Annotated in this window: 59 protein-coding genes and 1 pseudogene (2 of these 60 running past the window's edge); 53 read left to right on the forward strand and 7 right to left on the reverse strand. The window is 60.6% G+C overall.

Features of this window, described 5'->3' with window-relative positions:
* The 32 genes from creC to dsbD form a co-directional block, all read left to right on the forward strand.
* A protein-coding gene (gene creC, locus ACQ4W4_RS19040; protein WP_436543302.1) for a two-component system sensor histidine kinase CreC crosses the window boundary here: on the forward strand, positions 1–113 show its final stretch. The gene continues 1,309 nt to the left of window position 1, outside the view; 113 of the gene's 1,422 nt are visible here — the last part of the coding sequence; its start codon lies beyond the left edge, outside the window; it ends in the stop codon at positions 111–113.
* A 97-nt stretch (positions 114–210) separates the two neighbouring features.
* Positions 211–1,596 carry a cell envelope integrity protein CreD gene (creD, locus tag ACQ4W4_RS19045; protein WP_436543303.1) on the forward strand — a complete coding sequence of 462 codons (1,386 nt, stop codon included), beginning with the start codon at positions 211–213 and terminating at the stop codon, positions 1,594–1,596.
* A gap of 219 nt (positions 1,597–1,815) precedes the next feature.
* The gene (locus ACQ4W4_RS19050) at positions 1,816–2,028 is read left to right on the forward strand and encodes a hypothetical protein (RefSeq protein ID WP_436497771.1); all 213 of its coding nucleotides are present in this window, start codon (positions 1,816–1,818) and stop codon (positions 2,026–2,028) included.
* Positions 2,029–2,374: 346 nt separating this feature from the next.
* Positions 2,375–3,031, forward strand: a complete 657-nt coding sequence (gene rplC, locus ACQ4W4_RS19055) for a 50S ribosomal protein L3 (RefSeq protein ID WP_010394393.1) — start codon at positions 2,375–2,377, stop codon at positions 3,029–3,031.
* A gap of 3 nt (positions 3,032–3,034) precedes the next feature.
* Positions 3,035–3,655 (forward strand): 50S ribosomal protein L4, encoded by a 621-nt coding sequence (gene rplD / locus ACQ4W4_RS19060; protein WP_034753197.1) that lies wholly within the window; start codon positions 3,035–3,037, stop codon positions 3,653–3,655.
* Positions 3,652–3,969, forward strand: coding sequence for a 50S ribosomal protein L23 (rplW, locus tag ACQ4W4_RS19065; RefSeq protein ID WP_010394398.1), 318 nt, complete (start codon positions 3,652–3,654; stop codon positions 3,967–3,969). Before rplD ends, rplW begins: the two co-directional genes overlap by 4 nt.
* Positions 3,969–4,796 (forward strand): 50S ribosomal protein L2, encoded by an 828-nt coding sequence (gene rplB / locus ACQ4W4_RS19070; RefSeq protein ID WP_034753198.1) that lies wholly within the window; start codon positions 3,969–3,971, stop codon positions 4,794–4,796. The genes rplW and rplB overlap by 1 nt, the downstream gene beginning before the upstream one ends.
* Before the next feature lie 10 nt (positions 4,797–4,806).
* Positions 4,807–5,082: a 30S ribosomal protein S19 gene (gene rpsS / locus ACQ4W4_RS19075; protein ID WP_008444295.1), complete on the forward strand. Its 276-nt coding sequence runs from the start codon at positions 4,807–4,809 to the stop codon at positions 5,080–5,082.
* Entirely contained in the window at positions 5,079–5,411 is a 333-nt protein-coding gene (gene rplV / locus ACQ4W4_RS19080) for a 50S ribosomal protein L22 (protein ID WP_170840583.1), read from the forward strand. Before rpsS ends, rplV begins: the two co-directional genes overlap by 4 nt.
* A 9-nt stretch (positions 5,412–5,420) precedes the next feature.
* Positions 5,421–6,245, forward strand: a complete 825-nt coding sequence (rpsC, locus tag ACQ4W4_RS19085; protein WP_034753199.1) for a 30S ribosomal protein S3 — start codon at positions 5,421–5,423, stop codon at positions 6,243–6,245.
* Positions 6,246–6,247: 2 nt separating this feature from the next.
* Positions 6,248–6,667, forward strand: coding sequence for a 50S ribosomal protein L16 (gene rplP, locus ACQ4W4_RS19090; RefSeq protein WP_034753201.1), 420 nt, complete (start codon positions 6,248–6,250; stop codon positions 6,665–6,667).
* A 12-nt stretch (positions 6,668–6,679) separates the two neighbouring features.
* Positions 6,680–6,871 carry a 50S ribosomal protein L29 gene (rpmC, locus tag ACQ4W4_RS19095; RefSeq protein WP_010394412.1) on the forward strand — a complete coding sequence of 64 codons (192 nt, stop codon included), beginning with the start codon at positions 6,680–6,682 and terminating at the stop codon, positions 6,869–6,871.
* Complete coding sequence (gene rpsQ / locus ACQ4W4_RS19100) at positions 6,868–7,140, forward strand: 30S ribosomal protein S17 (RefSeq protein ID WP_010394415.1); 273 nt, start codon at positions 6,868–6,870, stop codon at positions 7,138–7,140. Before rpmC ends, rpsQ begins: the two co-directional genes overlap by 4 nt.
* A gap of 253 nt (positions 7,141–7,393) precedes the next feature.
* Complete coding sequence (rplN, locus tag ACQ4W4_RS19105; protein WP_008444317.1) at positions 7,394–7,762, forward strand: 50S ribosomal protein L14; 369 nt, start codon at positions 7,394–7,396, stop codon at positions 7,760–7,762.
* Positions 7,763–7,771: 9 nt separating this feature from the next.
* On the forward strand, positions 7,772–8,086 hold the full coding sequence (gene rplX / locus ACQ4W4_RS19110) for a 50S ribosomal protein L24 (RefSeq protein ID WP_034753204.1): 315 nt from the start codon (positions 7,772–7,774) through the stop codon (positions 8,084–8,086).
* Positions 8,087–8,092: 6 nt separating this feature from the next.
* Positions 8,093–8,632 (forward strand): 50S ribosomal protein L5, encoded by a 540-nt coding sequence (gene rplE / locus ACQ4W4_RS19115; protein WP_010394421.1) that lies wholly within the window; start codon positions 8,093–8,095, stop codon positions 8,630–8,632.
* Positions 8,633–8,634: 2 nt separating this feature from the next.
* On the forward strand, positions 8,635–8,940 hold the full coding sequence (gene rpsN, locus ACQ4W4_RS19120) for a 30S ribosomal protein S14 (RefSeq protein ID WP_010394423.1): 306 nt from the start codon (positions 8,635–8,637) through the stop codon (positions 8,938–8,940).
* Between the two features lie 14 nt (positions 8,941–8,954).
* On the forward strand, positions 8,955–9,350 hold the full coding sequence (gene rpsH / locus ACQ4W4_RS19125; RefSeq protein ID WP_034753208.1) for a 30S ribosomal protein S8: 396 nt from the start codon (positions 8,955–8,957) through the stop codon (positions 9,348–9,350).
* Between the two features lie 10 nt (positions 9,351–9,360).
* Complete coding sequence (rplF, locus tag ACQ4W4_RS19130) at positions 9,361–9,894, forward strand: 50S ribosomal protein L6 (RefSeq protein WP_034778281.1); 534 nt, start codon at positions 9,361–9,363, stop codon at positions 9,892–9,894.
* Positions 9,895–9,907: 13 nt separating this feature from the next.
* Positions 9,908–10,270: a 50S ribosomal protein L18 gene (gene rplR, locus ACQ4W4_RS19135; protein ID WP_010394431.1), complete on the forward strand. Its 363-nt coding sequence runs from the start codon at positions 9,908–9,910 to the stop codon at positions 10,268–10,270.
* 9 nt (positions 10,271–10,279) lie between these two features.
* Positions 10,280–10,798: a 30S ribosomal protein S5 gene (rpsE, locus tag ACQ4W4_RS19140; protein WP_010394433.1), complete on the forward strand. Its 519-nt coding sequence runs from the start codon at positions 10,280–10,282 to the stop codon at positions 10,796–10,798.
* 10 nt (positions 10,799–10,808) lie between these two features.
* Positions 10,809–10,988 carry a 50S ribosomal protein L30 gene (gene rpmD, locus ACQ4W4_RS19145; RefSeq protein ID WP_010394435.1) on the forward strand — a complete coding sequence of 60 codons (180 nt, stop codon included), beginning with the start codon at positions 10,809–10,811 and terminating at the stop codon, positions 10,986–10,988.
* Between the two features lie 30 nt (positions 10,989–11,018).
* On the forward strand, positions 11,019–11,450 hold the full coding sequence (gene rplO / locus ACQ4W4_RS19150; RefSeq protein ID WP_034753211.1) for a 50S ribosomal protein L15: 432 nt from the start codon (positions 11,019–11,021) through the stop codon (positions 11,448–11,450).
* Between the two features lie 32 nt (positions 11,451–11,482).
* Positions 11,483–12,817 (forward strand): preprotein translocase subunit SecY, encoded by a 1,335-nt coding sequence (gene secY, locus ACQ4W4_RS19155; RefSeq protein ID WP_010394438.1) that lies wholly within the window; start codon positions 11,483–11,485, stop codon positions 12,815–12,817.
* An 18-nt stretch (positions 12,818–12,835) separates the two neighbouring features.
* The gene (infA, locus tag ACQ4W4_RS19160) at positions 12,836–13,054 is read left to right on the forward strand and encodes a translation initiation factor IF-1 (RefSeq protein WP_005663428.1); all 219 of its coding nucleotides are present in this window, start codon (positions 12,836–12,838) and stop codon (positions 13,052–13,054) included.
* Positions 13,055–13,096: 42 nt separating this feature from the next.
* The gene (gene rpmJ / locus ACQ4W4_RS19165; protein WP_010394471.1) at positions 13,097–13,210 is read left to right on the forward strand and encodes a 50S ribosomal protein L36; all 114 of its coding nucleotides are present in this window, start codon (positions 13,097–13,099) and stop codon (positions 13,208–13,210) included.
* 14 nt (positions 13,211–13,224) lie between these two features.
* On the forward strand, positions 13,225–13,590 hold the full coding sequence (gene rpsM, locus ACQ4W4_RS19170; RefSeq protein ID WP_046681666.1) for a 30S ribosomal protein S13: 366 nt from the start codon (positions 13,225–13,227) through the stop codon (positions 13,588–13,590).
* A gap of 17 nt (positions 13,591–13,607) precedes the next feature.
* Positions 13,608–14,012, forward strand: a complete 405-nt coding sequence (gene rpsK, locus ACQ4W4_RS19175) for a 30S ribosomal protein S11 (protein ID WP_010394475.1) — start codon at positions 13,608–13,610, stop codon at positions 14,010–14,012.
* Positions 14,013–14,270: 258 nt separating this feature from the next.
* A complete protein-coding gene (gene rpsD, locus ACQ4W4_RS19180; protein ID WP_071325659.1) occupies positions 14,271–14,894 on the forward strand; it encodes a 30S ribosomal protein S4 in 624 nt (207 codons plus the stop codon).
* A 111-nt stretch (positions 14,895–15,005) separates the two neighbouring features.
* Positions 15,006–15,983 (forward strand): DNA-directed RNA polymerase subunit alpha, encoded by a 978-nt coding sequence (locus ACQ4W4_RS19185; protein ID WP_008444343.1) that lies wholly within the window; start codon positions 15,006–15,008, stop codon positions 15,981–15,983.
* Between the two features lie 133 nt (positions 15,984–16,116).
* Positions 16,117–16,509, forward strand: a complete 393-nt coding sequence (gene rplQ, locus ACQ4W4_RS19190; protein ID WP_034753219.1) for a 50S ribosomal protein L17 — start codon at positions 16,117–16,119, stop codon at positions 16,507–16,509.
* Positions 16,510–16,667: 158 nt separating this feature from the next.
* Positions 16,668–18,617 (forward strand): protein-disulfide reductase DsbD, encoded by a 1,950-nt coding sequence (gene dsbD, locus ACQ4W4_RS19195; protein WP_436543304.1) that lies wholly within the window; start codon positions 16,668–16,670, stop codon positions 18,615–18,617.
* Between the two features lie 102 nt (positions 18,618–18,719).
* Here dsbD and ACQ4W4_RS19200 read toward each other — a convergent pair whose 3' ends face one another.
* Positions 18,720–19,253: a Spy/CpxP family protein refolding chaperone gene (locus ACQ4W4_RS19200; protein WP_436543305.1), complete on the reverse strand. Its 534-nt coding sequence runs from the start codon at positions 19,251–19,253 to the stop codon at positions 18,720–18,722.
* Positions 19,254–19,440: 187 nt separating this feature from the next.
* Between ACQ4W4_RS19200 and ACQ4W4_RS19205 the strand changes: the two genes are divergently transcribed.
* The 5 genes from ACQ4W4_RS19205 to ACQ4W4_RS19225 all read left to right on the forward strand — a co-directional run bounded on the left by ACQ4W4_RS19205 (position 19,441) and on the right by ACQ4W4_RS19225 (position 27,058).
* On the forward strand, positions 19,441–20,169 hold the full coding sequence (locus ACQ4W4_RS19205) for a response regulator (RefSeq protein WP_034753223.1): 729 nt from the start codon (positions 19,441–19,443) through the stop codon (positions 20,167–20,169).
* Positions 20,166–21,524 carry an ATP-binding protein gene (locus ACQ4W4_RS19210; RefSeq protein WP_436543306.1) on the forward strand — a complete coding sequence of 453 codons (1,359 nt, stop codon included), beginning with the start codon at positions 20,166–20,168 and terminating at the stop codon, positions 21,522–21,524. Before ACQ4W4_RS19205 ends, ACQ4W4_RS19210 begins: the two co-directional genes overlap by 4 nt.
* A gap of 87 nt (positions 21,525–21,611) precedes the next feature.
* Positions 21,612–22,784: an efflux RND transporter periplasmic adaptor subunit gene (locus ACQ4W4_RS19215; RefSeq protein ID WP_436543307.1), complete on the forward strand. Its 1,173-nt coding sequence runs from the start codon at positions 21,612–21,614 to the stop codon at positions 22,782–22,784.
* Complete coding sequence (locus tag ACQ4W4_RS19220; RefSeq protein ID WP_436543308.1) at positions 22,781–25,891, forward strand: efflux RND transporter permease subunit; 3,111 nt, start codon at positions 22,781–22,783, stop codon at positions 25,889–25,891. Before ACQ4W4_RS19215 ends, ACQ4W4_RS19220 begins: the two co-directional genes overlap by 4 nt.
* Before the next feature lie 258 nt (positions 25,892–26,149).
* Positions 26,150–27,058, forward strand: a complete 909-nt coding sequence (locus tag ACQ4W4_RS19225; protein WP_436543309.1) for a hypothetical protein — start codon at positions 26,150–26,152, stop codon at positions 27,056–27,058.
* 79 nt (positions 27,059–27,137) lie between these two features.
* Here the strand turns inward: ACQ4W4_RS19225 and yihA are convergent, their stop codons facing one another.
* A complete protein-coding gene (yihA, locus tag ACQ4W4_RS19230; protein ID WP_436543310.1) occupies positions 27,138–27,875 on the reverse strand; it encodes a ribosome biogenesis GTP-binding protein YihA/YsxC in 738 nt (245 codons plus the stop codon).
* Positions 27,876–28,061: 186 nt separating this feature from the next.
* On the opposite strand from yihA, the gene ACQ4W4_RS19235 reads away from it, so the two are divergent.
* From ACQ4W4_RS19235 to msrQ, 5 genes are all read left to right on the forward strand, one after another.
* A complete protein-coding gene (locus ACQ4W4_RS19235) occupies positions 28,062–28,733 on the forward strand; it encodes a c-type cytochrome (RefSeq protein WP_436543311.1) in 672 nt (223 codons plus the stop codon).
* Positions 28,734–28,917: 184 nt separating this feature from the next.
* On the forward strand, positions 28,918–31,014 hold the full coding sequence (locus ACQ4W4_RS19240; RefSeq protein ID WP_436543312.1) for a cytochrome c biogenesis protein ResB: 2,097 nt from the start codon (positions 28,918–28,920) through the stop codon (positions 31,012–31,014).
* Positions 31,015–31,078: 64 nt separating this feature from the next.
* Complete coding sequence (gene ccsB / locus ACQ4W4_RS19245; protein ID WP_436543446.1) at positions 31,079–32,230, forward strand: c-type cytochrome biogenesis protein CcsB; 1,152 nt, start codon at positions 31,079–31,081, stop codon at positions 32,228–32,230.
* A gap of 191 nt (positions 32,231–32,421) precedes the next feature.
* On the forward strand, positions 32,422–33,399 hold the full coding sequence (gene msrP / locus ACQ4W4_RS19250) for a protein-methionine-sulfoxide reductase catalytic subunit MsrP (protein ID WP_436543313.1): 978 nt from the start codon (positions 32,422–32,424) through the stop codon (positions 33,397–33,399).
* Between the two features lie 9 nt (positions 33,400–33,408).
* Positions 33,409–34,062, forward strand: coding sequence for a protein-methionine-sulfoxide reductase heme-binding subunit MsrQ (gene msrQ, locus ACQ4W4_RS19255; protein WP_436543314.1), 654 nt, complete (start codon positions 33,409–33,411; stop codon positions 34,060–34,062).
* On the opposite strand, the gene lptM is transcribed toward msrQ, so the two are convergent.
* Positions 34,059–34,241, reverse strand: a complete 183-nt coding sequence (gene lptM, locus ACQ4W4_RS19260) for an LPS translocon maturation chaperone LptM (RefSeq protein WP_070221692.1) — start codon at positions 34,239–34,241, stop codon at positions 34,059–34,061. The two genes, msrQ and lptM, sit on opposite strands and share 4 nt — an antisense overlap.
* A gap of 40 nt (positions 34,242–34,281) precedes the next feature.
* On the opposite strand from lptM, the gene cyaY reads away from it, so the two are divergent.
* On the forward strand, positions 34,282–34,611 hold the full coding sequence (cyaY, locus tag ACQ4W4_RS19265) for an iron donor protein CyaY (protein ID WP_099401300.1): 330 nt from the start codon (positions 34,282–34,284) through the stop codon (positions 34,609–34,611).
* A 175-nt stretch (positions 34,612–34,786) separates the two neighbouring features.
* Here the strand turns inward: cyaY and ACQ4W4_RS19270 are convergent, their stop codons facing one another.
* Positions 34,787–37,132 (reverse strand): penicillin-binding protein 1A, encoded by a 2,346-nt coding sequence (locus ACQ4W4_RS19270; RefSeq protein ID WP_436543315.1) that lies wholly within the window; start codon positions 37,130–37,132, stop codon positions 34,787–34,789.
* 300 nt (positions 37,133–37,432) lie between these two features.
* Here ACQ4W4_RS19270 and pilM point away from each other — a divergent pair, with 300 nt between their 5' ends.
* From pilM to ACQ4W4_RS19320, 10 genes and pseudogenes are all read left to right on the forward strand, one after another.
* Entirely contained in the window at positions 37,433–38,065 is a 633-nt protein-coding gene (gene pilM, locus ACQ4W4_RS19275) for a pilus assembly protein PilM (RefSeq protein ID WP_436543316.1), read from the forward strand.
* Positions 38,066–38,130: 65 nt separating this feature from the next.
* Complete coding sequence (locus tag ACQ4W4_RS19280) at positions 38,131–38,610, forward strand: PilN domain-containing protein (RefSeq protein WP_436543317.1); 480 nt, start codon at positions 38,131–38,133, stop codon at positions 38,608–38,610.
* A gap of 15 nt (positions 38,611–38,625) precedes the next feature.
* On the forward strand, positions 38,626–39,645 hold the full coding sequence (locus ACQ4W4_RS19285; RefSeq protein ID WP_436543318.1) for a pilus assembly protein PilP: 1,020 nt from the start codon (positions 38,626–38,628) through the stop codon (positions 39,643–39,645).
* Positions 39,646–39,737: 92 nt separating this feature from the next.
* Positions 39,738–41,063, forward strand: a pseudogene (locus ACQ4W4_RS19290) (type IV pilus secretin PilQ); the annotation flags it as partial.
* Between the two features lie 112 nt (positions 41,064–41,175).
* Positions 41,176–43,362 carry an Ig-like domain-containing protein gene (locus ACQ4W4_RS19295; protein ID WP_436543319.1) on the forward strand — a complete coding sequence of 729 codons (2,187 nt, stop codon included), beginning with the start codon at positions 41,176–41,178 and terminating at the stop codon, positions 43,360–43,362.
* Between the two features lie 99 nt (positions 43,363–43,461).
* Positions 43,462–45,081, forward strand: a complete 1,620-nt coding sequence (gene aroKB / locus ACQ4W4_RS19300) for a bifunctional shikimate kinase/3-dehydroquinate synthase AroKB (RefSeq protein ID WP_436543447.1) — start codon at positions 43,462–43,464, stop codon at positions 45,079–45,081.
* 1 nt (position 45,082) lies between these two features.
* The gene (locus ACQ4W4_RS19305; RefSeq protein ID WP_436543320.1) at positions 45,083–46,219 is read left to right on the forward strand and encodes a deoxyguanosinetriphosphate triphosphohydrolase; all 1,137 of its coding nucleotides are present in this window, start codon (positions 45,083–45,085) and stop codon (positions 46,217–46,219) included.
* Positions 46,220–46,597: 378 nt separating this feature from the next.
* On the forward strand, positions 46,598–47,308 hold the full coding sequence (gene dsrO / locus ACQ4W4_RS19310; RefSeq protein ID WP_436543321.1) for a sulfate reduction electron transfer complex DsrMKJOP subunit DsrO: 711 nt from the start codon (positions 46,598–46,600) through the stop codon (positions 47,306–47,308).
* 3 nt (positions 47,309–47,311) lie between these two features.
* On the forward strand, positions 47,312–48,424 hold the full coding sequence (gene nrfD / locus ACQ4W4_RS19315) for an NrfD/PsrC family molybdoenzyme membrane anchor subunit (protein WP_436543322.1): 1,113 nt from the start codon (positions 47,312–47,314) through the stop codon (positions 48,422–48,424).
* Positions 48,425–48,434: 10 nt separating this feature from the next.
* The gene (locus ACQ4W4_RS19320; RefSeq protein ID WP_436543323.1) at positions 48,435–51,644 is read left to right on the forward strand and encodes a molybdopterin dinucleotide binding domain-containing protein; all 3,210 of its coding nucleotides are present in this window, start codon (positions 48,435–48,437) and stop codon (positions 51,642–51,644) included.
* Here the strand turns inward: ACQ4W4_RS19320 and ACQ4W4_RS19325 are convergent.
* The 3 genes in view from ACQ4W4_RS19325 to mutY are tightly spaced (each overlapping or abutting the next) and all read right to left on the reverse strand, a layout consistent with a single transcriptional unit that may run on beyond the window.
* Complete coding sequence (locus tag ACQ4W4_RS19325; protein ID WP_436543324.1) at positions 51,641–52,264, reverse strand: response regulator transcription factor; 624 nt, start codon at positions 52,262–52,264, stop codon at positions 51,641–51,643. The genes ACQ4W4_RS19320 and ACQ4W4_RS19325 overlap by 4 nt on opposite strands.
* Positions 52,261–54,066 carry a sensor histidine kinase gene (locus ACQ4W4_RS19330; protein ID WP_436543325.1) on the reverse strand — a complete coding sequence of 602 codons (1,806 nt, stop codon included), beginning with the start codon at positions 54,064–54,066 and terminating at the stop codon, positions 52,261–52,263. The genes ACQ4W4_RS19325 and ACQ4W4_RS19330 overlap by 4 nt, the downstream gene beginning before the upstream one ends.
* On the reverse strand, positions 54,066–54,783 hold the 3' portion of the coding sequence (mutY, locus tag ACQ4W4_RS19335; protein WP_436543326.1) for an A/G-specific adenine glycosylase. 458 nt of this gene lie beyond the right edge of the window; only the last 718 of its 1,176 coding nucleotides appear in the window; its start codon lies beyond the right edge, outside the window — the gene reads right to left on this strand; the stop codon is at positions 54,066–54,068. The genes ACQ4W4_RS19330 and mutY overlap by 1 nt, the downstream gene beginning before the upstream one ends.

Below are 54,783 nucleotides of genomic sequence, written 5' to 3' on the forward strand. Positions count from 1 at the left end.
GCCTGGGCCTGCCCTTTGTGCGCGAGGTCGCTTCCCTGCATGGCGGCACGGTCGAGGTGCTCAATCTTGCGGACGGTGGCGCCTGCGCGCGCCTGTGCCTGCCGCTGGCTTAGTACACTCTTAGCGCACTTTATTTGCCGGCTTCACACAGACTGCATCGTCAGCGCATACAGCTTTTTTACACTGGCACCCTTACTTCAAGGATGCGCCATGCAAAAAACTCTATTCGTCAAAGCGTTGATCGTGTTCGGCCTGATGCTGGTGATCGGCCTGCCTTTGCTGATGATTCAGGAAACGATCAAGGAGCGGATGGAATTCCGCCAGGAAGCCGTCAACAGCATTGCCGCCGATTCGGTGCGCGAACAAACCATCATCGGCCCCATCCTGGTGATTCCCTACACGGAGCAGTACGAAGAGCGCGTGGAGGTGGCCAAGGGCGATGACAAGGAAGCGAAATCGGCGGTGCGCACGGAGTTGTTGCGCCGCACGGTGCAGCGCCGTCTGCTTGTCTACCCGAACAATTTACTGCTCAACGGTCACATCGAGACTGACCGCCGTTACCGCGGCATCCACCAGGTGCTCGTGTACAGCGGCCAGCACGCGTTCAAGGGCGACTTCACGGTACCGGCCGGCAGCCAGCTGCCGCGCAAGTCGCCGGACTCGCGCGTGACCCTGGGTGCGCCGTTCGTGGCCCTGTCCATCGAGGACGTGCGCGGTATCCGTAATATTCCGAAAATCGACTGGGGCGGCCAGAAGATCGAGTTCGAGCAGGGCACCGACCTGTTTGCCTTCCGCAGCGGCCTGCATGCGCCGCTGGGCGCCATGCCTCTGGCGGCGCCGCAGCAGGTGCGCTTCAGCTTTGACCTGGGCCTCGACGGCATCGAACGCCAGCACTTCGTGCCGGTGGCGAAAAACAGTCAGATCAGCATCAAGTCGAACTGGCCCCATCCGCAGTTTGGCGGGCGCTTCCTGCCGTCGCCGAAATTCCGGCAAATCAACGCCGATGGCTTTCAGGTCGAGTGGAGCATCTCCTCGCTGGCCACCAATGCGCAAACGCAGCTGAGCACGATCGAGGGCGAGTTCAAGGTGCCCGACAGCGCGCCGCTGGGCCAGATCGACCGCTTCAGCGTGGGCTTCATCGAGCCGGTGAACGTGTATTCGCAATCGGACCGGGCCACCAAATATGGCTTGCTGTTCGTGGCGCTGACCTTTGCCGCCTTCTTCATCTTTGAAATCCTGAAAAGCCTGCCGATCCACCCGGTGCAGTATCTGCTGGTGGGCCTGTCGCTGGCGATCTTCTTCCTGCTGCTGGTGGGCCTGGCAGAACACATCGCCTTCCTGGCCGCCTATCTGATCGCCAGCGCCGCCTGTATCGTGCTGACCAGCTTTTATCTGGTGCACGTGCTGCACAACGCCTGGCGCGGCATCGGCTTCGGTGTGGGGCTGACCTTGCTGTATGGCGCCCTGTTTGGCTTGCTGAGCTCGGAAAACAATGCGCTGGTGATGGGCAGCATCCTGCTGTTTGCCGTGCTGGCCGCCATCATGGTGGCGACGCGCAAGGTGGACTGGTATCAGATTGGCAAAGGCACCCAATAAACTGGCGTGATCGCGTGGCGCATGAAAAACATTGCTGATTTGGTAAATAATTGGTTTTAAGTTGGTATTGTTTACGGTACTCTTTGGTATTGATTGCCGAGAAGCACGAAACTACGTGCGGCGGCGCAGCGGCGTAGTAGGGCGGTGGCAGGCAGGATGGTTTGCCGCCGCTTGGCAAGACCTTCCATCCCCACTGATAAAAAACCTGGAGACAGCACCATGATCAAGAAACTGGCTTTTTTCCTCTTCGCCTGCAGCCTGAGCGGCAGTTATGCCTATGCCACGAGTGCTGAATTGCAGCAATGCTATTACGGTTGCTGGCAAAAGGTTGCCAGCTGCACCGGTGGCGGCGGCCTGGGCGGAAGCAGCCCGATCTGCCAGATGATTCTCGATACCTGCACCGCCAGCTGCGATCGCACGTACGGCGGCTAAGGCGGCAAGTCCGTCAGTGCCCGTCCGGCGTACCGGCGCGGCGCTGTTTGGCGGCCGGAAGCATGCGGCGCGAGCAGGGCGGAAAGCCCTTCTCGCGCCGTTTTTCCTCATGGCGTCGTCCCGCATGGGTGGCCCTCCCGCATTGCTTTCCCTCTCGATTTCCCGGCCCTGACAACTCCCGCAGGGGCGTCGCGCAACACTTTGACATACCTCGTGTTAACTTGTTGCGTCAAGGGTTTTTGTGCTATATACTAGCCGGCTTCGGTATGGATTCGTCTTTTTTGAGTCCTACGTTACTTTGTAGTTAAACAAGCCCCGCCCAATCGCAGGTGGGAATGGAGAAAAAATGAGCCTAGGCCTTCTCGGTCGCAAGGTTGGTATGATGCGCATTTTCACGGATGAAGGGGATTCGATTCCTGTCACCGTGTTGGACGTATCGAACAACCGTGTTGCGCAAATCAAAACCCCTGAAACAGATGGCTACTCCGCTGTTCAGGTCGCATTCGGTCAACGTCGCGCTTCCCGCGTGACCAAAGCTGTTGCTGGTCATCACGCTAAAGCTGGCGTTGAAGCCGGTACTCTGTTGAAAGAGTTCCGTGTCGATGCTGCTAAAGCCGCTGAACTGAAAGCTGGCGATGTTGTCGCCGCTTCCCTGTTCGAAGTCGGTCAAAAGATCGACGTGCAAGGCGTTACCATCGGTAAAGGCTATGCAGGCGTTATCAAACGTTACCACTTCGCTTCTGGCCGTGCAACGCACGGTAACTCGCGTTCGCACAACGTTCCAGGTTCCATCGGTATGGCACAAGATCCAGGTCGCGTTTTCCCTGGTAAGCGCATGACCGGTCATCTGGGTGACGTTAACCGTACGATCCAGAACCTCGTGATCGCCCGTATCGATGCCGACCGTCAGCTGCTGCTGGTCAAAGGCGCGATTCCAGGTGCGAAAAATGGCCAGGTAGTTGTCTCGCCAGCCATCAAAACCAAAGCCAAGAAGGGAGCTTAAACGATGGAACTCAAGCTTCTGAATGCGCAAGGTCAAGCCGCCTCGAACGTTGCTGCAGCCGATACGATTTTCGGCCGTGACTACAATGAAGCGCTGATCCACCAAGTCGTCATCGCGTATCAAGCGAATGCACGTAGTGGTAACCGCAAGCAAAAAGACCGTGAAGAAGTTCACCACACGACGAAAAAGCCATGGCGCCAAAAAGGTACCGGCCGCGCTCGTGCTGGTATGTCGTCGTCGCCACTGTGGCGCGGCGGTGGTCGGATTTTCCCGAACTCGCCTGACGAAAACTTCACCCACAAAGTGAACAAAAAGATGTATCGCGCAGGTATCTGCTCGATCCTGTCGCAGCTGGCTCGCGAAGAGCGCCTGATCGTCATCGACGATCTGACGATCGACGCGCCAAAAACCAAGCTGCTGTCGCAAAAATTGAACGGCCTGGGCTTTGATTCGGTTCTGATCATCACCGACGTTCTGAACGAAAACCTGGAACTGGCATCGCGCAACCTGCCTAACGTACTCGTCGTTGAGCCACGTCACGCAGACCCGATGTCCCTGGTGTTCTACAAGAAGATCCTGGTCACCAAAGCTGCATTGGCCAAGATTGAGGAGATGCTGGCATGAGCGCGATTTTGAAACATAGCGAAGAACGCTTGATGAAGGTGCTGTTGGCGCCCGTGATTTCCGAAAAGGCCACCATGGTCGCGGAAAAGAACGAGCAAATTGTATTCCGCGTACTGCCGGATGCAACCAAGCCTGAAATCAAGGCAGCGGTCGAACTGCTGTTCAAGGTTGAAGTTCTGTCCGTGCAAACTGCAAACCGCGAAGGTAAGCAAAAGCGCACCGGCAAGTTCAACGGTCGTCGTAACCATACCAAGCGTGCTTTCGTGTGCCTGAAGCCTGGCCAGGAAATCAACTTCTCCGAGGAGGCTGCATAATGGCACTCGTTAAGATGAAACCAACCTCGCCAGGCCGTCGCGGCATGGTAAAGGTGGTGAATGCCGACCTGTACAAAGGTCGTCCGTTCGCTGCCCTGGTTGAAAAGAAATCCAAGACCGCTGGTCGTAACAACAACGGTCACATCACCACCCGTCATATCGGTGGTGGTCATAAGCAACACTACCGCTTGATCGACTTCAAGCGCACCAAAGATGGTATTCCAGCGAAAGTGGAACGTATCGAATACGATCCAAACCGCACCGCGAATATCGCTCTGTTGTGCTACGCCGACGGCGAACGTCACTACATCATCGCAACCAAAGGCATGGCCGTTGGCGACAGCGTGATGAACGGTTCGGAAGCACCGATCAAATCGGGTAACTGCTTGCCAATCCGTAACATCCCGGTCGGTACCGTGATGCATTGCGTCGAAATGCTGCCAGGTAAAGGTGCCCAAATGGCACGTACCGCTGGCGCTGGCGTTGTGCTGATGGCACGTGAAGGTACCTACGCTCAAGTGCGTCTGCGCTCGGGTGAAGTACGTCGCGTGCATATCGAGTGCCGTGCAACGGTTGGTGAAGTCGGCAATGCCGAGCATAGCCTGCGTAAAATCGGTAAAGCTGGTGCGATGCGCTGGCGCGGTGTTCGTCCTACCGTTCGCGGTGTGGTCATGAACCCGGTCGATCACCCGCACGGTGGTGGTGAAGGTAAAACAGCAGCTGGTCGTCATCCAGTTTCGCCATGGGGCCAACAGACCAAGGGTAAGAAGACACGCAGCAACAAGCGTACTACTTCCATGATCGTCTCGCGCCGCGGCAAGAAATAAGGGGTAGCACATGACACGTTCATTGAAAAAAGGGCCGTTCTGTGACGCCCACCTGGTGAAAAAAGTTGAAGCCGCGCAAGCAGCCAAAGACAAAAAGCCAATCAAAACCTGGTCGCGTCGTTCGACAATCATGCCTGACTTCATCGGCCTGACGATCGCGGTTCATAACGGCAAGCTGCACGTGCCGGTTTATGTTTCCGAAAACATGGTTGGTCACAAGCTCGGCGAATTCGCACTGACCCGTACGTTCAAGGGCCATGCAGCTGACAAAAAGGCTAAGAAATAATGGAAACTAAAGCTATCCTCAAAGGTGTGCGCCTGTCGGACCAAAAGGGCCGCCTGGTTGCTGACCTGATCCGTGGCAAGAAAGTTGACGCTGCACTCAACATCTTGCAATTCAGCCCGAAAAAAGGTGCTGCGATCATCAAACGCGTTCTGGAATCCGCTATTGCGAATGCCGAGCACAATGATGGCGCGGACATCGACGAATTGTTCGTGAAAACGATCTACGTCGAAAAGGGCCCGGTCCTGAAGCGCTTCACCGCGCGTGCAAAAGGCCGTGGCGACCGTATTTCGAAACAATCCTGTCACGTTTACGTGACTGTCGGTAACTAAGGAGCCACGATGGGTCAGAAAATTCATCCAACCGGTTTCCGTCTGGCGGTCACCCGTAACTGGGCTTCGCGCTGGTATGCAGGCAACGGTAATTTCGCTGCCATGCTGAACGAAGACTTGAAAGCACGTGCTTACCTGAAAAAGAAACTGAAGAACGCTTCCGTTGGCCGCATCGTTATCGAGCGCCCAGCCAAGAACGCGCGCTTCACGATCTACAGCTCGCGTCCAGGCGTGGTCATTGGTAAAAAAGGCGAAGACATCGAAGTACTGAAGTCCGCGCTGACCAAGATCATGGGCGTACCTGTGCACGTGAACATCGAAGAAATTCGCAAGCCAGAAATCGACTCGCAACTGATCGCCGATTCGATCGCTCAGCAGCTGGAAAAACGGATCATGTTCCGCCGCGCCATGAAGCGTGCAATGCAAAATGCAATGCGCCTGGGTGCTCTCGGTATCAAGATCATGTCGTCCGGCCGTCTGAACGGTATCGAAATCGCGCGTAAAGAGTGGTACCGCGAAGGCCGCGTGCCTCTGCATACCCTGCGCGCCGATATCGACTACGGTACCAGCGAAGCGTCGACCACCTACGGCATCATCGGTGTCAAGGTGTGGGTATACAAAGGTGACCGCGCGCCTAACGGCGATGCACCAGTCATCGATACCCCAGCTGACGAGAAGAAAAGCCGCGGCCCACGCCGTGACGATGGCAAGCCAGCTGGCCGTCCACGTCCAGCCGGTGCCGGTGCGAAACCATCCACAGCACCAGGTGCACGTGTGCGTACCGCCGCTAAACCGGCCGCCGCAGCAGCACCAGCTGAGAAAGCAGGAGAATAATCATGCTGCAACCAGCACGCAGAAAGTATCGTAAAGAGCAGAAAGGCCGTAATACCGGTATTTCGCACAGCCGCGGCACCGCCGTGTCGTTTGGCGAATTCGGTCTGAAGGCAGTTGCGCGCGGTCGTATCACTGCGCGTCAAATTGAAGCGGCGCGTCGTGCAATGACGCGTCACATCAAGCGCGGTGGCCGTATCTGGATCCGTATTTTCCCGGACAAACCGATTTCGAACAAACCGGCTGAAGTCCGTATGGGTAACGGTAAAGGTAATCCTGAGTACTACGTCGCTGAAATTCAGCCAGGCAAAGTACTGTACGAAATGGATGGCGTTGATGAAGCGCTGGCACGGGAAGCATTCCGTCTTGCCGCCGCTAAACTGCCACTGGCGACGACGTTTGTCATCCGCCAAGTCGGCCAATAATTGGAGTTGTATATGAAAGCATCTGAACTCCGCGGCAAGGACCAGCCAGCTCTGCAAAAAGAGCTGAATGACCTGTTGAAGGCACAGTTCGGCCTGCGTATGCAAATCGCTACGCAGCAGCTGAGCAACACTTCGCAGCTCAAGAAGGTACGCCGCGATATCGCGCGTGTGAAGACGGTAATGAATCTGAAGGAAGCCAAATGAACGAACCAGTGAAACAGTCGCTCAAGCGCACGCTGATCGGTAAAGTGGTTTCGGACAAGATGGACAAGACCGTTACCGTTCTGATCGAGCGCCACGTAAAACATCCTTTGTATGGCAAGATCATCATGCGCTCGAACAAGTATCACGCGCATGACGAGACCAACCAAGTCAAGGCCGGTGACACGGTCGAGATCCAGGAAGGTCGCCCGATCTCCAAAACGAAGGCATGGACGGTGACACGTGTGGTTCAAGCCGCACCAACCGTTTAAATAAAAACCACCGTTTCGGCGGTGGCTTTTAATTAGTACTTGCAGGCCCGCAAATTGTATGTAATACTTGCGGGCTTCGTTCATGTAACGCCGCAAAGTGTCTGGCCACAGACAGTAGCATTCGCGGTCAGTTGATGTATGAAGGTCATGCACCCAAACAGTGAAGCCCAGCAGGGCGGCTCTGGCGGGACCAAGACTGACCGTGGGTCTACATTGTGTGGATTCTTCGGCTTAAGTTGGGAAAGAGAATACTATGATTCAAACTGAAAGCCGGCTCGAAGTGGCTGACAATACCGGTGCCAAAGAAGTAATGTGCATCAAGGTATTGGGCGGCTCCAAGCGCCGTTATGCTGGCATTGGCGATGTGATCAAGGTAACCGTTAAGGTTGCTGCGCCACGTGGCCGTGTCAAAAAAGGTGAAATTTATAACGCCGTGGTTGTGCGCACCGCTAAAGGTGTTCGCCGCCAAGACGGTTCCCTGGTGAAGTTCGACGGCAACGCCGCCGTTCTGTTGAACGCCAAGCTGGAACCGATCGGTACCCGTATTTTTGGACCTGTCACGCGCGAACTGCGCACTGAGAAGTTCATGAAAATCGTGTCCCTGGCACCGGAAGTCCTGTAAGGAGTCGTAATGGATAAGATTCGTAAAAACGACGAAGTCATCGTTCTGACCGGGAAAGACAAGGGCAAACGTGGTGTGGTACAGCAGCGTATCGATGCTGAACATATCGTGGTTGACGGCATTAACATCGCTAAAAAAGCGACTAAGCCAAACCCGATGACTGGCGTAACTGGTGGTATCGTCGATAAGACCATGCCAATTCACGTGTCCAACGTTGCATTGTTTAATGCAGCGACTGGCAAGGCAGATCGCGTGGGTTTCAAAGAAGTGGACGGCAAGAAAGTTCGCATCTTTAAATCCTCCGGCGAAGTAGTGAAGGCTTAAGAAATCATGGCACGTCTCCAAGAATTCTATAAAGAAAAAGTCGTTGCCGACCTGACCAGCAAGTTTGGTTACAAGTCGGTAATGGAAGTTCCACGCCTGACCAAGATCACCCTGAACATGGGTGTTGGTGAGGCTATCGCGGATAAAAAAGTTCTCGAGCACGCAGTTGCTGACTTGACCAAGATCGCCGGCCAGAAGCCAGTGACCACCAAGTCCCGCAAAGCGATCGCAGGCTTCAAAATCCGTGAAGGTTACCCGATCGGTACGATGGTCACCCTGCGCGGCGCTCGCATGTACGAGTTCCTGGATCGCTTCATTACCGTGGCTCTGCCGCGCGTACGCGATTTCCGTGGTGTGAACGGCCGTGCATTTGATGGTCGTGGCAACTACAACATCGGTGTCAAGGAACAGATCATTTTCCCTGAAATCGAATACGACAAGATTGACGCGTTGCGCGGTATGAATATCAGCATCACGACAACCGCTAAGACCGATGACGAAGCCAAAGCTTTGCTCGCCGCCTTTAAATTCCCTTTCAGGAACTGATCATGGCCAAACTGTCACTGATTAATCGTGAGATCAAGCGTGCTGACCTGGTGGCGAAATTCGCCCCTAAGCGCGAAGCTCTCAAGGCCATCGTCGATGACCAATCGAAATCGGAAGAAGAGCGCTACGAAGCTCGCCTGAAATTGCAGGCGCTGCCACGTAACTCGAACCCGACGCGTCAACGTAACCGTTGCGCCATCACTGGTCGTCCGCGCGGCACATTCCGTAAATTCGGTCTGGGTCGTATCAAGCTCCGTGAATTCGCCATGCGTGGTGAAATTCCGGGTATGACAAAAGCAAGCTGGTAATAGGAGAATATGCAATGAGTATGAGCGATCCTATCGCCGATATGCTGACCCGCATTCGCAATGCACAAGGCGTGCAAAAGACGACCGTGGCCATGCCATCGTCGAAAGTCAAAATTGCGATTGCCAGCGTCCTGAAGGACGAGGGTTACATTGAAGATTTCGCTGTTGCCGAAGCTGGTGGCAAAGCGGAACTGAAAATCGGTTTGAAGTATTATGTTGGCCGTCCCGTCATTGAGCGCTTGGAGCGCGTGTCCCGTCCGGGTCTGCGCGTCTACAAGGGTAAAGACGAGATCCCTGTTGTGATGAATGGCTTGGGTGTGGCGATCGTGTCGACTCCGCAAGGCGTCATGACTGACCGCAAAGCACGCGCTACCGGTGTCGGCGGCGAAGTTATTTGCTACGTGGCTTAAGGAGTTACACATGTCTCGAGTAGCTAAAATGCCTATCGTAGTGCCAGCTGGCGCCGAAGTCGCCATCTCCGCACAAGCGATCACCGTAAAAGGCCCGCTGGGCGTACTTTCCCAGGCCCTCACCGGCCAGGTCAAAGTGGAAAACAATGCAGGAACCCTGAGTTTCGACGTGGCGAACGACAGCCGCGAAGCCAATGCCATGTCCGGCACGCTGCGCGCACTGGTCAACAACATGGTTGTTGGCGTCACCAAGGGTTTCGAGAAAAAGCTGAACCTGGTAGGCGTGGGTTACAAGGCGCAAGCTCAAGGCGACAAGTTGAATCTGTCCCTGGGTTTCTCGCACCCTGTAGTGCATGACATGCCAGCTGGCGTTACCTGCGCAACACCAACCCCGACCGAGATCCTGATTAAAGGTATCGACCGTCAACAGGTTGGCCAGGTAGCCGCTGAAGTTCGTGCTTACCGCGCTCCTGAGCCTTATAAAGGCAAGGGCGTTCGCTATGCGGACGAAGTGGTTAAGCTTAAAGAAACCAAGAAGAAGTAATTAGGGGCTGACGATGGATAAGAAAGAATCACGGCTTCGCCGCGGACGCCAAACCCGCATCAAGATTGCGGAATTGAAAGTAAATCGCTTGTCGGTGCATCGCACCAACCTGCACATTTACGCCAACCTGATCAGCCCGGACGCTAAAGTCCTGGTTTCGGCCTCGACGGCTGAAGCGGAAGTTCGCGCTGAACTGGCAGGCCAATCCGGCAAAGGCGGCAATGCCGCTGCTGCAGCCTTGATCGGCAAGCGCGTCGCTGAAAAAGCGTTGAAAGCAGGGATTACCGAAGTTGCGTTTGACCGCTCCGGTTTCCGTTACCACGGCCGTGTGAAAGCGTTGGCAGAAGCCGCACGCGAAGCCGGTCTGAAGTTCTAAGGATCAATCATGGCAAAAATGCAAGCAAAAATGCAAAGCGACAAGCCGGATGATGGCATGCGCGAAAAAATGATCGCGATCAACCGCGTGACCAAAGTGGTCAAGGGTGGTCGTATCATGGGTTTCGCCGCGCTGACCGTAGTTGGTGATGGCGATGGCCGCGTCGGCATGGGCAAGGGCAAATCGAAAGAAGTGCCAGTTGGCGTGCAGAAGGCAATGGAAGAAGCCCGTCGCAACCTGATCAAAGTACCGCTCAAAAACGGCACCTTGCATCACACGGTTGTTGGTCGTCACGGCGCCTCCAAGGTCCTGATGAACCCAGCTAAGCCTGGTACTGGCGTTATCGCTGGTGGCGCAATGCGCGCTATCTTCGAAGTGATGGGCGTGACGGACGTGGTGGCGAAATCCACCGGTTCGAACAACCCATACAACCTGGTACGCGCTACGCTGGACGGCCTGTCGAAAATGAGCACTGCTTCCGATATCGCTGCCAAACGCGGCAAGTCGGTCGAAGACATTCTGGCTTAAGGTGGACAAAATGACAAACACAGTCAAAGTGCAATTGGTCAAGGGCTTGATCGGTACGCGCGAATCGCATCGCGCTACCGTGCGCGGTCTGGGTCTGCGTCGTGTAAATTCGGTTTCCGAATTGCAAGACACCCCATCCGTACGCGGCATGATCAATAAAGTATCGTATCTCGTTAAAGTTGTCGGGTAAGCCTTCGGGCTTACACGAACGGAGCAAATCATGGAATTGAATACTATTGCACCAGCCGAAGGCGCTAAGCACTACAAGCGTCGCGTCGGTCGCGGTATCGGCTCCGGCCTGGGTAAAACCTCGGGTCGTGGTCACAAAGGTCAGAAATCGCGTTCGGGCGGCTTTCATAAAGTCGGTTTCGAAGGCGGTCAGATGCCTCTGCAACGCCGTCTGCCTAAGCGCGGTTTCAAATCGATGCACGCAACCTTCAAAGCTGAAGTGCGCCTGTCCGATCTGAACAACCTGGCTGTTGGCGATGTCGACATTCTGGTCTTGAAGCAAGCTGGCGTTCTGGGCGTGTTGGCCCGTGACGTGCGCGTGATCTTGTCCGGCGAAATCACCAAAGCGGTGAATTTGAAGGGCTTGAAAGTGTCCGCTGGCGCGAAAGCCGCCATCGAAGCAGCCGGCGGCTCGGTAGCCTGAGTTGACCGCTAACAGCTTGATCGGAGCGAAAATTGGCGACTAATCCACAACTTGCTAAAAGTGCAGCGGCCGGTTTCCCTTGGGGACGGCTCTGGTTTTTGCTTGGCGCATTGGTGGTTTATCGTATCGGTGCTCACGTCCCGGTTCCCGGGATTGACCCGACACAATTAGCCTCGCTGTTCAAGGAGCACGAAGGCGGCGTCCTGGGCATGTTCAACATGTTCTCGGGCGGTGCCTTGTCTCGTTTTACAGTGTTTGCGCTGGGTATCATGCCTTATATCTCGGCCTCGATCATCATGCAATTGCTGTCGATCGTGTCACCGCAGATGGAAGCGTTGAAAAAAGAAGGCGAAGCAGGTCGTCGCAAGATCACCCAGTACACCCGGTATTTCACGGTTGCCCTGGCACTGTTCCAAGCGTTAGGCATTGCAGTCGCACTGGAGTCGCAAGCTGGTCTGGTGTTGGAACCTGGTCTTGCATTCCGCTTCGTGACGGTCGTCACTTTGTTGACCGGAACAATGTTTTTGATGTGGTTGGGTGAGCAAATTACCGAGCGTGGCTTGGGGAATGGCATCTCGATCATCATTTTTGCCGGGATTGCAGCAGGTCTGCCGTCGGCGTTGGGTGGCTTGTTCACTCAGGTGTCGAATGGTTCGATCGGCAGCTTCAGCGCGATTTTCATCGTGATTCTGGTAGCACTGGTAACGTACTTCGTTGTATTCGTCGAACGTGGTCAGCGCAAAATATTGGTCAATTACGCGAAGCGCCAGGTAGGCAACAAGATTTATGGCGGTCAAACCAGCCATTTGCCGTTGAAGCTGAACATGGCCGGCGTGATCCCGCCGATCTTTGCTTCTTCGATCATCTTGTTCCCGGCCACTATCGTGGACTGGTTTTCAAAGGGCGCCGACAACGCTAACCCTGCGGTGCGGTTCTTGAAAGATTTGGCAGCATCGATGGGGCCTGGTGAGCCTATCCATGCGCTGTTGTACGCAGTGGCGATCGTGTTTTTCTGTTTCTTCTATACAGCGCTGGTCTTTAACAGCAAGGAAACAGCGGATAACTTGAAGAAAAGCGGTGCGTTCATTCCCGGGATCCGTCCAGGCGAGCAGACAGCCCGTTACATCGACAAGATCCTGACACGCTTGACACTTGCCGGCGCAGTCTACATCACCCTGGTGTGTTTATTGCCGGAATTTATGCAAGCCCAGTGGAAAGTACCATTCTATTTCGGCGGTACTTCTTTATTGATTATTGTAGTTGTCACCATGGATTTCATGGCGCAAGTACAGAACTACGTGATGTCGCAGCAATATGATTCACTGCTGCGCAAAGCAAATTTCAAGGGCGGAATTCCGACGCGTTAAGCGCGGTAAACATACCGAATGGCAAAAGACGACGTCATACAGATGCAGGGCGAGATTCTTGAGAATCTCCCAAATGCAACATTTCGAGTGAAGCTGGAGAACGGACACGTGGTGCTCGGGCATATTTCAGGTAAAATGCGGATGAACTATATTCGCATTCTCCCTGGAGACAAGGTGACGGTGGAGTTAACGCCGTACGACCTGAGCCGAGCCCGCATTGTGTTCCGTACCAAGTAACACACTGAATCAAACCAAAGAAGCGAAAGAAAGAGCCCCAAAATGAAAGTTCTCGCATCAGTCAAGCGGATCTGCCGCAACTGCAAGATCATCAAGCGCAAAGGCGTAGTCCGCGTAATCTGCGTGGAACCACGTCACAAGCAGCGTCAAGGTTAATCGAGGAATAACAAATGGCACGTATTGCAGGGGTTAATATCCCAAATCATCAGCATACCGTTATCGGCCTGACAGCCATCTACGGTGTGGGCCGTCCACGCGCAGAGAAAATCTGTGCATCGACCGGTGTAGCAACCAACAAAAAGATCAAAGATCTGGATGACAGCGAACTGGAAAAGCTGCGCGATGAAGTAGGTAAATTCATCGTCGAAGGCGATCTGCGTCGTGAACTGTCCATGAACATCAAGCGTTTGATGGATCTGGGTTGCTACCGCGGCATGCGTCATCGTAAGGGTCTGCCTTGCCGTGGCCAGCGTACGCGTACGAACGCACGTACCCGCAAGGGACCGCGTAAAGCCGCTCAATCGCTGAAAAAATAATCCGCTAGGGAATAATTATGGCTAAGTCGCAAAATAACGCCGCATCAGCACGCGTGCGTAAAAAAGTTAAAAAGAACGTCGCTGAAGGCATCGCACATGTCCACGCTTCGTTCAATAACACCATCATTACCATCACCGATCGTCAAGGCAATGCCTTGTCGTGGGCTACCTCCGGCGGTGCAGGCTTCAAGGGTTCGCGTAAATCGACCCCATTCGCAGCGCAGGTCGCCGCGGAAGCCGCTGGTAAAGTGGCTGTTGAGTGTGGCGTAAAGAACCTGGAAGTACGTATCAAGGGCCCAGGTCCTGGTCGTGAATCCGCCGTTCGCGCGCTGAACAACCTGGGCATCAAGATCACCGAGATCCAGGACGTGACGCCGGTACCGCACAACGGTTGCCGTCCACCGAAACGTCGTCGTATCTAAGATAGTGTTGCAGAGGGCGCTTCGGCGCCAGCTGCTTTGCTGTCTGTTGTAACTCAGTACAGTTGTGTGAAAACGCTGGAGCAGGGAGCCGGAAACGGTTATACTGCCCGGCTGTTCTTGCCTGTCAAATTCTGTTTGACGGGTTTTTCGTTTTCAGCCACCGTCTGATTGAAACCAAATCAGACTAGCGCCTAACCGCATCAGTGTGTTTGATCATGCATGTGGCTGGGGCGTTATCATTTAAAAAAAGGAAGTATCGTGGCACGTTATATCGGACCTAAAGCAAAACTTTCCCGCCGTGAAGGTACAGACCTGTTCCTGAAGAGCGCACGTCGCTCGCTGGACAGCAAGTGCAAACTGGACGTCAAGCCAGGCCAGCACGGTGTCAAATCCGGCGCCCGCACCTCGGACTACGGTAACCAACTGCGCGAAAAGCAAAAAGTCAAGCGCATGTACGGCGTGCTGGAACGTCAATTCCGCCGCTACTTCGCTGAAGCAGACCGTCGTAAAGGCAACACCGGCGAAACGCTGTTGAAGTTGCTGGAAACGCGTCTGGACAACGTTTGCTACCGCATGGGCTTTGGCTCGACCCGCGCTGAAGCGCGTCAATTGGTCAGCCACAAAGCGTTCACCGTGAACGGTATCGTTGTGAACATCGCTTCGTACGCAGTCAAAGTTGGCGACATCATCGCTGTTCGTGAAAAATCGAAAAAGCAAGTGCGTATCGTTGAAGCACTGTCGCTGGCTGAACAAGTTGGTATGCCTAGCTGGGTTTCGGTTGATGCCAAGAAAATGGAAGGTACCTTCAAGTCCCTGCCAGAGCGTAACGAAATCGCTAACGACGTCAACGAATCGCTGATCGTCGAGCTGTACTCGCGTTAATAGTAATCAGTAGCAAGATCTCCGCCCACTTTGCTTTTGTAAAGTGGGCGTTTCACTAATGCCATCAGCCTTATCGGTGTAATGAGCCGAGGGTATTGAAAAGGACATTTCATGCAAAACAGTTTGTTGAAGCCACGTATTATCGATGTTGAAGCTCTCGGTGCAGGTCACGCCAAGGTCGTGATGGAACCGTTCGAGCGCGGCTATGGCCACACATTGGGTAACGCGTTGCGCCGCGTTCTGCTGTCGTCGATGGTAGGCTACGCGCCGACCGAAGTGACGATCGCTGGCGTCGTCCACGAATATTCCTCCCTCGATGGCGTGCAAGAAGACGTCGTCGATCTGTTGCTGAACTTGAAGGGTGTGGTTTTCAAAGTCCACAACCGCGATTCGGTAACCCTGACCCTGAAAAAAGAAGGCGAAGGCGCGATCCTGGCCTCCGACATCGACCTGCCGCATGACGTTGAACTGATCAACCCTGACCACGTGATCGCCCACCTGACCGCCGGTGGCAAGCTGGACATGCAGATCAAGGTTGAAAAAGGCCGCGGCTACGTTCCTGGTAACGTGCGTCGCCTGTCGGAAGACACGAACAAGACCATCGGCCGCATCATCCTCGATGCATCGTTCTCGCCAGTGCGCCGCGTATCGTACTTCGTTGAATCGGCCCGCGTCGAACAGCGTACCGACCTGGACAAGCTGATCATCAACATCGAAACCAACGGCGTGATCTCGCCGGAAGAAGCGATCCGCCAGTCGGCCCGCGTCCTGGTGGACCAGTTGAATGTGTTCGCCGCCCTGGAAGGCACGGAAGCGGCCGCCGAAGCGCCATCGCGCGCTCCGCTGGTCGATCCTATCCTGTTGCGTCCAGTCGACGACCTGGAGTTGACCGTGCGTTCGGCAAACTGCCTGAAAGCGGAAAACATCTACTACATCGGCGACCTGATCCAACGTTCGGAAAACGAACTGCTGAAAACGCCAAATCTGGGCCGCAAGTCCCTGAACGAAATCAAGGAAGTGCTGGCATCGCGCGGCTTGACCTTGGGCATGAAGCTGGAAAACTGGCCGCCTGCCGGCCTGGAAAAGTAATTCGTAGTTGTAGCAAACTGCCTGGGACAGGTGTCCCAGGCTTTTATTTTGTAGCACCAAACCGGCCCGCGATGAAGCTTCTGCCTCATTGATCGAAGAGCTGGAATTTAAACACTCACCGAAAGGATTTATCATGCGTCACGGTCACGGCCTCCGTAAACTGAATCGTACCTCGTCCCACCGTCTGGCAATGCTGCGCAACATGACAGTATCGCTGCTGCGTCACGAAGCGATCAAAACCACCCTGCCAAAAGCAAAAGAACTGCGCCGCGTTGTCGAGCCAATTCTGACCCTGGGCAAAACCGACTCCCTGGCAAACAAGCGTCTGGCCTTCAACCGCCTGCGCGACCGTGAAATGGTCGTCAAACTGTTCGCTGAACTGGGCCCACGTTTCGCCAACCGTAACGGTGGTTATGTACGTATCCTGAAAATGGGTTTCCGCGTCGGCGATAACGCTCCTATGGCGTTCGTTGAACTGATGGATCGTCCAGATACGACCGAAGCAGTTGAAGTTGCTGGCGAGTAATCCCAGTAATTGCATCTAAGAAAGCCAGGCCTAGCCTGGCTTTTTTGTTTTCTGCTGCAGCTATCCTTTCAGCGGTGTACTATTCTTCTTTCGCGCCGGCCCGGCACAAGCGCTGCCTGCTCCGCGCGTCCTCTGTCGAATGGTCGAAAAGGTAGTTCATGTCCCGTTTCCCCTCCAGCGCCACCGCGCGCGCCGCCCCACTGCATTCACTGCTGATCTGGTTTGCCACCTGTTTGCTGCTGGCCATGGCCGTCTTCGGCGCCAGTCATGCCCGCGCCGATGATGAATTCCTCGATCCGGAACTGGCCTTCAAATTTTCCGCGCGCATGCAGGATCCATCCACCATCGCCGTCACCTACGTGATCGCCGACGGCTACTATATGTACCACGAGCGCTTCAAGTTCGAGGCCGTGGGCGCCAGGCTGGGCACGCCTGTGTATCCGGCTGGCAAGGTCAAGTTTGACGACACCTTCCAGAAGAATGTGGAAACCTTTCGCAAGACGCTGACCATCACGATTCCCGTGGAGGCGGCCGGCGCGTTCACCCTGAAGGCGACGGGACAGGGCTGCTCCGACAAGGGCCTGTGCTATGCGCCGCAGGACGCGACGGCCCAGCTGGTGGGCGGTGGTGGCGGCCAGAGCAAGGCGCCTGGCGCCGGCCTGCCGTCGAAATTCGCCCTGCCGGCCGCGCCGGCAGTCGACACGGCGGCCGTCAACGGTCCGCAGGCGCAGGCGTCGCCTGGCGTGTCCGTGCTGAGCATTCCCCAGGCCGATATCACCAGCACGCCCGAGCCGGCCGCGGCGGCTTCCGTGGCGGCAAGCGCCGCGCCCGCGCAAAGCGAGACGGGCAAGATCGAAGCGGCCCTGAAGGGCGGCAAGCTGCTCGTCATCGTGCCACTGTTCATGCTGCTGGGCCTGGGACTGGCATTTACGCCGTGCGTGCTGCCGATGGTGCCGATTCTGTCGTCGATCATCATCGGCGATGGCGCCAAGGTCAGCCGCTCGCGCGGCTTGCTGCTGTCGCTGACCTACGCGCTGGGCATGGCCATCGTCTACACGGCGCTGGGCGTGGCGGCCGGCCTGGCGGGCGAAGGCCTGGCGGCCCAGCTGCAAAACCCGTGGGTGCTGGGCTTCTTTGCCTTGCTGATGGCGGGCCTGGCGCTGTCGATGTTCGGTTTCTATGAATTGCAAGTGCCGGCTTTCCTGCAAGGCAAGCTGACGTCCGTATCGAATCAGCAATCGTCGGGCCGCCTGGCGGGCGTGTTCGTCATGGGCGCCATTTCCGCCCTGATCGTGGGGCCATGCGTGGCCGCGCCGCTGGCCGGCGCCTTGCTGTACATCAGCCAGACGCGCGACGTCGTCATCGGCGGCAGCGCCCTGTTCGCCATGGCCGTGGGCATGAGCGTGCCCTTGCTGCTGGTCGGTGTGTCGGCCGGCACCTTGCTGCCGCGCGCCGGCGCCTGGATGGATGCCGTCAAGCGCTTCTTTGGCGTGCTGCAGCTGGGCGTGGCCTGGTGGCTGGTCTCGCCCGTGCTGCCGGGCGCCGTGCAGATGCTGGGCTGGACGGTGCTGTTCGTCGGCTACGGCATGTATCTGCTGGTGGGCAAGAGCGGCGCGCAGAACGCGTGGATCCCCAAGGCCTTCGGCCTCGTGTTTGCCGTGCTGGGTGCGATGCAGCTGGTTGGCGTGGCCAGCGGTGGCCGCGACCCGCTGGCGCCGCTGGCGCACCTGGGCGGTGGTCAGGTGCACGCACAACCGTTTACGCGCGTGAAAACCGTGGCGCAGCTCGATGCGGCGCTGGCGCAGTTGAATGGCAAGCCGGCCCTGCTGGACTTTTATGCGGACTGGTGCGTGTCGTGCATCGAGATGGAAAAACTGACGTTCGTCGACCCCGCCGTGCGCGAGAAGATGGGGCAAGCCGTGCTGCTGCAGGTCGACGTGACGGCCAATGATGCGGACGACAAGGCCATGCTGAAACGTTTTCAGCTGTTCGGTCCGCCGGGCATCATCATGTTCAATCCGCAAGGACAGGAAATCGCCCAGTCGCGCGTGATCGGCTTCCAGAATGCATCGACGTTCCTGACTTCCTTGCGCAAGCTAGAGGAGTAGGTCGGGTAGGTCGGGTTAGGCCGTCAGGGCGTAACCCGACACCACCGCATACGTCAACGATGTTGCCGGATTACGCGGCGTTGCCGCTAATCCGACCTACGTTCAGCCTGCTTTATGGTGCGCGCCATGACCACGGTGATGGCCGCGCATTTCTCCATCTTTGCCGCCAGGCACGCTGTCGTCAAACACTTTCTTTTGCTCCGGCGTCAGCACGGCGTAGAACGTTTTCAGTGACGCCAGGCGGCTTTCCTGGTCCGCGATGCGTTCCTTCGACATGGCGATCCATTGCTCCATGCGTTCCGGCGCCGACAGCTTGGCCATCGCTTCGTGCCTGGCTTTCCAGTCGCCCATCGGTTTTTTCGGCGCGTTGGCGGCAGTAAATGTGGCCCAGGCCGGTTCCTGCGCGGCCGTCAGCTTCAGCTTGTCATGCAGACGGGCCTGGTACTTGGCCATACGTTCGGCCGGGTTGCCACCGCGGTGCTGGCCGCGCTGGCCATCATGTTGCATCTTGGTGCTGGCGGCAGGCGCGCTGGCGGCCGCTTCCTGGGCGTGGACGGTCAGCGATGCCGCACCCATGCCGAGTACGCTCATGGCGATGATCAAATTCTTGCGCAAGGTTGTCATTGAGGCGTTCATCTGGATTCCTTTGTAAAAGATGAGGGATGTACATGTTGCTGCACATGAATCCATGTTGGACGCGCCATGTTTCCCCGAAGTGTCCGCTGCCAGACAGTTTGTATCTATATGTTTCTTCGGGTCTCCTATATACAAGACGATACAAATGCGCTGTGCAAGGGTGGGGGAAGTGGGGATAATTCGTACCATGGAACCCACTTCTACAATTCTCATCGTCGACGATGACCGCGATATCCGCAGCTTGCTGGCGGACTACCTGGAAACGAACGCCTACCGCACCCTGGGCGCGGCAGATGGCACGGCCATGTGGAAAATCCTCGATGAAACGCGGCCCGATCTGATCGTGCTCGACTTGAACTTGCCCGGCGACGACGGCCTGACCTTGTGCCGCAAGCTGCGTGCCCAATCGACGGTGCCGGTGATCATGTTGACGGCGCGCAATGAGCCGCTGGACCGCATCCTGGGCCTGGAAATGGGCGCCGACGATTATTTGCCGAAACCGTTCGAACCGCGTGAATTGCTGGCGCGCATACGCAGCGTGTTGCGCCGCAGCCATGCCATGCCGTCGAACGTGCCGTCGGACAAGGCGCAGCAAATCCGCTTTTCCGGCTGGACGCTGGACTTGACGGCGCGCCACCTGCTCAATCCCAGCGGCCTGGTGATCATGCTGTCGGGCGCGGAATTCCGCTTGCTGCGCGTGTTCCTGGAGCACCCGAACCGCGTGCTCAACCGCGACCAGTTGCTGAACCTGACGCAAGGCCGCGACGCGGACCCGTTCGACCGCTCGATCGATATCCAGATCAGCCGCCTGCGGCAAAAACTCGGTGAAGATGCGCGCTTGCCGCAAATCATCAAGACCGTGCGCAACGGCGGCTACGTGCTGGCCGGCCAGGTCAACGTGGAGCCGCACGCGTGAAGGCCTTCCTCGGGTCGATGACGGGCCGCGTGTTCATGTTCTTGCTGATCGGCATCGTTGCTTCGGCTGCGCTGACGCAGTGGCTGGCCGTGGGCGAGCGCCAGCGCGCCATCGAGCAATACCGCGATTACCACGCCGTCGAGCGGGCCGAGCAGCTGGTGATGGCGGCCGACGTGGTGCCGCTGGCCTCGCGCGCCGCCTACCTGAAGGTGGCCAACAAGGGCAGCGTGCGCCTGGAATTGCGTCCCGACGTCGAGCATGTGCCGGGCAAGCCGACGGAATTTTCCTCCGCCCTGCAAGCCAAATTGGGCGAAGGCTTCAAGGTCAGCGCGCTGGCCGAACGCCCGGAAGCCTGCATCAAGCCGCGCCAGTCGCCGGGCATGTTTTCCGCCAAGCCATGGGGCGGTACCTGCGAAAACCTCGACGTGCGCATGCAGGATGGCCACGTGCTGCGCCTGATGGTCTTGCCGCCGCGCCAGCAGCCGCCGTTCAATGAACATAACGACTGGATGACCCTGCTGCCTTTCCTGATCAGCATCGCCATCCTTGCCTACCTGGTCACGCGCATGACCATGCGCCCCCTCAAGCAACTGGCGCAGGCGGCGAAAGACCTCGGTAACGACATCAACCATCCGCCGCTGACCCTGTCGGGCGCCAGCGAGATCCGCCAGGCCAGCGCGGCCTTCAACGCCATGCAGGCGCGCATCCGTCAGCATATTTCCCAGCGTACACAGATGCTGGCTGCCATCACGCACGACTTGCAGACGCCGCTGACGCGCTTGCGCCTGCGCCTGGAAAAAGTAGCCGATACGGAATTGTATGACCGCCTGGTGGGCGACCTGTCGGCCATGCAGAGCATGGTCAAGGAAGGGCTGGACCTGGCCCGTTCGATGGATAGCACGGAAGCGATGCAGGCGCTCGATCTCGATTCGCTGTTAGATAGCGTCTGCTCCGACGCGGCCGATGCGGGCCAGAATGTGACCCTGGCCGGGCAGGCCGGCATGGCCTTGATGGCGCGCCCGATCGCCATGCGGCGCTGCCTGGTGAACCTGATCGACAATGCCGTCAAATATGGCCAGTACGCGCAGGTGACCGTCGAGCGCATTGCCGGCGCGGCACGCATTCGCATCCGCGATGGCGGGCCGGGGATTGCGCCAGATCAGCTGGCCAAGGTGTTCGAACCGTTTTACCGCATCGAGACCTCGCGTTCGCGCGAATCGGGCGGCACGGGCCTGGGCCTGACCATCGCGCGCAATATCGCCGAGCAGCACGGCGCCACGGTTTTGCTGGCCAATCACGTCGACGGTGGACTGGAAGTCACCCTGATCGTGCCAGAGTATTACGCTGGAAAGTGAGCATTTCCGTGCGACAATATTGTGCCTTAGGCTTCCTGGCACCTACATTCAACCTGCAGCCCTGCGCTGCGACAGCATGACAGAACAATGAAAAAGACTAGTCTGGCAATCCTCGTGGGTGCGGCCCTGTGTATCGGTGGCGGCATCTGGTATTTCAATCATCAGCCAGGCAAACCGGCCGGTGGGCAGGATGGCAAAGGGGGCAAGGGCGGACAGGCGCCGACGACGGTGAGCGTGGTCGCGCCCGTGCGCCAGGATGTGCCGATGCTGCTGCAAGCCAATGGCAGCGTGACGCCGATCAGCAGCGTCGACCTGCATCCGCAGACGACCAGTACGATTACCAAGGTGCACATCCGCGAAGGCCAGTTCGTCAAACAGGGCGAGCTGATGTTTACGCTCGATGCGCGCAGCGAGCATGCGAACGTCGACAAGGCGCAGGCGCAGGTCTTGCGCGACCGCGCCTCGGTAGCCGATCTCGAACGCCAGCTCAAGCGTAACCAGGATTTGTTGAGCAAGAATTTCATCGCCCAGGGCGCCGTGGACACGCTGCAAAGCCAGCTCGACGCGGCACGCGCCTTGCTGGCCGCCGACCAGGCCGCCTTGCGCGCCGCCCAAGTCGACTCCAGCTACACGGTCCTGCGCGCGCCGCAGGCGGGCAGGGTGGGCGCCATCAATGTCTACGCGGGCAGCCTCGTGCAGCCGACCACGTCGCTCACCAGCATCACCCAGCTCGACCCGATCGACGTGGTCTTCACCTTGCCGGAAAGCAGCCTGTCGGGCTTGCTGGCGGCGCAAAAGGCGGGCGAGGTGCCCGTCACGGCCCTGTTGTCGGACGCGGGCGGCAAGCAGCTCGATGGCAAACTGAACTTTATCGACAATGCGGTCGATCCCACGACGGGCGTGATCAAGGTCAAGGCGCGCTTCAACAATGGCGGCACCGACCTGTGGCCTGGCCAGTACGTGAATACGCAGCTGACCGTGCGCACGCTCAAGGAGGCGCTGGTGATTCCGCAAAACGCCATCATCACGAGTACCGCCGGCACCTTCGTGTACTCGATGGAAGCGGACAGCACAGCCAAGATGCGCAAGATTACCCGCGTATATGCATTCGGACCGAGCGCCGTCGTCACCGGCCTGGCGGGCGATGAAAAAGTCATCGTCGATGGCAAGCAGAACTTGCGTCCCGGTAGCAAGGTGCGCCTGGCGGAAAAACACAAGGCCGCCGATGGCGCCGCCGCAGCGCAGGGCAAGCCAGCATGAATCTGTCCGAACTGAGCATCCGCCGCCCCGTCATGGTGGTGCTGCTGTCCCTCTCCATCATCCTGGCCGGCGTGCTGGCCTACCTGCAAATCCCCGTGGCGGCCTTGCCGAGCTACAACACGCCCGTCATCAACGTGAGCGCCGACCTGGCCGGCGCCAGCCCGGAAACCATGGCCTCGTCGGTGGCCTTGCCGCTGGAGAAACAATTTTCCACCATTTCCGGCCTGAGTCTGATCACCTCCACGAGTACGCTGGGCAATACCTCGCTGACCCTGGAATTTGACGCCAGCATCAATGTCAACGAGGCGGCCGTCGATGTGCAGGCGGCCCTGCTGCGCGCACAGCGCCAGTTGCCGACGGAAATGACAGACTTGCCGTCTTACCGCAAGGTCAACCCGGCCGACGCGCCGGTGTTGTTCATCCAGATGACGTCGCCATCGCTGAACTTGTCGGATCTCAACGATTATGCGGAAAACCTGATCGCGCCCAGCCTGTCGACCTTGCCTGGTGTCGCCCAGGTCATCGTCAATGGCCAGAAACGCTTCGCCGTGCGCGTGCGCGCCCGTGCCGACCTGATGAACGCGCGCAACCTGACGATGGACGAGCTGGCGGTTGCCTTGCGCACCTCGAACACGAATTCCCCGCTGGGCATCCTTGACGGCCCCAGCCAGACCCTGACCATCCAGGGCAATCCGCAAATGATGAAAGCGGCCGATTTTGCCGAACTGATCGTCGCCAGCCGCAACGGCCAGCCCGTGCGCCTGAAAGACGTGGCCGAGGTGGAAGACAGCTTTCAATCGATCAAGGCCGTCGGCAGTTTCAACGGCGAGCGCTCGATCAGCCTGATGGTGCAGCGCCAGCCGGACGCCAATACCGTGCAAGTGGTCGACGGCGTGCGCCGTTTGCTGCCGGGCTTCAAGGAGCAATTGCCCCAGTCGATACAGATCAGTCTGGTTAACGACCGTTCGCTGTCGATCCGCGAAGCCATCCACGACGTCAATTTGACCTTGGCTCTGACGGTGGTGCTGGTGGTACTGGTGATCTTCCTGTTCCTGCACCGCGCGGCCGCCACCTTCATTCCTGCCGTCACCATGCCGATCTCGCTGCTCGGTGCGCTGGCCCTGCTGTACTGGCTCGGCTACAGTCTCGACAACGTTTCCCTGCTGGGCATCACCCTGGCCGTGGGCCTCGTCGTCGACGATGCCATCGTGGTGCTGGAAAATATCGTGCGCCATATCGAGATGGGCAAGAAACCGATACGTGCGGCCCTCGAAGGGGCGAAAGAGATGGGCTTTACCATCATCTCGATTTCCGTCTCGCTGGTGGCCGTGTTCATCCCCATCTTCTTCATGCCGGGCGTGATCGGCTTGCTGTTCCACGAGTTCGCCGTTGTCGTTTCGCTGGCCGTGCTGGTATCCGCCATCGTGTCGCTGACCCTGGTGCCGATGCTGGCCAGCCGCTTCCTGCCGGCCGACTCGCGCGAACACAATGACAGCGACCCCACGCATGGCGAGAAAACCTTCATCGGCCGCCATTTCGAGGCGGGTTTCACAGCATTGCGCAACGGTTATGTGCATTTGCTCGACAAGGCCCTGGCGCACCGCAATGTGGTGCTGTTCGTTGCCGTGTGTACCTTTGCGCTGACGGTGCTGCTGTACGCGACCATTCCGAAAGGTTTCTTCCCCGAGGAAGACCTGGGCCAGATCCAGGTCAATACGGAAGCGTCGGAAGATATTTCCTCGGCGGCATTGCAGGACTTGCAGGCGCGCGTGGCGGCCGTGCTCAAGGCGGACCCCAGCGTGCAGGATGTGACATCGTTCGTCGGCGGCGGCAACACGGGCCGCATGTTCATGGTCTTGAAGCCGCGCAGCGAGCGTCCGAAAATGCCCGTGGTGCTGGAAAACCTGCGCCGCGCGGCGGGCACCGTGCCTGGCATGGCCGTGTATTTCCGTCCCGTGCAAAACTTGCAGCTGGGCGGCCGCCAGAGCAAGAGCCGCTACCAGTACACCTTGCAAAGCGTCAGTCCCGACGCTTTGAATGACTGGGCGGAAAAGTTTATCGCAGGCATGCGCACGGATCCCGCCTTCCGCGACGTCACCAGCGATTCGCAGATCAAGGGCTTGCAGGCGTCGCTCCGGATCGACCGCGACAAGGCCAACCTGCTCGGTGTGCAGATGTCCGATATCCGCACGGCCCTGTACAGCGCCTTTGGCGAGCGGCAAGTGTCGACCATCTATTCGTCGGCGGCCAGCTATTACGTGATCCTGGAAGCGGCCACGGCCGACCGCCAGTATGATGATGCGCTTACGCGCGTGTCCGTGCGCAGCAAGACGGGCGAACTGGTGAAACTGTCGAGTATTGCCTACGTGGAACGCACGATCGGCCCCACATCCGTCAATCACCAGGGACAGTTGCAGGCCGTCACCATCGCCTTTAACCTGGCGCCGGACGTGCCGCTGGGGATCGCCACGGGCAAGATCGACGCGATGGCCAAGGACATGAGCTTGCCGGCCTCCATCATCACGCGCTATGGCGGCGACGCGGCCGTGTTCCAGAGCTCGCAATCGAGTCAGATCATCCTCATCATTGCCGCGCTGGGCGTGATCTATGTGTTGCTCGGCGTGTTGTATGAAAGCTATATCCACCCGCTCACCATCCTGGCCGGCTTGCCGTCGGCGGCCGTGGGGGCGCTGTTGACCCTGCGCCTGTTCGGCATGGACCTGACCATGATCGCCATCATCGGCATTTTGATGCTGATCGGTATCGTCAAGAAAAACGCCATCATGATGATCGACTTCGCCCTGCATGCGCAGCGCAACGAGGGGCTGGCGCCGGCAGAGGCCATCCGCCAGGCCTGCATCCTGCGTTTCCGCCCCATCATGATGACGACGGCGGCGGCCCTGATGGGCGCCTTGCCGATCGCTCTGGGACTGGGCGCCGGCGCCGAGCTGCGCCAGCCGCTGGGCCTGGCCGTGGTCGGTGGCTTGCTGTTTTCGCAAGTAATTACCCTGTTCATCACCCCCGTCATCTATTTGTTCCTGGACAAGTACAGCGGCACGGGGCCGATGACGGACGAGCAACTGGTGGCACTCGACAACAAGGCGTGAGCGCCTGCGTGACCCGAGACCCGAGACCGGCGTCCCATTCCTGCGTGAATGGGGCGCCGGTTTTGTATGGGCGGTGATACATACGGTAACAACCGTCAAGGGACGGCTCGGGTACTCTGGTCAGCGCTGCAAGGAATGTCGCTATCCTGTACGCTTCGGGTTGGAAAGGCCGAGGAAGTGTTCCCAAAAGCAAGGGACTCTGGCACTATGGCTGCCCTGTAATGTTATTTCTTCGCTACACAGAAAGCACGATTCATTTTGCATGACACGACCCATTTGTTGGCTGCCGATTCCGATATTTGCCCCACCTGCGGGCAAGTGATCCAGCCACCACCGGCCTACGGGTCCAGGACCAGCACCACGCGCAAGGTTGCGCTCGGCGTGTCCGTCTTGCTGCACGTGCTGCTGGCGGCGTATGTCCTGTTGCGCAGCGATACGATCGAAAAGATTCCGCCGCCGAAGAAGGAAAGCGCGATGGTCTACATCGCGCCGCTGAAGGACAAGCCGCAACCGAAGCCGCAGCCCAAGCCCACGCCCAAGCCGAAGGACACGAAAGTGGCCAAGGTGAAACCGCCGCCGGCGCCGAGCAAGCGCGTGGTCACAAAAGACGTGCCGCGCGACAAGCCAAAACTGGAAACCTACACGCCGCCGCTGGTATCGAAAGTGCCATTGCCGCCGCCGCCGGCTGAAGACATGAGTTCGATGATCGAGCAGCGCCGCAAGCAGCGCGAGGCGCAGAACCCCGCGCCGCCGGCCGAGGAAAGCGAAAACGACCGCGCCATGCGCGTGGCCAAGGCGAATATCGCCGGTGCGCAGGGACGCAATTCCGGCAGCGACCGCGAGGATTCGGGCGGTGTGTTTTCCATCGTCAACCAGACCTCGTTCAGCGCCGAAGTCAAGTTCAAGGGCTGGAACGGCAACTTCAAGCGCAACTGGCTGAAGCAGGAAAAAGTGGAACTGGGCAATGAGCCCGATATCGAAACGGCCATCATCAAGAAGATGATCCAGCTGATCCGTGCCGAAAAACCGGGCGACTTCGTCTGGGAATCGCGGCGCCTGGGGCGTAACGTCAACCTCAGCGCCCGCGTGGAAGACACGGCCGAGCTGACTGCCTTCCTGCGTCAGGAATTCTTTTCGGAGAAGCGGCCTGGGCCGGGACGGCGCTAGGCGGTCGGGACGCTGATGGCAATAAAAAAGGCTGCGCCGTGTGAACGGGCAGCCTTTTTTTACGCGGCGTTGATCTCGATCAAGCCGGCTTGTCGGATTCCGGCTCGATGTCGTCTTCCATCTCGATCAGTTCGACCATCTGGGCCGCGCCGTCTTCGCTGATGCCGGCCAGTTCCATGATCTTGTCATTGGCTTCGTCGATGCCGACGCGCTTCAGGGCCGAGAACAGTTGCACGGTGAACGGGAAACCGACGCCGTCCTCATCCACATAGCTGTCGAGCTTGGCTTTCGCCTGGCGCAAGGCATTCACGGATTCATTGCGGTTCAGCTTATCGACTTTGGTCAGGATGCAGTGGATCGGTTTACCCGTCGGCGCGAACCATTCCAGCATCTGGATGTCCAGATCGGTGAACGGACGGCGCGAATCCATGATCAGGATCAAGCCCGCCAATTGCTCGCGGCGCTGGACGTAATCGCCCAGCAGGCGCTGCCAGTGCAATTTGGCCGAGCCCGATACTTCCGCGTAGCCGTAGCCCGGCAAGTCGACCAGCAGGCATTCGATCTCTTCGACGATGGTGGCATCCTTGCGGTGCTGCGCCACGTGGGCGCCGCCGATGGAGAAGTAGTTGATGTGCTGGGTACGGCCAGGTGTCTTGGAGGCGAACGCCAAGCCTTTCTGATTACACAAGATGTTGATGGCGGTCGATTTACCGGCATTGGAGCGGCCGGCAAAGGCGATTTCCGGCACCGTGGTATCGGGCAGATCACGCAATTGGTTGACGGTCGTAAAGAAGCGGGCTTGCCAGAGTTTTGACATGGGAGTAGTAAAGCAACAAAAGGGAGCGATAAGGGAGCGATAACGCCAAGAAGCTATTGTACAATAAGGGGTTGTTTATTGTTGCCGGCGTAGCAGCGATGCGGCTTGCGGCCCTGAAAATAAAGCAAAAATCCACAGGGCGCGGCAATGTCCACCACTAATTTCTCACTGTCTCAGGGTGCCTGAATGAATCGTGCGTTTTCACCGTTTATCAAATCCATGCTGCTCGCTTTGCTGGCTGTATCGGCAACTGCCTCCGCGGTCGAAGCACCGAAACCGGCCGTCAAGGCCGATGCCGCCAAGGGCGCTACCCTGTACGCCGATGGCGATGCGGCGCGCGGCCTGCCTGCCTGCGTCTCCTGCCATGGCGCAGCCGGCAATTCGACCATTTCCGTCAATCCGAAGCTGGCCGGCCAGCACGAAAGCTATATCTACAAGCAACTGGTCGACTTCACCACGCCGGAACGCAGCCAGCCCGTCATGACGACGTACGCGAAGATGCTCAGCGACGCCGACAAGAAGAATATCGCCGCCTACCTGGGCGCGCAGCTGTCCAAGCCGGGCGCCGCGAAAAACAAGGATACGATCGACCTGGGCAAGAAAATCTACCGTGGTGGCATTGCTTCCAAGCAAGTCGCCGCCTGCGCCAGCTGTCATGGCGCGACGGGCAATGGCATTCCTGTCCAGTATCCGCGCATCGCCGGCCAGCACCAGGATTACACGGTGGCCCAGCTGACCATGTTCCGCAGCACCAAGGCAGATGCCCGCAAGAACAGCGCGCAAATGCACACGATCGCCGCCCGCATGTCGGATGACGAAATCGCTGCCGTTGCCGATTATATCGCCGGCCTGAAGTAAGTTTTCATAGTGGCAAGACATTGCCAGGCGCAGCAGCGCGCGTGAACAAGGGCGGCCGTTTCCACAGGCTGCCCTTTTTCATGGCAGGGGCCAAACAGGAGTATGCTGCCGCCTTGCGCGGAGAAACTATCTGCTCCATGCCACCTTTTCTTCAAGATTGCATATCCCGTATGAGTATCCACGTATGAGCACAGGCACGACCGGAATCGAGTTAAAGACCCAACGCCGCAGCCTGGCTGAATTCGTCGAGCTGGTCTCGTCGATGCGCTTTGCCATCAGTTTGCTGACCCTGATCGCCGTCGCGTCCATCATCGGCACCGTGCTCAAGCAAAACGAGCCCATGCCCAATTATGTGAACCAGTTCGGTCCGTTCTGGTTCGCCGTTTTCGACAAGCTGAGCCTGTATTCCGTGTATTCGGCCTGGTGGTTCCTTGTCATCATGGGCTTCCTCGTCGCTTCGACCTCGCTGTGCATCGTGCGCAATGCGCCGAAGATGCTCAAGGACATGCGCAGCTGGCGCGAAACCGTGCGCGAGCAATCGCTGCGCAATTTCCACCACAAGCTGGAATGGCAGGCGCCGCTGCCGCGCGCCGTGCTGGCGCAGCAGATGGTGATGCGCCTGAAAGACGCCGGCTACGGGGCCAAGGTGGTCGAGAAGGACAATGCCACCCTGGTGGCCGCCAAGCGGGGCGCGGCGAATAAATGGGGCTATATCTTTGCCCATGGCGCCATCGTCATCATCTGCGTGGGCGGCTTGCTCGACTCGGAAATGCCGATCCGCGTACAGCAATGGTTCTTTGGCAAGACGCCGTTTTCCGGCAGCGGCGTGATCGCCGACATTCCCGCTCAGCACCGCCTGAGCCTGTCGAACCCCACGTTCCGCGGCAATACCATGATCCCGGAAGGCTCGTCGAGCAACACGGCCATCATTCCCCAGGCCGATGGCGTGCTGATCCAGGATCTGCCCATCACCATCCTGCTGAAGAAATTCCACATCGATTTCTACAGCACGGGCATGCCCAAACTGTTCGCCAGCGATGTCGTCATCACCGACCACGCAACGGGAGAAACTTTCCCGGCAACCATCAAAGTCAATCAGCCGCTGCTGTACAAGGGCCTGGCCCTGTACCAGTCCAGTTTTGAGGATGGCGGCAGCAAGCTCAAGTTGACGGGTTATCCGATGACGGGCAAGACGACGAAACGCTTCGATATCGGCGGCGAAGTGGGCGGCAGCACGCCGCTCGAGCGCAGCGATGGCAATTCCTACACGGTGGAATGGTCGGGTTTCCGTCCCTTCAACGTGGAAAACCTCAGCGCCGGCCAGGATGTGCGCGCCGTCAGCAAGGCGGAAAGCTTTAACGATAAATTCGCCGTCGGCCTCGATAAACGCCTCGGGTCGGCCGCGAAGAACGCCCATAACAAGGATCTCAAGAACGTGGGGCCGTCGGTGCAATACAAATTGCGCGACAAGACGGGACAGGCGCGCGAATACCAGAACTACATGCAGCCGGTCACGGTCGATGGCACGACGGTGTTCCTGGCCGGCATGCGCGTCAACCCCAGCGACCCGTTCAGCTATCTGCGCATTCCCGCCGACGACAATGTCAGCGTGAATGAGTGGATGCGTTTGCGTGCCGCGCTGCAAGATCCAGCGCTGCGCCAGCAGGCCGCCGCCCGCTATGCGGCGCGCGCCATGCCGCAGGCGAACGCGGAAGCTTTGCGCGGCCAGTTGCAGGAGTCGGCGGCGAAAAGCCTGGGTATCTTTGCCGGCAACGGGCAAGAGGGCGGTTTCCTCGCCATTTCGCGTTTCCTGGAGAAAATTCCTGCCGCCGAGCAAGAAAAAGCGGCCGATATCTTCATGAAAATCCTCAATGGCAGCCTGTGGGACTTGTGGCAGGCGGCGCGCGCCCAGGATGGCTTGAAAGCCGTCGAGGCCGATGACAAGCATGGCCGCTTCCTGCAGCTGGCCACGAATGCGCTGTCCGACAGCTTCTTCTATGGCGCGCCCGTGTATCTGCAGCTCGACGACTTCACGGAAATCAAGGCATCCGTGCTGCAGGTGACGCGTTCGCCGGGCAAGAGCGTGGTCTACCTCGGTTGCCTGTTCCTCGTGATCGGCGTATTTTCCATGTTTTATATCCGCGAGCGCCGCCTGTGGGTGTGGATCAAGGATACAGACGGCGGCAGCGAGGCCCTGATGGCCATGAGCACGCAACGCAAGACGCTGGATTTTGAAAAAGAATTTGAGAACTTGAAGGCAAAGCTGCCGCAATCGGCGTAAGCTGCGCTGAGTTGGATTGGCTGAGTTTCGGGACGCTTGCGCGTCGCCGGGAATGGAGAAAATGATGGAATTGGCAAACAAGCAAATATATACGCAGGAACCAGGATTTTTCAAGCGCCTGAGTCTGATCGATTGGCTGTATGGCGCCGGCTTGCTGGCCGCCTCGCTGTTCGGCCTGATGCGCTTTGGCGCTTTCATGGATATTTATGAAAAGGCCATCCTGCTGGCTGCGGCGCCCACGTTCGCGTGGCTGGGCTGGTACTGGAAGCCCGTGCGCTGGCTGATCCCGCTGGCTGCCGTGCTGTCGCTGTTCGCCATCGAGCTGTACGCGGGCCATCTGGAGATGGCGAACCAGAAATTCTTCTTGAAATACATCTTGTCGAGCCAGTCCGCCATTTTGTGGATGGGCACCCTGTTCGTGCTGTCGACCCTGTTCTACTGGATCGGCCTGGTGGCGCGCTCGGCATTCGGTTCGTCCGTCGGTTCCCTGCTGTGCTGGGCCGGCGTGGTGCTGGGCCTGACGGGCATGCTGGTGCGCTGGTACGAGTCGTACCTGATCGGCGCCGACGTGGGCCACATCCCCGTGTCGAACCTGTATGAAGTGTTCATCCTGTTTTCCCTGATCACGGCCATGTTCTACCTGTATTACGAACAGCATTATGCGACGCGCCAGCTGGGCGCCTTCGTCATGCTGGTCATTTCGGCGGCCGTCGTGTTCCTGATGTGGTACACGGTCACGCGCGACGCGGCCGAAATCCAGCCGCTGGTGCCGGCCCTGCAAAGCTGGTGGATGAAGATCCACGTGCCGGCCAACTTCATCGGCTACGGCACGTTTGCCCTGTCGGCCATGGTGGCGGCCGCCTACCTGCTCAAGTCGAGCGGCTACCTGGTCGACCGCCTGCCGTCGCTGGAAGTGCTCGACGACGTCATGTACAAGGCCATTTCCGTGGGCTTCGCTTTCTTCACGGTAGCGACCATCCTGGGCGCCCTGTGGGCGGCCGAAGCGTGGGGCGGCTACTGGTCGTGGGACCCGAAGGAAACATGGGCGCTGATCGTCTGGCTCAACTATGCAGCGTGGCTGCACATGCGATTGATGACGGGCTTGCGCGGCCGCGTCGCCTCGTGGTGGGCGCTGGTGGGCTTGCTGGTGACGACGTTTGCCTTCCTGGGTGTCAACATGTTCCTCTCCGGCCTGCATTCTTACGGAAAACTGTAAAAGTACCCGAGAAAAAGCCCATGGCGGCGTTGCCTTGCCTTGTCGTACTATGCGTACTGCCTGCGGCAAGGCGCCTTGCCCTGAACTTTTTTCGGGCACTTTAGTAACTTTTTTTTGCATGACAGAAGCGTCATGAACGGCCCGGGAAAACTGGTGTAAGGTACAAATAATCACCTTTTCCCGGAGCCGCCATGTTGATCAAGCGCAGTCCCAACGGCATCGAGTTGCCGTATTCTTCTGAAATCACGCCGCGCGCCGTATTCGAATCGCGCCGCAGTTTCATCAAGCAAATCGCTCTGGGCTCCGTGTCCAGCGCGGCCTTGCTGGAAATGGCCAGCCGCGAAGCCTTCGCGCAAGGCACGAATCCCAAGCTGGCTGCCAAATTGAATCCCGCCTATTCGGCGCTGGAAAAGCAGACGGCCTATAAAGACGCCACCAGCTACAACAATTTCTACGAATTCGGCACGGACAAGAGCGACCCGGCGCAAAACGCGGGCACTCTGCGCACGCGGCCGTGGACGGTCAGCATCGAAGGCGAAGTGAAAAAGCCGATGACGCTCGATCTCGATGCCTTGCTGAAGCTGGCGCCGCTGGAAGAGCGCGTCTACCGGCTGCGCTGCGTGGAAGGCTGGTCGATGGTCATCCCGTGGGTCGGTTATTCCTTCTCGGAAATCATCAAAAAGGTCGAGCCGACGGGCAATGCCAAGTACGTGGAATTCATCACCCTGGCTGACAAAAAGCAGATGCCGGGCGTGGGCAGCAGAGTGTTGCAGTGGCCCTATACGGAAGGCTTGCGCATCGATGAAGCGAACCATCCGCTGGCGCTGCTGACCCTGGGCATGTATGGCGAGACCTTGCCGAACCAGAACGGCGCGCCCGTGCGCATGGTCTTGCCGTGGAAATATGGCTTTAAATCCGCCAAGTCCATCGTCAAGATCCGTTTCGTCAAGGAGCAGCCGCGCACGTCCTGGAACCTGTCGGCGCCGTCCGAATACGGTTTTTACTCGAACGTGAATCCGAACGTCGATCATCCGCGCTGGTCGCAGGCGTCCGAACGGCGCATCGGCGAAGACGGTTTTCTCGCGCGCAAGCGCAAGACCCTGATGTTCAACGGCTACAACGACGTGGCCTCGCTGTATGCGGGCATGGACCTGAAGAAGTTCTTTTAAGGAAAGACCATGGCCATCAACCCCACGAGCAAACAGCTGTCGCTGCTGAAAAGCCTGATCTTCCTGCTGGCGCTGCTGCCGTTCGCACGCATGGTCTGGCTGACGTACACGGGGCAGCTGGTGGAGCCGCTGGAATTCATCACGCGCGGCACGGGCGACTGGACCCTGTACTTCCTGTGCATCAGCCTGGCGGTCACGCCCTTGCGGCGCTTCACCCAATGGAATTGGCTGATCAAGCTGCGGCGCATGCTGGGCCTGTTCGCGTTTTTTTACGCGACATTGCACTTCACCACGTTTTTATGGTTCGATCACTTTTTCGATGTGCAGGAAATGTGGAAAGATGTGCTCAAGCGGCCGTTCATCACCGTGGGCTTCATCGCCTTCGTTTTACTGATTCCGCTGGCTGTGACGAGCACGAATGGCATGGTCAAGCGCCTGGGTGGCAAGCGCTGGCAGTGGCTGCACCGGTTGATCTATGTGATCGCGCCGCTCGGCATCCTGCATTTCTGGTGGATGAAGGCGGGCAAGCATAATTTCGCGCAACCGATCCTGTTCGGCTCTATCGTCGCGTTACTGCTGTTAATCCGCGTGGGTTTCGCCTGGAGCAAGCGCCTCAAGAACGCCAGGGCGACGCATGCCGCCGCCCCGGTGCGTTCCGTTTAGGTGGCCGGCACGATGACGGGCGGGGGCGGCACGGGCGCCGGTTCGACGGGGCCTTTGGCAGGTGCGCCCTTGGCCGCGGGCGGCTTGGGCAGGTACAGGGGACCGGGCTGGCCGCAGCCGGCCAGGACGCTAGAAACCACAATGGCGATGCCGATATAAAACGCTGAGGATGACTTCACGATTAGAATCACGGTTTGATTAAGATCTTTGGAGTGTAGCATGAGCGAATCGGAATTCCTGGCCCTGGCCGAAGCCACCCTGACCCAGATCGAGGCGGCGCTGGACCGGCTGAACGATGAAGACGTGCTCGACGTCGAATGCAGCCGCAGCGGCAATGTGCTGGAAATCGAATTCATCGATAACGGCACGAAAATCATCGTCAACAGCCAGGCCCCCATGCGCGAAATGTGGGTGGCCGCCCGTTCCGGCGGTTTTCATTACAAGCGCGTGGGCGACGAGTGGATCAACACGCGCGACGGCTCCGAGCTATTTGCGGCCCTGTCGGCCATGGCCAGCGAGCAGGCGGGCGCGGCAGTTGTATTGAAGTAAGTGTTTGAAGTGATGCATAAAAAATGGGCAGCCTTTGCGGGCTGCCCATTTTTTGTGGTCCAAGGTCGGGTAGGTCGGGTTAGGCCGCAGGCCGTAACCCGACACCACCACCGGCGCCAACGATGTTGTCGGATTACGCGCTTGCGCGCTAATCCGACCTACCCGGCTTACGTGTTTAAAATAGCTCGTTCTTGACGGCTTCTTTCGCCTTTTCTTCCTCCGGCGTGCCGCGCGCCGCGCCTTCCAGGCTGCCCACGCCCGTGCCCGGCGGATTTTCCGCATAGTAGTACTCGTCGCCCACGCGGATCAGGCCTTCCGGCACGGCGCGCTCCTCGACGGGAATGCTTTTCAGGGCTTTCGCCATGTAGCTGATCCAGATCGGCAAGGCCAGGCCGCCGCCCGTTTCCCGGTTGCCCAGGTTGCGCGGCTGGTCGTAGCCGATCCAGGCGATGCCCACCAGCTTGGCCTGGTAGCCGGCGAACCACGCGTCGATGGAATCGTTGGTCGTGCCCGTCTTGCCGGCCAGGTCAGGGCGCTTCAGGGCCATGGCCTTGTTTGCCGTACCGAAGCGCACGACGTCGTTGAGCATGCTGTTCATCATGAAGGCATTGCGCTCGTCGATAACGCGGTTGGCTTCCTCGCCCGCCAAGTCCGGCTTGGCTTGCGACAGGATATTGCCGTCGCTATCGGTCACCTTGGCGATCAGATACGGGTTGATCTTGTAGCCGCCGTTGGCGAATACGGCGTAGGCGCCCGCCATCTGCAGCGGCGTCACGTTGCCCGCGCCTAGTGCCAGGGTCAGGTAGGGCGGGTTCTTGTCCGCGTCAAAGCCGAAGCGCGTCGCGTATTCCTGGCCATACTTGGCGCCGATCTTGTGCAGGATGCGGATGGAAATCATGTTCTTCGATTTCATCAAGCCTTTGCGCATGGTCATCGGACCATCGTATTTGCTGTCGTAGTTCTTCGGCTCCCACGCCTGGCCGCCCGTCTGGCCCGCGTCGAACGAGATCGGCGCATCGTTGATGATGGTGGCCGGCGACAGGCCCCGCTCCAGCGAGGCGGAATAGATGAAGGGCTTGAAGGCCGAACCGGGCTGGCGCCATGCCTGCGTGACGTGGTTGAACTTGTTGCGGTTGTAATCGAAGCCGCCCACCATGGCGCGGATGGCGCCGTCCGTGGTGCTGGCCGAGACGAACGCCGATTGCACCTCCGGCATCTGCGTCAGGACCCAGGCATTGTTTTCCTGCATGACGCGGATCACGGCGCCGCGCTTGATGCGGCGGTTCGGCGCCGCTTTTTCCGACAGCCAGGCCGCGCCAAAGGTCAGGCCGGGACCCGTGATCGTGATTTCCTCGCCGGCCGATGTGACTGCCTGCAAGGACTTGGGCGACGCCTGCAGCACCATGGCGGCGATGATGTCGTCGCTGTCCGGGTGGTCGGCCAGCTCCGTCTCGATCGCGTCATCGGCTTCGGCCTTGGTCTTCGGAATCTCGATATACGCTTCCGGGCCGCGGTAGCCGTGGCGTTTTTCGTAATCCATGACGCCCTTGCGCAAGGCGATGTAGGCGGCGTCCTGGTCGGCCTTGGTGATGGTGGTGTAGACGTTCAGGCCGCGCGTATACGTATCTTCCTTGAATTGTTCGTAGACCAGCTGGCGCGCCATTTCCGACACATATTCCGCGTGTACGCCGAAGGCGCTGCTGTCGGTTTTCACTTTCAGTTCTTCATTTTTCGCTTCTTCATACTGCGCTGGCGTGATGTAGCCCAGCTGCGCCATGCGTTGCAGAATGTATTGCTGGCGCATGCGCGCGCGTTTCGGATTGACGACGGGATTGTAGGCCGACGGCGCTTTCGGCAAGCCGGCCAGCATGGCCGCTTCGGCCACGGTGAGGTCCTGGATATTCTTGCCGAAATAGATTTGCGCGGCCGAGGCGAAACCATAGGCGCGCTGTCCCAGATAAATCTGGTTCATATAGACTTCGAGGATCTGGTCCTTGCTGAGGTTTTTCTCGATCTTCCATGCCAGCAAGACTTCATACGCCTTGCGTTTCAAGGTCTGTTCGCTGGACAGGAAGAAATTGCGCGCCACCTGCTGCGTGATGGTCGAGGCGCCTTGCTTGGCGCCGCCCGTCAGGTTGTGCAGGGCCGCGCGCGTGATGCCCAGGTAATCGACGCCGCCATGCTCATAGAAGCGGTCATCTTCGATAGCCAGCACGGCTTTCTTCATGACATCGGGAATATCCTTGATGTGCACCATGTTGCGCCGTTCCTCGCCGAACTCGCCGATCAGCACACTGTCGGACGTGAACACGCGCAGCGGCATCTTTGGCTTGTAATCGGTCAAGGTATCGAGCGCCGGCAAGTTCGGATAGGCCATGGCCAGGCCAAAGACCACCAGCAAGACGCCGACGATGCCCAGGCCCAGCAGCGATACCAGGGCCATCAGCAGGAAACGTTTGGGTTTGCTGCCCTTGGTGGGCGGCTTCGAGCCAGCGGGGCCAGCGGATTTTGAAGATGTCATGCGTCGTCTGTCTTTCGGTTAATTATGCCGGCCAATTATAAGCGAGCTTGCCGGGGTGGCAGCGCGCCGTGGCGCTTGCCGGGGGAGAATTGAAACTTGCCGATATTCTATATAAGCGTGTATTGGCCCGCTGGCAACCAGGATTTGGTAACAATTATCCTGCGCCAGATCACGGCCCCGCCAGATAGGCGCCGCGCGCCGCAGACACCAGCGTGAAATCCGTTTACAAGCCAGCGCTGCCGGGACTAGGCTTTCGGATGGCAGGACCTCCTTCCACGCTAACGTTTCTCTATGAAAAACATGTCCATCAGCAGTCTTCTTGGCACCGGCTTGCTGGGCGTCGACATCGCGGACGATGCCGTGCGCGTGGTCGAGTTGATACGCCGGCGGGGAACACTGGCGTGCCGGCATTGCGGCAGCGCCGCGCTGGCGGCAGGAGTAATGCGTGAGGGCATGATCGAAGATCTGCAGGGCCTGGCTGCCGCCGTGCGCCTGGCATGCCGCGACAGTGGCAGCGGCTGCACGCGCGTGGCGCTGGCCATGCCGGCCACGGCCCTGATCACGCATGCGATCCGCCTGCCTGCGGGATTGCCGGAGGAACAGCTGGAAATCCTCGTGGAACTCGAAGCGGGACAATACATGCCGTTTGCGCTGGAAGACGCCAACCTGGATTTTTTCATTCTCGGCCCTGCGCCGCCGCTTGCCGGCCAGACCGGCAGCGAGGTCGACGTGCTGCTGGTGGCGGCGCGGCGCGCCAGCGTGCAGCGCCGTCTCGATGCGGCCACGGCGGCCGGCTTGACGCCCGTCGTCATGGATAGCGAGGCGCTGGCCTTGCGGGCGGCGCTCGCGCAGGGCGGCTGGCAAGCCTTGCCCGGCGGCGGCCTGAACTATCAATTGGCCTGGGGCTTGGCCATGCACCGGTACGCCCGATGAAGGCCGTGGCGGAAGTGCCATGCATCAATCTTTTGCCGTATCGCCAGGCGGCACGCCGCAGGCGCATGCAGCGGCTGTTGTGGCAACTGGCCGGTGGGGCGCTGCTGGGATTGCTGACGGCCTTGGCGGCGGGCGCCTGGCTGCAGCACCAGCTCGACGTGCAGTTGCACCGCCAGGAGGGCTGGCGGCATGCCATGCAGCAAGTCAATACGGTCCTTGTCACAGGCAAGCGCGTGCAGGGCGAGACGGCGGCCCTGCTGCTGCGCCAGCAGGCCATTGCTAGTCTGCAAGAGCAGCGCAATGCGTGGGTGCGCATGCTGGCGGCGCTGGCCCAGGCGATGCCGGCCGGCGTCGCCCTGCACAGTGTGCGCCAGGAAACGGCGATGGTGCGCCTGCAAGGGCAGGCCGTTTCGCAGGAAAAGGTCGCGGCATTGCTGCTGGCGCTGGCGCAGGCCGCGCCCTGGTCCCGGCCGGAAGTGTTGGAAGTGCGCGGCGCGGCCGATGGCGCCGTGGAATGGACGATACGGCTGGCTTTGTCACCCTAATGCAGGAGGTTGATCATGCTGAGCTTGAAGATCGCGTCACTGTGGCCGCTGCCGGCGCGCCTTGCTTGCGCTGCCCTGGCCGGCATGCTGGTGACTGCCCTGCTGCACGCCGCATGGCTCGATGGACTGATGGCTACCGTGCGATTGGCGCATAGTGAGGAAGCCCGCTTGCGCGCCGATTATCTGGCGGCGCAGGCCAGGGCAAGGCAGTTGCCGCGGTGGCGTGCAGAGCAGCGTCAGGCCAGCGCCGAGCTGGCCCTGCTGGAACAGCAACTGCCCGACCAGCAGGCAATGGCGGCGCTGTTGACGGACATTAACGCCGCAGGCCGGTCGCGCGGCCTGCAATTTTCGCTGTTCAAGCCGGACGCGGCCCGGCCGCAAGCGCCGTATGTCGCCTTGCCGATCACGATACAGTTGCGTGGCGGCTACCACGCCATGGGCGCGCTGCTGGCAGACCTGGCGCGCCTGCCGCGCATCGTCACGGTGCATGCGCTGGCCTTGACCCTCGGCAAGGATCGCTTGCTGACCCTTGATGCCGTGCTGCAGGCGTATCGTTTGCCCGAAGCGGGGGAGCTGGCGACGCAAGCGGCATTGCCTCCAAAGGGCAGCGCGCCGGCATGGCGTCCGCTTGCCGCTGTCGCGCCGTATCCCTACGAGGCGGCCGCCCTGGCCGATCCATTTAATGCCTTGCCGCCCGCGTCCGGACAGCGTGGGGGCGTGGCGGGACCCGACCTGCACCGCGTGCGCGAGCCGCTGGAAAGCGTGGCCTTGCCTGCCATCACCATGGTCGGCAGCGTGCAGCAGGACGGGCGCCTGAGCGCGCTGCTGCTGGCGGGCCAGCGCGTGTACCGGGTGGCAGTGGGCCAGTATCTGGGGCAAGACCACGGCGTGGTGACGGACATCAGTGAACAGGCCGTGCAGTACCGTGAATTGCTGCGCGAGGCGGATGGCCCCTGGCGCGAGCGGCGCGGCAGCCTGGCCTTGCAGGTGGCGGGGGCGGGGGCGAAGGCCAGCCTGCCCGAGGCGGCGCCATGAGGCCGCTCAGCATGCTTGTGGCCGCCATGCTGTGCCTGCATGCCGGCGCCCTTGCCCAGGAGGCGGTGGTGCAGGTGACGGCGCCGCGTCTGTATGCAGGGGATAAGATTTCCGTCGATTTCCAGAACGTGGGCGTGCGCGCGGCCTTGCACATCCTGGCCGATGCGTCGGGGCAAAATATCATCGCCAGCGACAGCGTGGCGGGCAATGTGACCCTGCGCCTGCGCGACTTGCCGTGGGACCAGGCGCTCGACGTGCTGCTGCAGGCCAAGGGTCTGGACATGCGGCGCAATGGCAGCGTGCTGTGGATTGCGCCGCGTGAGGAAATCCTCGCGCGCGAAAAACTGGAGCTTGAAACGCGCGCGCAGATCGCGGAACTGGAACCCTTGCAGTCGGCCATCTTCCAGCTCAATTACCAGAAGGCGGAAGCGTTCCGCGCCGTGTTCGGCCTGGACGCGGGGGAAGGGCGCAGCCGGCTGCTGTCGCGCCGTGGCAGCGTGCTGATCGAGCCGCGCACGAATCAGCTGTTTGTCACCGATGTGCCGGCGCGCCTGGAACAGATCCGGCAACTGATCGACAAGACGGATATTCCGACCCGACAAGTCATGATCGAGGCGCGCATCGTCGAGGCGAACGACAGCTTCAGCCGCAACCTGGGCGCGCGCCTCGGTTTTACGGACCAGCGCCTGGCGGCGGGGCAGGTGCCCGGTTTTTCGCTGGGCGGCAGCGGACGCCGCGCGGCCATCGGCGGCACGTATCAGGGCGTGGGCGAGGCGACGGGGCAAACGGTGGCGGGCGCCGGCGCCTTCGTGCCGAACACGCAATTCGTCAACTTGCCGGCCGCCAGCATCAATGGCTTGCCGCCGGCCAGCTTCGCCCTGAGCCTGTTTTCGGCGGCCGCCAACCGTTTTCTGAACCTGGAGTTGTCCGCGCTGGAAGCGGATGGCAGGGGCAAGATCATTTCCAGCCCCCGCGTGGTGACGGCCGACAAGGTGCTGGCGCTGATCGAGCAGGGCATCGAACTGCCGTACCAGGTGGCCACCAGCAGCGGCGCCACGTCGATCACGTTTCGCAAGGCGAACCTGCGTCTGGAAGTGACGCCGCAAATCACGCCGGACGGCAACGTGGTGCTGGAAGTGGACGTCAACAAGGATAGCGTGGGCCAGGAAACCCGCTCCGGTTTCGCCATCGACACCAAGCACGTGCGCACGCAAGTGATGGTGGAAGACGGCGGAACCGTAGTGCTGGGCGGTATTTATCAGCAATCGGAACGGGGCACGGACAGCAAGGTGCCGCTGCTGGGCGACATCCCCGTGCTCGGTGTTTTTTTCCGCAGCACGGGCCGCAGTCAAGAAAAAACGGAACTGATGGTGTTTATTACGCCGAAAATAGTGGCAGATCGGCCAGCAACACGTTAATGTCACATCTTTACGTTTAAGTAACAATGCAAACGAAAGCGGACTGATGGCGACTATGCGGAATTTTTCTTTTGGCAATACTTCTTGGAGTAGGGTATCGAATTGGCTGGTCTTGCTGGCGCTGGGCTCCTTGCTGGCCGCCTGTGGCGGCGGCGGCGGTGATCCCACCATCGATGGCGGCAGCAGTGGCGGCACGACGGGTGGTGTACCGGCGACAGTGAGCGTCAGCTTGCTCAATGCGAATGGACAGGCCAGCAGTACCGTCAGCGTCAACGCGCCCTTGACCGCCCGGGCACAGGTGCTCGATAAAAATGGTGCGGGCGTGGCAAATGCCCTGGTGACGTTCGCCGTGGATAGTTCGCTGGCTGTGTTGGCACCAGCTACCGCCTTGACCGATGCCAAGGGTGTTGCCAGCGTGACCATGCGCCCCGCCACTAGCGCGGCCAGCGGCGCGGGAAAAGTGACTGCCAGCGTGACCACCGCCGCAGTCACCGTCAGCGGTGAAGCCAACTATCAGATTTCGTCCAGCGTGGCCTCGAAGGCCAGCATCGGTATCGCCTTGCTGACTGCCTCGGGCAGTGCCAGCAACGCATTGTCAAGTTCCGCTCCTTTGACGGCGGTGGCCATCGTCAAGGACCAGGATGGCAAGCCGCTGCCGGACGCCTTGGTGGTGTTTGCAACGGATAATGCCCTGGCCACGCTGTCGCCCTCTGCCGGCACGACCCTGAGCGATGCCAAGGGCGAGGCGCGCGTGATCCTGCGGCCCGTCAGCCTGGCAGTGGGCGGCGCGGGCACCCTGACGGCGGCCGTCGTCATGAATGGCACGACCTCGACCAGTGCCATCAACTATGTCGTGGGCGCAACAACCCTGACATTTGGCAACATTGCCTTTGAAGCGCCGTCCCTGGAGGCATATGGTTCGACCCAGGTATCGCTGGATGTGTTGTCTGGCAGCGTGAAATATACAGACCAAAGCCTGGCCGTGAACTTCACTTCCTCCTGTGTCACGGCTGGCAAGGCCACCTTCGCGCCCGTGGTGCAAACGGCCAACGGCAGTGCGCGCGCCGTCTACCGCGATCTCGGTTGTGGCGTCAACGATATCATCTCCGCCACTGCCAGCGGCGTTTCGGGCAGCCGCAGCGCGGTGCTGCCGATCGGTGCGCCACAGGCGGCCTCGGTCCAGTTCTATTCGGCCATTCCTGCGGATAAGTCCATCGTCATCAAGGGTGAGGGCGGACTCTTGCGCAGTGAAACGGCCACCTTGAAATTCCGTGTTTTCGATACCTTCAATAATCCCTTGCCGGGCTTGAAAGTATCGTTCTCGAAAGCCGATCCGAATGCGGAAGTCGATCTCAATCCTGTTTCGGGCACCACCGATGCCAATGGTGAAGTGACTACCAGCGTCAGTTCCCGTTCTACCCCCTTGTCTTTCCGTATCCGTGCCACGCTCGACGGCAAGGGCGTGTCGACCCTGTCCGATTCCATCGTGGTCTCGACGGGGACGCCGGTGCAGAAGGCGTTTTCGCTATCCATCAGCGACAGCAATGTCGAAGGCCTGGATGTCGACGCCAACGGCAGCGCGGCCTCGGCCTCCGTGACGGTGGCCATGGGTGACAAGTTTGGCAATCCCGTGGCCGACGGCACGCCCGTTGCCTTCCAGACCAACGTGGGCGTGGTGGGCAGCGCAAGCAAGGGCGGCTGCAATTCCGTCAACGGCGCTTGCTCGGTGGATTTCCGTGCGCAGCAACCGCGCGTGCCGACGCCGAATACGCCAGCCACCGTCTGCAACGGCCCGCTGGGCAGCAGTGACAGCACCCGCGCTGGCGTGGGCACTATCTGCGCCAGCACCAGCGACGGCAGCGCCACCCCCATCTTTGCCAAAATCAACTTCTTCATCAGTGGCAGCCGTCCGGCGACGACCATCCTGAACGGCAACAGGACTTTGACGACGGGAAATGATATCAACGACCTGGGCGACGTGAGCTGGAACGTACCGAAGGTGTTTACCTTGCAGATCAATGACATCAACAACAATCCCATGCCCAGCGGTACCACGGTGGAAGTGGCCAATATCGTGCGCGCGGCCAGTGGCGGCGTCTCGCCATCGACCGTGCAAAAGACCTTCCCCTCAACTGCCAGTGCGCCGCCCCTGTATCAGGGCACGAGTCATCTCGTCACCATCAGCAGCCCGTCGGGCGTGCCATGTACTCCCGGGGTGGCGACATTCAATGTCAATATCACCACGCCGCATTTACTAACTACCAGCTATCCGTTTAAACTGACGTTCACATGCCAATAATGGAGTCACAGGGCGACAACAGCAAGACAGGGTTGTCGCCTGAGTGAAATGCAAATAGTGTCCGAAATTTCCAACAGTAATATCTTTCTTGTCGGCCTCATGGGCGCAGGCAAAACCACGATCGGGCGCATCCTGGCCCGCAAGCTGGGCTTGCGCTTTGTCGATTCCGACCACGAAATCGAGGCACGCACGGGAGCGACCATCCCGTGGATCTTCGAGATCGAGGGCGAGGCCAGCTTTCGCCGGCGCGAGGCCGAGGTCATCCGCGACCTGAGCGCCCAGGAAGGCATCGTCATGGCCACCGGCGGCGGGGCGATCCTCAACGCCGACAGCCGCGCCTACCTGAAGGAACGGGGCACGGTCGTCTACCTGCGCGCCAGCGTCAGCAACATCCTCGCGCGCACCAGCCACGACAAGAACCGCCCCCTGCTGCAGACGGCCGACCCGCGCAAGAAGCTGGAAGAATTGACGGCGCAACGCGAGCCCCATTACATGGAAGTGGCCGACATTGTGATCGACACGGGCCGTCCTAACGTACAATCGATGGTTCAGACCATCCTGATGCAGCTGGCCAGCCTCGAATGCGAGGCCTCGCCCAACTGCGTCATTCATGCAGAGCCTTCGATGAACGAGCAATCCAAAATGTTGTTGAGCGTAGACCTCGACGAACGCAGTTATCCGATCGCCATCGGGCCTGGCCTGCTGGCCGACGCCGATGCGCTGCTGCGCCATATCAGCGGCCACAAGGTGGCCATCGTCACCAATACCACCGTCGCGCCGCTGTACCTGGGCCGCCTGCAGGCGGCGCTGGCCAGCGATGGCCGCGAAGTGATCTGCATCGTCCTGCCGGACGGCGAAGAATATAAAAACTGGGCCAGCCTGATGCAGATCTTCGATGCGCTGCTGGCCAATAAATGCGACCGCAAGACCACCCTGGTGGCGCTGGGCGGCGGCGTGATCGGCGACCTGACCGGCTATGCGGCCGCCAGCTACATGCGCGGCATCGGCTTCGTGCAGGTGCCGACCACCCTGCTGGCGCAGGTCGATTCCTCGGTCGGCGGCAAGACGGGCATCAACCACCCGCTGGGCAAGAACATGATCGGCGCCTTCTACCAGCCGCGCGCCGTGATCGCCGACACCTCGACCCTGGAAACCCTGCCGGCGCGCGAGCTGTCGGCCGGCCTGGCCGAAGTGATCAAGCATGGCGCCATCATCGATGCCGCGTTTTTCGACTGGATCGAAGCGAACATGGCCAAGCTGATGGCGCGCGACAAGGGGGCGCTCGCCTATGCGATCGCCCGCTCGTGCGAAATCAAGGCCGACGTGGTGCGCCAGGACGAGCGCGAAGGCGGCTTGCGCGCCATCCTGAACTTCGGCCACACCTTCGGCCACGCCATCGAGGCGGGCCTCGGCTACGGCCACTGGCTGCACGGCGAAGCCGTCGGCTGCGGCATGGTGATGGCGGCCGACCTGTCGTGCCGCATGGGCTATATCGACCAGGCGGCCGTCGAGCGCGTGCGCAAACTCGTCGCCGCCGCTGGCCTGCCCGTCAAGGCGCCGGACCTCGGCGTCGAGCGCTGGCTGGAACTGATGGAGGTGGACAAGAAGAACGAGGGCGGCGCCATCAAGTTCATCCTCTTGAAACCGTTGGGCAGCCCGTGCATCACGTCCGCGCCGCACGAACTGGTGCTCGCCACCCTGGCCGCCGGAGTGCAATAACATGCTGCCCGAAGACTTCCTTGCTCCGTACGCGGCCCATTCGGCACAGGGGCAGGGACGTCGCTTTGCCGAGGCGCCGCACGCCTCGCGCAGCCAGTTCCAGCGCGACCGCGACCGCATCATCCATTCCTCGGCCTTTCGCCGCCTCGAATACAAGACCCAGGTTTTCCTCAATCACGAGGGAGACCTGTTCCGCACGCGCCTGACGCACAGCCTGGAAGTGGCGCAAGTGGGCCGCTCAATCGCGCGCAACCTGCGCCTGAACGAAGACCTGGTCGAAGCCATCGCGCTTGCGCATGACCTGGGCCACACGCCGTTCGGCCACGTGGGCCAGGACGTGCTCAATGAGTGCATGCAGGCGCACGGCGGTTTCGAGCACAACCTGCAAAGCCTGCGCGTGGTCGATACCCTGGAAGAACACTACGGCGCCTTCGACGGCTTGAACCTGATGTTCGAGACGCGCGAAGGCATCCTGAAACACTGCTCGCTCGCGCATGCGCGCGAACTGGGCCCCGTGGCGCAGCGCTTCATCGACCGCACGCAACCGACCCTGGAAGCGCAGCTGACCAACCTGGCCGATGAAATCGCCTACAACAGCCACGATATCGATGACGGCCTGCGTTCGGGCCTGATCACCATCGCCCAGCTGGAAGAGGTGGAGTTCTTCGGCCGCCTGTGGCGCGACGTGCAGCAGGCGTTTCCCGGCCTGTCGGGCCGGCGCGCCATCTACGAAACCCTGCGCCGCCTGATCACGGCCCTGGCCGACGATCTGATCGTCACGTCGAATGCCCTGATTGCGGACGCCGCGCCACGCGACGTCAGCGAAGTGCGCGCCAGCCCTCCGCTGATCCGTTTTTCGGACGCCATGCGCAAGGATGCGACGGAGCTGAAGCGCTTCCTGCGCGCGAACCTGTACCGCCACTATCAGGTCAACCGCATGCGCGTCAAAGCGAGCCGCATCGTGCGCGAACTGTACGACAGCTTCATGGCCGAACCGGCCCTGCTGCCGCCCGATTATCAGGTCAGCGGCGATGATGTGACCAAGCAGGCGCGCAAGATCGCCGACTATATCGCCGGCATGACGGACCGCTACGCGATCCGCGAGCACCGCCGGCTGTATTCGCTCGACGAGTTGTAGGTCGGGTTAGCCGGAACGGCGTAACCCGACACCACCACCATCCCTGCCAACAAGGTTGTCGGATTACGCGCTGGCGCGCCTCGGCGGCCCCGCTAATCCGACCTACTCCTGCATCGCCGGCATGACGGACCGCTACGCGGTCGCTGGCACCGCCGCTTGTATTCTCCGGATGCATTGTAGGTCGGATTAGGCCGCAGGCCGTAATCCGACAGCATCGTTGGCGGTCCGCCGGTCCGGCCTACTCCGCATTGTCGATCCTGTCAATCGGCATGATCATCTAGGCCTCCGCACGATCACCCCAATACCCCCTCAGCGCCTTCTTTTCTATCATGGCAGCAAGTCAACAAGGGCTTGCCGCCCATAGTCAAGGAGAGTGTCATGATCGAATCGCGCCGCAGTTTCTTGCGCGCCTTGCCCGCCGTAACCATCGGTGCGGCCATCGCGCCGCTGCCCGGCAAGGCCGCCACCAGGGGCGAAGGCGGACAGCGCTGGGCGATGGTGGTCGACGTGCAGAAATGCATCGGCTGCCAGGCGTGCACGGTCTCCTGCATCATGGAAAACGCCGTGCCGGAGAACAGCTTCCGCACCGTCGTCTCGACCTATGAAGTCAAGGAAGAGAACCGCTGCGGCACCTACATGCTGCCGCGCCTGTGCAACCACTGCGCCAATCCTCCCTGCATCCCCGTCTGTCCCGTGGGCGCCACCTTTCAGCGCAAGGATGGCGTCGTCGTCGTCGACGGCGACCGCTGCGTGGGCTGCGCCTACTGCGTGCAGGCCTGCCCGTACGATGCGCGCTTCATCAACCACGAGACGGGCAAGGCCGACAAGTGCACGTTCTGCGCGCACCGGGTCGACGAAGGCTTGCTGCCGGCCTGCGTGGAAACCTGCGTGGGCGGCGCGCGCATCTTCGGCGACCTGAATGACCCGGACAGCGTAGTGCATCAGCTGCTCACCGAGAACAAGGTGAAGGTGCTCAAACCCGAGCAGGGCACCCAGCCCCACGTGTTTTACCTGGGACTCGATACGCGCTTCGCCGGCCACGTCGAGGGCGAAGCGACACTTTGGCAACCGAGCAAACACGGGAAATAAACCATGGACAGCCACATCACCGAAATTGTCAACGTCACGCGCGAAGCGGCATGGCTGCCGTGGGCGGTGCAGTATTTTTTCCTCATCGGCCTCAGTTATGGCAGCTTCATGCTGACCTTGCCGTACTTCGTCTTCGGCCGCAAGGCGTATGAACGCCTGGGGCGCATCGCGCTGCTGGCGTCCCTCGTGTGCGGCATGACGGCGCCCGTGGCGCTGCTGGCGGACCTGCACGGGCCGGGCCGCTTCTACCATTTCTATATTTACTTCCAGCCGCAGTCGTGGATGTCGTGGGGCTCGTTCTTCATTCCCCTGTATCTGGGCTGTCTGATGCTGTACGCGTGGCTGGCGCTGCGCGGGGACTTCGCCACGCGGGGGCAGGGGCAGGACCGTCTGGCCTTTGCCTATCGCCTGCTGGGACGTGGCGGCGCCGCATCGCGCAAGGCCATCGTCGCCGCCGCCGTCTTCACCCTGCTCGCCGCCTTTGTCGTCGGTCTGTACACGGGCATGGAAGTGATGGTGGTGCGCGCCCGTCCCCTGTGGTTCACGCCTTTCCTGCCGGCGCAGTTTGCCGCCACGGCCTTTGTCGGGGCGGTGGGCATGGCGCTGCTGTTCAACCGTTTCCTGCCGGGCCGCGACATGGCCCTGGAAGTGTCCTTGAACCGCGCGCTGGCCCTGTCGCTGTCGCTGGTGCTGGCGCTGGGCGGCGGCTGGCTGTTCGTCAGCCTGTCCGGCGTGAGCGCCAGTCACAGCATGGCCTTTACCCAGGTGGCGGGCATGCCGCAATGGCAGTTCACGGCCGTGTGGGCCGTGCTGTCGTCCATCGTGCCGATGGCCCTGGCCATCTGGCGCCCGGCCAGCAGTGGTCTCGTCAACGGCCTGATCGCGCTGCACAGCGCCTGGATGATGCGCTGGACGATTTTCATCGGCGGCCAGACGATCCCGAAGACGGGTGCGGGCCTGTACGACTACCATCTGCCGATGGGGAACGACGGCTTGATGGGGATCATCGGCACGGCCGGCCTGTGGATCGCGCTGCTGTTGCTGATGCTGGAATTTTTGCCATGGGCCGGACGCGTCGTCGCCGCACGCAGCCGTCCCGCCATGGCTACGCACTGAGGAGAGAACAATGAACGAACACACACACAACGACGTCCCTGACGACGAAAGCGAAAAACGCCGCAAACTGCTGCGCTATGGCGCCATCGGCGGCGGGCTGGCCGCCTTTGCCGCCAGCTTTTCCAGCACGGCGGGCCGCATGGTCGACCACGCGCTGGGCAAGGACAAGCCTGTGCAGAAACTGCACGGCAATTCGCTGCCGCCCGAGTTTTCCGTCGACACGGCCACAGGGAAATTGACGGTCAATCCCGACCAGCAGGTCAGCTACACCATGTGCATGGGCTGCACCACGTTTTGCGGCGTGCGCGTGCGCCTCGATAAAAAAAGCGGCAAGGTGCTGCGCGTGGCGGGCAATCCGTACAGCCCCCTGTCGGCCGATCCGGCGCTGCCGTACCAGACCCCGATACGCGACAGTTTTGTGTCGCTGTCGCGCTTTCAGGAAAAGGGCTTGAAGGGACGTTCCACCGCTTGCGGCCGCGGCAATGGCGTGCTGGAACAGATGGAGTCGCCGTTCCGCGTGCTGGCGCCCATGAAGCGCGTGGGACCGCGCGGCGGCGGCCAGTGGGAACCGATCGCCTTCGACCAGCTGGTGAAGGAAGTGACGGAGGGCGGCGACCTGTTTGGCGAAGGCCACGTGCAGGGCTTGCGCGCCTTGCGCGAACTGGAAAAACCGATCGATCCGGCGCAGCCGGAACTGGGCCCGCAAGTGAACCAGGTGGGTCTGATGTGCAGCACCGACGATGGCCGTCTGGCGTTCGGCACGCGCTTTTTCAAGCAGTCGTACGGCAGTCTGAATCTGGTCAACCACGGCTCGTATTGCGGCGGCGCCTACCGCAGCGGCTCGGGCGCCATGTTCGGCGACATGAAGAAAATGCCGCACGCGAAAGTGGACCTGGAAAACACGGAGTTCTGCATTTTTGTGGGCACGGCGCCCGGCAATGCGGGCAACCCGTTCAAGCGCCAGGGCACGCTGATCGCCAAGGCCCGTTCGGGCAAGCGCGAATTCAGCTACGTCGTCGTCGACCCCGTGCTGACGAACGCGGACAGCCTGGCTGCGGGCGACCGCAGCCGCTGGGTGCCGATCAAGCCGGGCACGGATGGCGCGCTGGCCATGGCCATGATACGCTGGATCATCGAGCACGAACGTTATGACCGCAACTTCCTCGTGCAGCCCAACCTGAAGGTGGCGGAAGCGGCGGGCGAAGCCGCATGGTGCAATGCCACGCACCTGATCATCAGCGAGAAGGGCCACCCGCGCGACGGCCGCTATCTGCGCGCGTCGGACATCGGCGCGGTGGAGCTGCCGGAAGAAGAGCGTTACAAGGATGGCGACGCGTTCTGCGTGATCGACGCGGCCACGCAAGCGATCGTGCCGCACAATGCCGCCAAGGGCGAGGCGCGGCTGTTCTTCGACGGCCCGCTGGACGTGGCGGGCGCGCCGCTGCACCTGAAGACGGCCATGACGATGCTGAACGAAGAAGCGCAGCGCCACAGCATGGACGAGTATTCGGCTGCCTGCGGCATCGCGCGCGACATCATCGAAGGCCTGGCGCAGGAACTGACCAGCCACGGCAAGCGCGCCGCCGTCAATGCGCACGGCGGCATGATGTCGGGCGCCGGCTTTTATAACGCGTACGCGCTCGTCATGCTCAACACCCTGATCGGCAATTTGAACCGCAAGGGCGGCACCCTGGTCAACGGCGGCAGCTTCAAGGATGCGGGTCCCGGCCCGCGCTATAACCTTGAGAGTTTCGACGGCGAGATCAAGGCGGCCGGCATGCCGATCGGGCGCAACGTGCCATATGAAAAAACCTCGGAATTCAAGCTGAAGAAGGAAGCGGGCAAGGCGTATCCGGCCAAGGCGCCGTGGTACCCGAACGCGCCCGCGCTGGCCACCGAATGGCTCACCAGCGCCATGAACGGTTATCCGTATACCTTGAAGGCGCTGATCCTGTGGAGCTGCAATCCCGTCTACGGCATCACGGGCTTGCGCGCGCAGATCGGCAAGGAGCTGGCCGATCCGAAGAAGATTCCCCTGATCGTCGCCATCGATCCCTTCATCAATGAAAGCTCGGCGTTTGCCGACTACCTGCTGCCCGATACCCTGCTGTACGAAAGTTGGGGCTGGGCCGGCGCCTGGGGCGGCATGCCCGTCAAAATGAGCACGGCGCGCTGGCCCGTGGTCGAGCCGCGCGTGCAGAAGACGCCGGACGGCCAGAGCATCTGCATGGAATCGTTCTTCATCGCGCTGGCCAAAACCATGGCCTTGCCGGGCTTCGGCCCGGAAGCATTGCAGGACATGGAGGGCCAGCGCTTCCCCCTGCAGCGTGCGGAAGACTGGTATCTGCGCGGCGGCGCCAACATCGCCTGGCAAGGCAAGACGGCGGTGCCGGAGGCGAGCGACGACGACATCGCGCTGTCCGGCGTGGCGCGCATCCGCCCCGAGCTGGAGCGCACCCTGAAGCCGGAAGAGTGGCGCAAGGTGGCCTTCATGCTGGCGCGGGGAGGGCGCTACCAGAGCTATGGCGAGATGTTCGGCTTGCGCCTGCCGCCGCCGGCGAATCCCAAGGCGCCGGCAGCGCCCGCTCCGGTCGTCGACGAGACGCCGTATCCGCAGGACTGGTCCACGCACCGCTATCTGAAACCGATGATGCTGTACAACGAGGGCCTGGGCGTGAGCAAGAACAGCTTGAGCGGCAAGCGTTTCCCCGGCACGCCCGCCTGGCGCGTGGCGGCGTTTGCCGACGGCACGCCCGTGCGCAAAACCTACCCGGCCAGCGAATGGCCGTTCGAGTTGATCAGTTTTAAGTCGGCGCTGCAGAACTCGTACAGCATCGGCGCGCGGCGCTTGCGCGGCATCCATCCGGACAACCCCGTCGCCGTGCATCCCGACGATGCGGCGCGCCTGAAGCTGGAAAATGGCGACCAGATTTATCTGGAGACGCCGGGCGGCAAGGCCAGGGCCACGGTGATGCTGCGCCACGGTGTGCAGCGCGGCGTGATCGCCGTCGAACACGGTTTCGGCCACAAGGAGCACGGCGCGCGCGCCCACCGTATCGGCAAGCTGCGTCAGCCCGATGAACCGGCCATCGGCGCGGGCATCAACCTGAACGACCTGGGGCTGACGGACCCGAGCCGCGGCGACAAGAACGTCTTTGTCGATCCCGTGTCGGGCACGTCGGTGCGGCAGGGGCTGCCGGCGCGCATCGTGCGGGTTTAAATTTGTCCACCTGCCATCAGCAGCCGGGCTACCTCGGCTGCTGAATGCAGGCCCAGTTTTTCCATCGTGTTATGGCGGTGCACCTGCACCGTCTTGTCGCTGATGCCCAGCTCGCGGGCGATGACTTTCGAGGCCTTGCCTTCGGCCATCAGGAGGGCCACTTCGCGCTCGCGCGCGGTGAGCCTGGCCAGCGCCGATTGCGCCGTATTCGCGCTGGCGGCGCTGCGGCTTTCTTCCACGCTGCGGGCCACGGCACGCGAGACGGCGTCCAGCAATACCTGGTCCTTGCACGGCTTTTCCAGAAAATCGCAGGCGCCCGCCTTCATCGTCTGCACGGCCATGGCCAGGTCGCCGTGGCCGCTGAGGAAAATCACGGGCAGCGATATGGCGTGCCCCGTCTTATTATTCAATTCCTGCTGCAGTTCCAGCCCGCTCATCAATGGCATGCGCACGTCGAGCAGCAAACAGCCCGGTACATGGCCCTCGTAGCGCTGCAGGAAATCGCGCGCCGACTCGAACGTCTGCACTTGCCAGCCGGCCGAATCGAACAGATAGGCCAGCGAGCGGCGCATGGCGGCGTCGTCGTCGACGACAAAGATGATGGCATCGCTTTCGTTCATGGTGTTTCCTCTTGTATTTCCTTGTGCGCTTCCATGCCGGTATCTTCAGGCAGGCGGAACCAGACCGTCAAGCCCGGCGCATCGGCGTTGGCATGGGCCGACAGGCTGCCGCCGAACGATTCGATGATGCTTTTGCTGAGCGACATGCCCAGGCCCAGGCCTTCGGCCTTGGTGGTAAAGAAGGGCTCGAACAGGCGCGCCATCTGCGCCGCATCGAGGCCGCAGCCGGCGTCGCGCACGGCCACCGTGCAGGCGCCGTTTTCGCGGTGCAGCAGCACGCCGATGGGATGCTGCGGATTGCCGTTTTCCACCTGCGCGTCGAGCGCATTTTTCAGTAAATTGAGCAGCACCTGCTGCACTTGCTGCGGGTCGGCCAGCACGCGCGGTGCAGCGCTGACCGTCTCGTGGCGCCAGCTGATATTGGCTTGCGGATGGGCCGCGCGGAACAGCGATACCGCTTGCTCGACGGCGTCGGCCAGCGCGAAGGCCGTGCTGTGCGCGGGACGCTTTTGCGCCATCGCGCGGATGTGCCGGATGATGGCGCCAGCGCGCTCGCTTTGCATGGCGATTTCCTGCGCGCCGTCGAGCAGCGGCGCCGCGTCGAGCCGTCCCGCCGCGATGCGGCGCGCCATGCCGCGCGCGAAATTGCCGATGGCCGCCAGCGGCTGGTTCAATTCGTGCGCGATGGCGCTGGCCATCTCGCCCAGGATGGCCAGGCGCGCCGTGTGGTCGAGCGTGGCCTGGCGCTGGCGCGCCTGCTCTTCCAGCGCGCGCTGCTGGTGCTGGGCGGCGCGCAATTGCTCCGTGCGCCGGCTGACCAAGTATTCCACGCGCACCGTATGCACGGCCCAGGCCACGAGCAAGGCCAGCACCAGCAGCATCCAGCCCCAGTAGCGGCGCAGCGCCGTCTCGAACGTCAGCTTGTCCAGATAGGCGTAGGGGCCGATGCGCAGGTCGCGGAACAGTTCATCGACGATCTGGTAATCGCTGGGCACCGTCCAGCTGTAGCCTTCCTCGGTGCGCGGCATGGCCAGCAGCGCTTGCGCCACTTTTTTTGCCAGCGCGGACGGCGTCTGGCGCAGGGCCACGAAGGGCCAGTCCGGATACAGCCGCGACGAGCTGGCGCAGCGAAAGCCGGGAATCGGGCGCGTGGTGATCACGCGCAGTTCCTCGGCCCGTACTTCGCCGCGCGCCACCATCTGTTCCAGCAGGCAGGTGCGCACGATGCCCGCGTCCATGCGCCCGGCGCGCACGGCGTCAACGATCTGCTGCGAGGGAAAGCCGCTGTAGCGCAGGCTGGCGAAATCGTGCGTGGGATCGATGCCCGCTTCGCGCAGTTCGCGCGCGGCGATCTGGTAGCCGCCAAACGCGTCGGGCGCCACCGCCATCACGTTCTTGCCCGCCAGGTCGGCCAGGTCGTGCAGCGGCGACGCGCTGCGCACGACGATGGCCGAGCCGATGGCCTGGCGCGGCGAGTCCGTCCACGGCGATTCGAGCGTGGCGATACGGCTGGCGCCGTCGCTGTGCTCGAGCGCCACGTAGTGGCCGCTGCTGGTGATGGCAAAGGCGATGGCTTGCGACTGCACGGCGCGCGTCAATCCCGCCTGGTCGTAATCGGCCAGGATGAAACGGATGCCGGGGATGCTCGCCTGCAGGTGGCGCGTCACGTACGACCAGTCCTGCTGCACGGCGTCGCCGCCCTTGTAGGCGAGCACGCCGATGCGTATCTCCGGCAGCGCGTCAGCCGCTTGCGCGCCGTGCAGGCACAGCACCGCCAGCGCCAGTGCAACAAGCCTGCGCACTAGAACATGCTGCGCTGCGCCGCGCGCGCATCGCCGAACAGGTCCAGCAGCAGTTTCTTGATGGGCGCAGGCAGCGGCGCGTCGGCGATGTTCGCGCCGTCGTACCAGACGTGCGTGGACTCTCCGGCCAGCGCCAGGCGCCGCGCCAGGGTGATGCGGCAGGGGACGATGTGCAGCTTGTAGTGCGTGAAGACGTGCACGATGGGCAGCAGTCGTTCCTGCGTTTCGATTTCGCCGAACGGCGCCACGGCGCGCGCCAGCGCCTCCTGGCTTATCTCGCGCGGGACGTCTTCATCGGCCAGCACGTGGCCATCGAGTTCGGGCAAGGATAGCAAGCCGCCCCAGATGCCCGAGCCGGGGCGCTGTTCCAGCAGCACCTGGCCGTCGTCGATGATAGCCAGCATGACCGCGTGTTTTTCGGGGCTGGTTTTCTTCGGCTTGCGTACCGGCAGGTCCTTGGTGCGCCCGGTGGCGTAGGCCACGCAGCGCGGCTGCAGCGGGCAGCGGCCGCAATCGGGGCTGCTGCGTGTGCACAGGGTGGCGCCGAAGTCCATCAGGCCCTGCGTATAGGCTTCGATGCCTGAATCTATTCCCGCTGCGGGCAGCAGCGCTTCGGCGCGGCGCCACATGGCTTCCTCGACGCGCTTTTCGCCGGGATAGGCATCGATGCCGAACGCGCGCGCGAAGACGCGCTTGACGTTGCCGTCCATGATGGCC

The sequence above is a fragment of the Janthinobacterium glycogeni genome, assembly GCF_051380725.1.
Classification (GTDB): Bacteria; Pseudomonadota; Gammaproteobacteria; order Burkholderiales; family Burkholderiaceae_D; genus Janthinobacterium.

What these genes read in the sequence shown, in the direction of transcription:
- creD (WP_436543303.1), top strand. Translation starts at nt 211, where the DNA reads ATGCAAAAAACTCTATTCGTCAAAGCGTTGATCGTGTTCGGCCTGATG.
- ACQ4W4_RS19050 (WP_436497771.1), top strand. Translation starts at nt 1,816, where the DNA reads ATGATCAAGAAACTGGCTTTTTTCCTCTTCGCCTGCAGCCTGAGCGGC.
- rplC (WP_010394393.1), top strand. Translation starts at nt 2,375, where the DNA reads ATGAGCCTAGGCCTTCTCGGTCGCAAGGTTGGTATGATGCGCATTTTC.
- rplD (WP_034753197.1), top strand. Translation starts at nt 3,035, where the DNA reads ATGGAACTCAAGCTTCTGAATGCGCAAGGTCAAGCCGCCTCGAACGTT.
- rplW (WP_010394398.1), top strand. Translation starts at nt 3,652, where the DNA reads ATGAGCGCGATTTTGAAACATAGCGAAGAACGCTTGATGAAGGTGCTG.
- rplB (WP_034753198.1), top strand. Translation starts at nt 3,969, where the DNA reads ATGGCACTCGTTAAGATGAAACCAACCTCGCCAGGCCGTCGCGGCATG.
- rpsS (WP_008444295.1), top strand. Translation starts at nt 4,807, where the DNA reads ATGACACGTTCATTGAAAAAAGGGCCGTTCTGTGACGCCCACCTGGTG.
- rpsC (WP_034753199.1), top strand. Translation starts at nt 5,421, where the DNA reads ATGGGTCAGAAAATTCATCCAACCGGTTTCCGTCTGGCGGTCACCCGT.
- rplP (WP_034753201.1), top strand. Translation starts at nt 6,248, where the DNA reads ATGCTGCAACCAGCACGCAGAAAGTATCGTAAAGAGCAGAAAGGCCGT.
- rpmC (WP_010394412.1), top strand. Translation starts at nt 6,680, where the DNA reads ATGAAAGCATCTGAACTCCGCGGCAAGGACCAGCCAGCTCTGCAAAAA.
- rpsQ (WP_010394415.1), top strand. Translation starts at nt 6,868, where the DNA reads ATGAACGAACCAGTGAAACAGTCGCTCAAGCGCACGCTGATCGGTAAA.
- rplN (WP_008444317.1), top strand. Translation starts at nt 7,394, where the DNA reads ATGATTCAAACTGAAAGCCGGCTCGAAGTGGCTGACAATACCGGTGCC.
- rplX (WP_034753204.1), top strand. Translation starts at nt 7,772, where the DNA reads ATGGATAAGATTCGTAAAAACGACGAAGTCATCGTTCTGACCGGGAAA.
- rplE (WP_010394421.1), top strand. Translation starts at nt 8,093, where the DNA reads ATGGCACGTCTCCAAGAATTCTATAAAGAAAAAGTCGTTGCCGACCTG.
- rpsN (WP_010394423.1), top strand. Translation starts at nt 8,635, where the DNA reads ATGGCCAAACTGTCACTGATTAATCGTGAGATCAAGCGTGCTGACCTG.
- rpsH (WP_034753208.1), top strand. Translation starts at nt 8,955, where the DNA reads ATGAGTATGAGCGATCCTATCGCCGATATGCTGACCCGCATTCGCAAT.
- rplF (WP_034778281.1), top strand. Translation starts at nt 9,361, where the DNA reads ATGTCTCGAGTAGCTAAAATGCCTATCGTAGTGCCAGCTGGCGCCGAA.
- rplR (WP_010394431.1), top strand. Translation starts at nt 9,908, where the DNA reads ATGGATAAGAAAGAATCACGGCTTCGCCGCGGACGCCAAACCCGCATC.
- rpsE (WP_010394433.1), top strand. Translation starts at nt 10,280, where the DNA reads ATGGCAAAAATGCAAGCAAAAATGCAAAGCGACAAGCCGGATGATGGC.
- rpmD (WP_010394435.1), top strand. Translation starts at nt 10,809, where the DNA reads ATGACAAACACAGTCAAAGTGCAATTGGTCAAGGGCTTGATCGGTACG.
- rplO (WP_034753211.1), top strand. Translation starts at nt 11,019, where the DNA reads ATGGAATTGAATACTATTGCACCAGCCGAAGGCGCTAAGCACTACAAG.
- infA (WP_005663428.1), top strand. Translation starts at nt 12,836, where the DNA reads ATGGCAAAAGACGACGTCATACAGATGCAGGGCGAGATTCTTGAGAAT.
- rpmJ (WP_010394471.1), top strand. Translation starts at nt 13,097, where the DNA reads ATGAAAGTTCTCGCATCAGTCAAGCGGATCTGCCGCAACTGCAAGATC.
- rpsM (WP_046681666.1), top strand. Translation starts at nt 13,225, where the DNA reads ATGGCACGTATTGCAGGGGTTAATATCCCAAATCATCAGCATACCGTT.
- rpsK (WP_010394475.1), top strand. Translation starts at nt 13,608, where the DNA reads ATGGCTAAGTCGCAAAATAACGCCGCATCAGCACGCGTGCGTAAAAAA.
- ACQ4W4_RS19185 (WP_008444343.1), top strand. Translation starts at nt 15,006, where the DNA reads ATGCAAAACAGTTTGTTGAAGCCACGTATTATCGATGTTGAAGCTCTC.
- rplQ (WP_034753219.1), top strand. Translation starts at nt 16,117, where the DNA reads ATGCGTCACGGTCACGGCCTCCGTAAACTGAATCGTACCTCGTCCCAC.
- dsbD (WP_436543304.1), top strand. Translation starts at nt 16,668, where the DNA reads ATGTCCCGTTTCCCCTCCAGCGCCACCGCGCGCGCCGCCCCACTGCAT.
- ACQ4W4_RS19200 (WP_436543305.1), bottom strand. Translation starts at nt 19,253, where the DNA reads ATGAACGCCTCAATGACAACCTTGCGCAAGAATTTGATCATCGCCATG.
- ACQ4W4_RS19205 (WP_034753223.1), top strand. Translation starts at nt 19,441, where the DNA reads ATGGAACCCACTTCTACAATTCTCATCGTCGACGATGACCGCGATATC.
- ACQ4W4_RS19215 (WP_436543307.1), top strand. Translation starts at nt 21,612, where the DNA reads ATGAAAAAGACTAGTCTGGCAATCCTCGTGGGTGCGGCCCTGTGTATC.
- ACQ4W4_RS19220 (WP_436543308.1), top strand. Translation starts at nt 22,781, where the DNA reads ATGAATCTGTCCGAACTGAGCATCCGCCGCCCCGTCATGGTGGTGCTG.
- yihA (WP_436543310.1), bottom strand. Translation starts at nt 27,875, where the DNA reads ATGTCAAAACTCTGGCAAGCCCGCTTCTTTACGACCGTCAACCAATTG.
- ACQ4W4_RS19235 (WP_436543311.1), top strand. Translation starts at nt 28,062, where the DNA reads ATGAATCGTGCGTTTTCACCGTTTATCAAATCCATGCTGCTCGCTTTG.
- ACQ4W4_RS19240 (WP_436543312.1), top strand. Translation starts at nt 28,918, where the DNA reads ATGAGCACAGGCACGACCGGAATCGAGTTAAAGACCCAACGCCGCAGC.
- ccsB (WP_436543446.1), top strand. Translation starts at nt 31,079, where the DNA reads ATGGAATTGGCAAACAAGCAAATATATACGCAGGAACCAGGATTTTTC.
- msrP (WP_436543313.1), top strand. Translation starts at nt 32,422, where the DNA reads ATGTTGATCAAGCGCAGTCCCAACGGCATCGAGTTGCCGTATTCTTCT.
- msrQ (WP_436543314.1), top strand. Translation starts at nt 33,409, where the DNA reads ATGGCCATCAACCCCACGAGCAAACAGCTGTCGCTGCTGAAAAGCCTG.
- cyaY (WP_099401300.1), top strand. Translation starts at nt 34,282, where the DNA reads ATGAGCGAATCGGAATTCCTGGCCCTGGCCGAAGCCACCCTGACCCAG.
- ACQ4W4_RS19270 (WP_436543315.1), bottom strand. Translation starts at nt 37,132, where the DNA reads ATGACATCTTCAAAATCCGCTGGCCCCGCTGGCTCGAAGCCGCCCACC.
- pilM (WP_436543316.1), top strand. Translation starts at nt 37,433, where the DNA reads ATGTCCATCAGCAGTCTTCTTGGCACCGGCTTGCTGGGCGTCGACATC.
- ACQ4W4_RS19280 (WP_436543317.1), top strand. Translation starts at nt 38,131, where the DNA reads ATGCAGCGGCTGTTGTGGCAACTGGCCGGTGGGGCGCTGCTGGGATTG.
- ACQ4W4_RS19285 (WP_436543318.1), top strand. Translation starts at nt 38,626, where the DNA reads ATGCTGAGCTTGAAGATCGCGTCACTGTGGCCGCTGCCGGCGCGCCTT.
- aroKB (WP_436543447.1), top strand. Translation starts at nt 43,462, where the DNA reads ATGGGCGCAGGCAAAACCACGATCGGGCGCATCCTGGCCCGCAAGCTG.
- ACQ4W4_RS19305 (WP_436543320.1), top strand. Translation starts at nt 45,083, where the DNA reads ATGCTGCCCGAAGACTTCCTTGCTCCGTACGCGGCCCATTCGGCACAG.
- dsrO (WP_436543321.1), top strand. Translation starts at nt 46,598, where the DNA reads ATGATCGAATCGCGCCGCAGTTTCTTGCGCGCCTTGCCCGCCGTAACC.
- nrfD (WP_436543322.1), top strand. Translation starts at nt 47,312, where the DNA reads ATGGACAGCCACATCACCGAAATTGTCAACGTCACGCGCGAAGCGGCA.
- ACQ4W4_RS19320 (WP_436543323.1), top strand. Translation starts at nt 48,435, where the DNA reads ATGAACGAACACACACACAACGACGTCCCTGACGACGAAAGCGAAAAA.
- ACQ4W4_RS19325 (WP_436543324.1), bottom strand. Translation starts at nt 52,264, where the DNA reads ATGAACGAAAGCGATGCCATCATCTTTGTCGTCGACGACGACGCCGCC.